Annotated in this window: 52 protein-coding genes and 2 tRNA genes (1 of these 54 running past the window's edge); 23 read left to right on the top strand and 31 right to left on the bottom strand. The window is 62.4% G+C overall.

The features are described from left to right. Positions 1 to 399 carry the final stretch of a lysylphosphatidylglycerol synthase transmembrane domain-containing protein gene (locus ACQ4MM_RS04520; RefSeq protein WP_431476265.1) on the top strand. It extends 579 nt beyond the left edge of the window, so 399 of the gene's 978 nt are visible here — the last part of the coding sequence; the start codon falls outside the window, past its left edge; its stop codon occupies positions 397 to 399. A 49-nt stretch (positions 400 to 448) separates the two neighbouring features. On the opposite strand, the gene ACQ4MM_RS04515 is transcribed toward ACQ4MM_RS04520, so the two are convergent. Beyond that, a tRNA-Phe gene (locus tag ACQ4MM_RS04515) sits at positions 449 to 524 on the bottom strand. Positions 525 to 594: 70 nt separating this feature from the next. Here ACQ4MM_RS04515 and ACQ4MM_RS04510 point away from each other — a divergent pair. Together ACQ4MM_RS04510 and ACQ4MM_RS04505 are read left to right on the top strand one after the other, a co-directional pair. Further along, positions 595 to 1,083 carry a hypothetical protein gene (locus ACQ4MM_RS04510; RefSeq protein ID WP_431476264.1) on the top strand — a complete coding sequence of 163 codons (489 nt, stop codon included), beginning with the start codon at positions 595 to 597 and terminating at the stop codon, positions 1,081 to 1,083. Then, a complete protein-coding gene (locus ACQ4MM_RS04505) occupies positions 1,080 to 2,414 on the top strand; it encodes a GAF domain-containing protein (RefSeq protein WP_431476263.1) in 1,335 nt (444 codons plus the stop codon). Before ACQ4MM_RS04510 ends, ACQ4MM_RS04505 begins: the two co-directional genes overlap by 4 nt. Before the next feature lie 12 nt (positions 2,415 to 2,426). On the opposite strand, the gene ACQ4MM_RS04500 is transcribed toward ACQ4MM_RS04505, so the two are convergent. Continuing rightward, positions 2,427 to 3,113 carry a hemerythrin domain-containing protein gene (locus ACQ4MM_RS04500; RefSeq protein ID WP_431476262.1) on the bottom strand — a complete coding sequence of 229 codons (687 nt, stop codon included), beginning with the start codon at positions 3,111 to 3,113 and terminating at the stop codon, positions 2,427 to 2,429. Between the two features lie 181 nt (positions 3,114 to 3,294). Further along, positions 3,295 to 4,257 (bottom strand): hypothetical protein, encoded by a 963-nt coding sequence (locus ACQ4MM_RS04495; protein WP_431476261.1) that lies wholly within the window; start codon positions 4,255 to 4,257, stop codon positions 3,295 to 3,297. A gap of 86 nt (positions 4,258 to 4,343) precedes the next feature. Here ACQ4MM_RS04495 and ACQ4MM_RS04490 point away from each other — a divergent pair, with 86 nt between their 5' ends. Both ACQ4MM_RS04490 and ACQ4MM_RS04485 read left to right on the top strand, forming a co-directional pair. Next, positions 4,344 to 6,230 (top strand): PAS domain S-box protein, encoded by a 1,887-nt coding sequence (locus ACQ4MM_RS04490; protein WP_431476260.1) that lies wholly within the window; start codon positions 4,344 to 4,346, stop codon positions 6,228 to 6,230. 40 nt (positions 6,231 to 6,270) lie between these two features. Further along, entirely contained in the window at positions 6,271 to 7,554 is a 1,284-nt protein-coding gene (locus tag ACQ4MM_RS04485) for a hypothetical protein (RefSeq protein WP_431476259.1), read from the top strand. An 11-nt stretch (positions 7,555 to 7,565) separates the two neighbouring features. On the opposite strand, the gene ACQ4MM_RS04480 is transcribed toward ACQ4MM_RS04485, so the two are convergent. Beyond that, the gene (locus tag ACQ4MM_RS04480) at positions 7,566 to 7,862 is read right to left on the bottom strand and encodes a PsiF family protein (RefSeq protein ID WP_431476258.1); all 297 of its coding nucleotides are present in this window, start codon (positions 7,860 to 7,862) and stop codon (positions 7,566 to 7,568) included. A 125-nt stretch (positions 7,863 to 7,987) separates the two neighbouring features. Here ACQ4MM_RS04480 and ACQ4MM_RS04475 point away from each other — a divergent pair, with 125 nt between their 5' ends. Further along, positions 7,988 to 8,857: a CsgG/HfaB family protein gene (locus ACQ4MM_RS04475; protein WP_431476257.1), complete on the top strand. Its 870-nt coding sequence runs from the start codon at positions 7,988 to 7,990 to the stop codon at positions 8,855 to 8,857. Between the two features lie 39 nt (positions 8,858 to 8,896). On the opposite strand, the gene ACQ4MM_RS04470 is transcribed toward ACQ4MM_RS04475, so the two are convergent. Beyond that, positions 8,897 to 10,234 carry a serine hydrolase domain-containing protein gene (locus ACQ4MM_RS04470; protein WP_431476256.1) on the bottom strand — a complete coding sequence of 446 codons (1,338 nt, stop codon included), beginning with the start codon at positions 10,232 to 10,234 and terminating at the stop codon, positions 8,897 to 8,899. Between the two features lie 97 nt (positions 10,235 to 10,331). On the opposite strand from ACQ4MM_RS04470, the gene ACQ4MM_RS04465 reads away from it, so the two are divergent. Continuing rightward, positions 10,332 to 10,580, top strand: a complete 249-nt coding sequence (locus tag ACQ4MM_RS04465) for a DUF1059 domain-containing protein (protein WP_431476255.1) — start codon at positions 10,332 to 10,334, stop codon at positions 10,578 to 10,580. Here ACQ4MM_RS04465 and ACQ4MM_RS04460 read toward each other — a convergent pair. Beyond that, a complete protein-coding gene (locus ACQ4MM_RS04460; RefSeq protein ID WP_431476254.1) occupies positions 10,567 to 11,730 on the bottom strand; it encodes a TIGR04552 family protein in 1,164 nt (387 codons plus the stop codon). The genes ACQ4MM_RS04465 and ACQ4MM_RS04460 overlap by 14 nt on opposite strands. A gap of 176 nt (positions 11,731 to 11,906) precedes the next feature. Between ACQ4MM_RS04460 and ACQ4MM_RS04455 the strand changes: the two genes are divergently transcribed. Together ACQ4MM_RS04455 and ACQ4MM_RS04450 are read left to right on the top strand one after the other, a co-directional pair. Beyond that, positions 11,907 to 12,449 (top strand): DUF805 domain-containing protein, encoded by a 543-nt coding sequence (locus tag ACQ4MM_RS04455; protein ID WP_431476253.1) that lies wholly within the window; start codon positions 11,907 to 11,909, stop codon positions 12,447 to 12,449. Between the two features lie 2 nt (positions 12,450 to 12,451). Beyond that, complete coding sequence (locus tag ACQ4MM_RS04450; protein ID WP_431476252.1) at positions 12,452 to 12,949, top strand: DUF805 domain-containing protein; 498 nt, start codon at positions 12,452 to 12,454, stop codon at positions 12,947 to 12,949. Here the strand turns inward: ACQ4MM_RS04450 and ACQ4MM_RS04445 are convergent. The 7 genes from ACQ4MM_RS04445 to ACQ4MM_RS04415 are packed head-to-tail and all read right to left on the bottom strand — an operon-like array spanning position 12,927 to position 20,547. Further along, positions 12,927 to 14,231, bottom strand: a complete 1,305-nt coding sequence (locus tag ACQ4MM_RS04445; RefSeq protein WP_431476251.1) for a DUF58 domain-containing protein — start codon at positions 14,229 to 14,231, stop codon at positions 12,927 to 12,929. The genes ACQ4MM_RS04450 and ACQ4MM_RS04445 overlap by 23 nt on opposite strands. Beyond that, entirely contained in the window at positions 14,231 to 15,223 is a 993-nt protein-coding gene (locus ACQ4MM_RS04440; protein WP_431476250.1) for an AAA family ATPase, read from the bottom strand. Before ACQ4MM_RS04440 ends, ACQ4MM_RS04445 begins: the two co-directional genes overlap by 1 nt. A gap of 1 nt (position 15,224) precedes the next feature. Beyond that, positions 15,225 to 16,520, bottom strand: a complete 1,296-nt coding sequence (locus ACQ4MM_RS04435; RefSeq protein ID WP_431476249.1) for a DUF4350 domain-containing protein — start codon at positions 16,518 to 16,520, stop codon at positions 15,225 to 15,227. Continuing rightward, a complete protein-coding gene (locus ACQ4MM_RS04430) occupies positions 16,517 to 18,109 on the bottom strand; it encodes a hypothetical protein (protein ID WP_431476248.1) in 1,593 nt (530 codons plus the stop codon). The genes ACQ4MM_RS04435 and ACQ4MM_RS04430 overlap by 4 nt, the downstream gene beginning before the upstream one ends. After that, entirely contained in the window at positions 18,096 to 19,055 is a 960-nt protein-coding gene (locus ACQ4MM_RS04425; protein WP_431476247.1) for a stage II sporulation protein M, read from the bottom strand. Before ACQ4MM_RS04425 ends, ACQ4MM_RS04430 begins: the two co-directional genes overlap by 14 nt. After that, positions 19,052 to 19,744, bottom strand: coding sequence for an RDD family protein (locus tag ACQ4MM_RS04420; protein ID WP_431476246.1), 693 nt, complete (start codon positions 19,742 to 19,744; stop codon positions 19,052 to 19,054). Before ACQ4MM_RS04420 ends, ACQ4MM_RS04425 begins: the two co-directional genes overlap by 4 nt. A 38-nt stretch (positions 19,745 to 19,782) precedes the next feature. Then, on the bottom strand, positions 19,783 to 20,547 hold the full coding sequence (locus ACQ4MM_RS04415) for a substrate-binding periplasmic protein (protein WP_431476245.1): 765 nt from the start codon (positions 20,545 to 20,547) through the stop codon (positions 19,783 to 19,785). Between the two features lie 185 nt (positions 20,548 to 20,732). Here ACQ4MM_RS04415 and ACQ4MM_RS04410 point away from each other — a divergent pair, with 185 nt between their 5' ends. The 5 genes from ACQ4MM_RS04410 to ACQ4MM_RS04390 all read left to right on the top strand — a co-directional run bounded on the left by ACQ4MM_RS04410 (position 20,733) and on the right by ACQ4MM_RS04390 (position 26,023). Continuing rightward, complete coding sequence (locus ACQ4MM_RS04410; protein WP_431476244.1) at positions 20,733 to 23,285, top strand: TonB-dependent receptor plug domain-containing protein; 2,553 nt, start codon at positions 20,733 to 20,735, stop codon at positions 23,283 to 23,285. Between the two features lie 149 nt (positions 23,286 to 23,434). Continuing rightward, positions 23,435 to 24,292: a histone methylation protein DOT1-like protein gene (locus ACQ4MM_RS04405; RefSeq protein ID WP_431476243.1), complete on the top strand. Its 858-nt coding sequence runs from the start codon at positions 23,435 to 23,437 to the stop codon at positions 24,290 to 24,292. A 1-nt stretch (position 24,293) separates the two neighbouring features. Continuing rightward, the gene (locus ACQ4MM_RS04400) at positions 24,294 to 25,130 is read left to right on the top strand and encodes a GNAT family N-acetyltransferase (RefSeq protein ID WP_431476242.1); all 837 of its coding nucleotides are present in this window, start codon (positions 24,294 to 24,296) and stop codon (positions 25,128 to 25,130) included. Positions 25,131 to 25,166: 36 nt separating this feature from the next. Continuing rightward, complete coding sequence (locus ACQ4MM_RS04395) at positions 25,167 to 25,349, top strand: hypothetical protein (RefSeq protein ID WP_431476241.1); 183 nt, start codon at positions 25,167 to 25,169, stop codon at positions 25,347 to 25,349. Between the two features lie 62 nt (positions 25,350 to 25,411). Beyond that, positions 25,412 to 26,023 (top strand): DUF1579 domain-containing protein, encoded by a 612-nt coding sequence (locus ACQ4MM_RS04390; RefSeq protein WP_431476240.1) that lies wholly within the window; start codon positions 25,412 to 25,414, stop codon positions 26,021 to 26,023. A gap of 44 nt (positions 26,024 to 26,067) precedes the next feature. Here the strand turns inward: ACQ4MM_RS04390 and ACQ4MM_RS04385 are convergent, their stop codons facing one another. From ACQ4MM_RS04385 to ACQ4MM_RS04375, 3 genes are all read right to left on the bottom strand, one after another. Then, positions 26,068 to 26,436 carry a VOC family protein gene (locus ACQ4MM_RS04385; RefSeq protein ID WP_431476239.1) on the bottom strand — a complete coding sequence of 123 codons (369 nt, stop codon included), beginning with the start codon at positions 26,434 to 26,436 and terminating at the stop codon, positions 26,068 to 26,070. Positions 26,437 to 26,640: 204 nt separating this feature from the next. Further along, positions 26,641 to 28,248 (bottom strand): methyl-accepting chemotaxis protein, encoded by a 1,608-nt coding sequence (locus ACQ4MM_RS04380; protein ID WP_431476238.1) that lies wholly within the window; start codon positions 28,246 to 28,248, stop codon positions 26,641 to 26,643. Positions 28,249 to 28,351: 103 nt separating this feature from the next. Beyond that, positions 28,352 to 30,004: a M28 family metallopeptidase gene (locus ACQ4MM_RS04375; RefSeq protein WP_431476237.1), complete on the bottom strand. Its 1,653-nt coding sequence runs from the start codon at positions 30,002 to 30,004 to the stop codon at positions 28,352 to 28,354. 177 nt (positions 30,005 to 30,181) lie between these two features. On the opposite strand from ACQ4MM_RS04375, the gene ACQ4MM_RS04370 reads away from it, so the two are divergent. Both ACQ4MM_RS04370 and ACQ4MM_RS04365 read left to right on the top strand, forming a co-directional pair. After that, positions 30,182 to 32,206 (top strand): M13 family metallopeptidase, encoded by a 2,025-nt coding sequence (locus ACQ4MM_RS04370; protein ID WP_431476236.1) that lies wholly within the window; start codon positions 30,182 to 30,184, stop codon positions 32,204 to 32,206. A 142-nt stretch (positions 32,207 to 32,348) separates the two neighbouring features. Next, positions 32,349 to 34,235, top strand: a complete 1,887-nt coding sequence (locus ACQ4MM_RS04365; RefSeq protein WP_431476235.1) for a PQQ-binding-like beta-propeller repeat protein — start codon at positions 32,349 to 32,351, stop codon at positions 34,233 to 34,235. Here ACQ4MM_RS04365 and yegQ read toward each other — a convergent pair whose 3' ends face one another. From yegQ to ACQ4MM_RS04340, 5 genes are all read right to left on the bottom strand, one after another. Then, positions 34,236 to 35,531 (bottom strand): tRNA 5-hydroxyuridine modification protein YegQ, encoded by a 1,296-nt coding sequence (gene yegQ, locus ACQ4MM_RS04360; protein WP_431476234.1) that lies wholly within the window; start codon positions 35,529 to 35,531, stop codon positions 34,236 to 34,238. It lies immediately after the preceding gene. Positions 35,532 to 35,600: 69 nt separating this feature from the next. Beyond that, on the bottom strand, positions 35,601 to 36,371 hold the full coding sequence (locus ACQ4MM_RS04355) for a ParA family protein (RefSeq protein ID WP_431476233.1): 771 nt from the start codon (positions 36,369 to 36,371) through the stop codon (positions 35,601 to 35,603). A 68-nt stretch (positions 36,372 to 36,439) separates the two neighbouring features. After that, positions 36,440 to 36,925: a hypothetical protein gene (locus tag ACQ4MM_RS04350; RefSeq protein WP_431476232.1), complete on the bottom strand. Its 486-nt coding sequence runs from the start codon at positions 36,923 to 36,925 to the stop codon at positions 36,440 to 36,442. Between the two features lie 32 nt (positions 36,926 to 36,957). Continuing rightward, positions 36,958 to 37,659 (bottom strand): LytR/AlgR family response regulator transcription factor, encoded by a 702-nt coding sequence (locus ACQ4MM_RS04345; RefSeq protein WP_431476231.1) that lies wholly within the window; start codon positions 37,657 to 37,659, stop codon positions 36,958 to 36,960. Next, positions 37,644 to 38,693, bottom strand: a complete 1,050-nt coding sequence (locus ACQ4MM_RS04340) for a sensor histidine kinase (protein WP_431476230.1) — start codon at positions 38,691 to 38,693, stop codon at positions 37,644 to 37,646. The genes ACQ4MM_RS04345 and ACQ4MM_RS04340 overlap by 16 nt, the downstream gene beginning before the upstream one ends. Before the next feature lie 137 nt (positions 38,694 to 38,830). On the opposite strand from ACQ4MM_RS04340, the gene ACQ4MM_RS04335 reads away from it, so the two are divergent. After that, positions 38,831 to 39,718, top strand: a complete 888-nt coding sequence (locus ACQ4MM_RS04335; RefSeq protein ID WP_431476229.1) for a DJ-1/PfpI family protein — start codon at positions 38,831 to 38,833, stop codon at positions 39,716 to 39,718. On the opposite strand, the gene ACQ4MM_RS04330 is transcribed toward ACQ4MM_RS04335, so the two are convergent. Beyond that, on the bottom strand, positions 39,719 to 40,735 hold the full coding sequence (locus ACQ4MM_RS04330; protein ID WP_431476228.1) for an alpha/beta fold hydrolase: 1,017 nt from the start codon (positions 40,733 to 40,735) through the stop codon (positions 39,719 to 39,721). It abuts the gene before it with no gap. A 105-nt stretch (positions 40,736 to 40,840) separates the two neighbouring features. Between ACQ4MM_RS04330 and ACQ4MM_RS04325 the strand changes: the two genes are divergently transcribed. Continuing rightward, positions 40,841 to 41,788: an MYG1 family protein gene (locus ACQ4MM_RS04325; RefSeq protein ID WP_431476227.1), complete on the top strand. Its 948-nt coding sequence runs from the start codon at positions 40,841 to 40,843 to the stop codon at positions 41,786 to 41,788. On the opposite strand, the gene ACQ4MM_RS04320 is transcribed toward ACQ4MM_RS04325, so the two are convergent. The 3 genes from ACQ4MM_RS04320 to ACQ4MM_RS04310 all read right to left on the bottom strand — a co-directional run bounded on the left by ACQ4MM_RS04320 (position 41,785) and on the right by ACQ4MM_RS04310 (position 46,507). After that, a complete protein-coding gene (locus ACQ4MM_RS04320; protein ID WP_431476226.1) occupies positions 41,785 to 43,350 on the bottom strand; it encodes a S8 family serine peptidase in 1,566 nt (521 codons plus the stop codon). The genes ACQ4MM_RS04325 and ACQ4MM_RS04320 overlap by 4 nt on opposite strands. A gap of 220 nt (positions 43,351 to 43,570) precedes the next feature. Continuing rightward, positions 43,571 to 45,151, bottom strand: coding sequence for an isocitrate lyase (locus ACQ4MM_RS04315; protein WP_431476225.1), 1,581 nt, complete (start codon positions 45,149 to 45,151; stop codon positions 43,571 to 43,573). A 375-nt stretch (positions 45,152 to 45,526) separates the two neighbouring features. Further along, complete coding sequence (locus ACQ4MM_RS04310; RefSeq protein ID WP_431476224.1) at positions 45,527 to 46,507, bottom strand: DUF4424 family protein; 981 nt, start codon at positions 46,505 to 46,507, stop codon at positions 45,527 to 45,529. Between the two features lie 91 nt (positions 46,508 to 46,598). On the opposite strand from ACQ4MM_RS04310, the gene ACQ4MM_RS04305 reads away from it, so the two are divergent. Further along, positions 46,599 to 46,973, top strand: coding sequence for a GFA family protein (locus tag ACQ4MM_RS04305; RefSeq protein ID WP_431476223.1), 375 nt, complete (start codon positions 46,599 to 46,601; stop codon positions 46,971 to 46,973). Positions 46,974 to 47,061: 88 nt separating this feature from the next. Continuing rightward, positions 47,062 to 49,881: a M16 family metallopeptidase gene (locus tag ACQ4MM_RS04300; protein ID WP_431476222.1), complete on the top strand. Its 2,820-nt coding sequence runs from the start codon at positions 47,062 to 47,064 to the stop codon at positions 49,879 to 49,881. A 46-nt stretch (positions 49,882 to 49,927) separates the two neighbouring features. Here ACQ4MM_RS04300 and ACQ4MM_RS04295 read toward each other — a convergent pair whose 3' ends face one another. The 6 genes from ACQ4MM_RS04295 to ACQ4MM_RS04270 form a co-directional block, all read right to left on the bottom strand. Next, positions 49,928 to 50,572 (bottom strand): SRPBCC family protein, encoded by a 645-nt coding sequence (locus ACQ4MM_RS04295; protein ID WP_431476221.1) that lies wholly within the window; start codon positions 50,570 to 50,572, stop codon positions 49,928 to 49,930. After that, on the bottom strand, positions 50,508 to 50,876 hold the full coding sequence (locus ACQ4MM_RS04290) for an SRPBCC domain-containing protein (RefSeq protein WP_431476220.1): 369 nt from the start codon (positions 50,874 to 50,876) through the stop codon (positions 50,508 to 50,510). The genes ACQ4MM_RS04295 and ACQ4MM_RS04290 overlap by 65 nt, the downstream gene beginning before the upstream one ends. Next, positions 50,869 to 51,225, bottom strand: a complete 357-nt coding sequence (locus ACQ4MM_RS04285) for an ArsR/SmtB family transcription factor (RefSeq protein ID WP_431476219.1) — start codon at positions 51,223 to 51,225, stop codon at positions 50,869 to 50,871. Before ACQ4MM_RS04285 ends, ACQ4MM_RS04290 begins: the two co-directional genes overlap by 8 nt. A gap of 131 nt (positions 51,226 to 51,356) precedes the next feature. After that, entirely contained in the window at positions 51,357 to 51,929 is a 573-nt protein-coding gene (locus ACQ4MM_RS04280; RefSeq protein ID WP_431476218.1) for a PEP-CTERM sorting domain-containing protein, read from the bottom strand. A gap of 209 nt (positions 51,930 to 52,138) precedes the next feature. Next, on the bottom strand, positions 52,139 to 52,729 hold the full coding sequence (locus ACQ4MM_RS04275) for an outer membrane beta-barrel protein (protein WP_431476217.1): 591 nt from the start codon (positions 52,727 to 52,729) through the stop codon (positions 52,139 to 52,141). 274 nt (positions 52,730 to 53,003) lie between these two features. Then, positions 53,004 to 53,079: transfer RNA gene (locus tag ACQ4MM_RS04270), tRNA-Phe, on the bottom strand. Between the two features lie 75 nt (positions 53,080 to 53,154). On the opposite strand from ACQ4MM_RS04270, the gene ACQ4MM_RS04265 reads away from it, so the two are divergent. The 3 genes from ACQ4MM_RS04265 to ACQ4MM_RS04255 all read left to right on the top strand — a co-directional run. Continuing rightward, positions 53,155 to 54,360: an FAD-dependent monooxygenase gene (locus ACQ4MM_RS04265; RefSeq protein WP_431476216.1), complete on the top strand. Its 1,206-nt coding sequence runs from the start codon at positions 53,155 to 53,157 to the stop codon at positions 54,358 to 54,360. A 12-nt stretch (positions 54,361 to 54,372) separates the two neighbouring features. Beyond that, the gene (locus tag ACQ4MM_RS04260) at positions 54,373 to 55,095 is read left to right on the top strand and encodes a DsbC family protein (RefSeq protein WP_431476215.1); all 723 of its coding nucleotides are present in this window, start codon (positions 54,373 to 54,375) and stop codon (positions 55,093 to 55,095) included. 19 nt (positions 55,096 to 55,114) lie between these two features. Then, the coding region (locus ACQ4MM_RS04255; RefSeq protein ID WP_431476331.1) for a (2Fe-2S)-binding protein at positions 55,115 to 55,292 on the top strand (178 nt) is incomplete at its 3' end.

Below are 55,292 nucleotides of genomic sequence, written 5' to 3'. Positions count from 1 at the left end.
TGGCAACGCTTGCCGGTCACGGGCGGGCAGGCGGTCCTGGAGCACTGGGCTGGCGTGTGGAAGCTGCCGCGTGTGACAGCTTATTCCGTCCTGGCGATGGTTGCCTATGGCACCCAAGCGCTGGTGTTCGCCTGGTTTTGCGATGCCGTAGGGACCGGGGTACCGGTTGCCGCCTGTGTCCTGATTTTTGTGCAGGCGACCTTGTTCGGTGCGGCCTCCATGTCGCCGGGCGGGCTTGGCGCCATGGAGGCTGCCCTGGTCATTCAACTGACCGAACGTGGCGTGGAGGGCAGCATTGCGGTGTCGATGGCGATTGCAATCCGGCTGGTCACGCTCTGGCTGGGAATGGCGATCGGCGCCCTGTGCCTGCTCTTGTCTTCGCGTAAGGCAACTGCATAACGCAGAAACGAAAACGCCACCCGAAGGTGGCGTTTTCACTTTTTATTCTTGGTGGCCCGGGGCGGAATCGAACCACCGACACAAGGATTTTCAATCCTCTGCTCTACCAACTGAGCTACCAGGCCAAGGCGGGCAATTATAGCAGAGTACTTTTCCATTTGCCAAGCCCTCCGCCGCGTAGGCTAGAATGTTGTCATGAGTGCAGCAAATCTCGATCCCGGTCAAATTGCGTTCATGCGCGGGGGCGTCTCGATCAGTGTAGCCAGTTGCGACCGCAACGGCATGCCCCAGCTGGTGCGCGCCATCGGCTGCCGCGTCAGCGACGACGGCAGCCGCGTCACGGTTTTCGTACCGGAAGCGAAGTCGCAGGCGGTGCAGCGCGATATCTTTGCCAGCGGCGCCATTGCCGTGGCCTTCACCCAGCCTTCTACCCACCGCACCATGCAGCTGAAAAGCCGCGATGCGCGGGTGGCGGCGCTGCAGCCGGAGGACGTGCAGCTAGTGGAGGCTTACCGGGATGCCTTCGTCGCGGAGGTGGGGGCGATCGGCTTCCACGAGAAGATGGTGCGCACGCTGCTATCCTGCCCGCCGGAAGAACTGGTGGCGCTGAGCTTTTGCCCGAGCGAGGCGTATAGCCAGACGCCCGGCCCCAACGCCGGGAAGAAGCTGGAGGCGGGCGAATGAACGCGATCATGCTCGACACCATCCGCGAGTGCTTCGAGGGCGTGATCCCGGCGGTGCTGGGCACGGCCGACCTGGCAGGCATGCCGAACGCCTCCTACCTGTCGCAAGTGCAGTACATGGACCGCGACCATGTAGCGCTGTCCTACCAGTTCTTCAACAAGACGCGCGCCAACATCCTGGCCAACCCGCATGCCCGGCTGACGGTGGTCAATCCCTACACCGGCGCCCAGTACTCGCTGGCGCTGCAATACCTGCGTACAGAAACTTCCGGCCAGCTGTTCGAAAGCATGAAGGCCAAGCTGGCCGGCCTGGCTTCGCACACCGGCATGACGGGCGTGTTCAAGCTGCTCGGCTCCGACGTGTTCCGCGTAAACGAGATCATTTGCGTGGATGGCGATGTAGCGCCGCCGCCACCGCCGGCGCGCAATATGCTGGCGGCGCTGCGCCTGTGCTCCGAGCGCCTACTGGCCTGCCGCGACCTGGCGCAACTGTTCGATGAAACCATGGCTTGCCTGCACGAGAAGTTGGGCATCAGCCACGCCATGCTGTTGCTGCATGATCCGCAGGCGGCGTGCCTGTACACGGTGGCCAGCCACGGTTACGAACAATCTGGCGTGGGCTCGGAAATCCCGCTGGGGCAGGGCGTGATCGGTGTCGCCGCGCGCGAAGGCACGGCAATCCGCATCAGCCATATGACGGCGGAGTACAGCTACAGCCGCGCGATTCGGCAGCAAGCCGAGGGCACCGGGCTGGCGCACGCCCTGCAGACTGAGATTCCTTACCCCGGCCTGGCCGAATCGCGCAGCCAGCTAGCGGTGCCGATCCAGGGCTGCGAGCGCCTGATCGGCGTGCTGTACGTGGAAAGTCCGCAGGACCTGCGTTTCACGTACGACGATGAAGATGCGCTGGTGACCTTGTGCGGCCAATTGGCGATGGCGATGCACATCATGCAGAACGTGCCGGTGCCTGAGCCCGAGCCGGAACCGGCAGCGATGCCCGATGTGCAGGGCGCACCATTGGCGGTGCGCCATTTTCCCGACAACGATTCCGTCTTCTTCGGAGATGACTACATGATCAAGGGCGTGGCGGGGGCCGTGCTGTGGGCGATGCTGCAGGATTTTGTCGCGCATGGCAAGACGGCCTTCAGCAATCGCGAACTACGCCTGGACCAGCGCGTACGGCTGCCCGACGTCAGCGACAACCTTGAAGCGCGCCTGGTGCTGCTGGCACGGCGGCTGTGCGAACGCGAGGCACCGGTTCGGATCGAGAAAACAGGGCGCGGACATTTCCGGCTTTGCGTCCAGCGCCCATTGCAGTTGACGCAAGCCTGACCCGGCCGTGGCTCATGCGGCGATTGGCTGCGGCGCCTCCAGTGCCGCTTCCAGCTTCTGCATATCGCGTGCGCTGATCAAGCTGCGGGTCAGCGCGAGTACACCCTCGAACACTGGCGCCGGCATGCCGGCACGCATGCCCAGCAACATGCCCGCGCGCTCGGCCGGGCTCAGGGCGGGAATCATCCAGCGCATGGTCGACTGCATCTCCTGCGGCGGAATGGCGGCGATGATGAGTTCGTGGATTGCGTGCAGTTCCTCGTCGCTGTAGCAGGCCCACAGCACGGCATTTTGCTCAGTCTCCTCCAGGTTCATGTGCACCAGGTTTTCACCGATGAAGACCGTCAGTTGCAGGTGCAGGTATTCGAGGTGGCGGATGCGTGCGCCGCCGGCCGCGCTGGCGCAGTGGGCGCACTGGGCCAGCAGCTTGTCGATGGCCCAGTCATGGTGGTCATGGTCGCCTTCCGCCACCTGTGCGGAGCCGGGGCGGCGCGCATGCATCGCGGGGTGCACGAAGTCGCGTTCATGCTGGAGGTGCTTGCGCATCGCTCCCAACAGATCGCGTACCTGAGCCAGTGCGCCGTGCAGGTCTTCGTCATCGGCGGCATCGGTGCGCGACAAGCGGCCTTCGGTGTCGCTCATGAAGTTGCGCAGCGCCTTGTGGATGCCGGCGTACATGTTGATTCGTGGTTTGCTCATTTCATTCATCCTCGGGTTGGTCCGAAGAGAATGGTAGTCATCAAGACACCGTCGCGTTCTTAAAAACTTCCTCAACAAACCTTAAAAACTTCTTAAACAAAAGTCGGGGTCAGCTCCGGCAATCGGACATAAATTTCGCAAAGCGAAATTTATGTCCGATTGCCGGAGCTGACCCCGACTTTCAAGGCGCACGCTGGCGCGACTTCAGGGTGGTGCCGTTGGCGTCGAACAGCAGCACGTGCTCGCCCATGCGCGGGCGGCCGTCGGGGCCGGGTTCTGCTGGGCCGGGTGCTGCGGACTGGTACAGCCAGACTTCGCGTCCGCTGTCAAAGCGCCGGCTGAGCTGCGGCGGGCCCAGCATCGCCTGCGCCGCAGTGCGGTCGCGCGGCGCGGCCGGGCTGGCAGGCGGCGGGTCGTCCATGTATTCAAAGCTCAGCAAGGTGTCGTCCGGCCAGGAGCGGTCCCACACCGGTGCAAAATAGCTGCGCTCCAGCAGTACCTGGCAATCGCAGTAGGGCATTTCGGCGACCGGCGGATTGCCGGCATACAGCGCATGGAAGGGCAGGGTGGCGCGCCGTTCGCCTGCCTGCAGGGTGATGGAGAACAAAGGTTTTTCTGCGAAGTACAGATAGTTGCCGTGCGGGTCGCTGCATACCCGGTCGGGACTGCGCAGGTATTCATCGAGCCAGGCAAACAGGTGGGCATTGTTCGAGACCAGCCCGGCCTCCATGCCGACCAGGCATTCCAGCCGCAGGTCGCCCAGGCGCCGCATGCCTTGCGGCACAGCGGCGCTGCGCACTTCGGCGCGCCATGTCATGGACAAGGTTTTGCGGTTGGCCAGCACGGCGGCGTCTTCACGCCACAGCAGTTCGTTGTATTCCAGCGTGAAGCTGTTGTCGGCGCCGATCGGTACCGCCATGCTGCTGGTATCGCCCAGCACCTTCAGCTTGATGCCCTGCATGTCAGTGCCGGGCTGGCGCGGCAGGAGGCGGAAGCGCAAGATGGCCTGCGGCGCCAGCGTGTGTTCGCGTTTGAATCGCTCCGCGCCTTGCAGCATCTTGCGGTATGACTTGTCCACCGGCGAGCGGGTGTTGGGGACTTCCACTGTGGGTAGCGCCGTGGCTGAGGCGACAACCAGCAACATAGTCGTTTTCCACATAATTGCAGATTGTGGCATCCTGCTGAAATCCTCGCACAAATCAGGGCGCGCACCAGTGCGCTCAGCTACTGATGATCAATGAAGCCCCAGCGCTTGAGAGTCTGTCAACCAGATATGAACTTCTGGTATCCAGCATCAGCGACTATGCGATCTACATGATGGACACCGAAGGCCGCATCAGCAGCTGGAATGCGGGCGCCCAGCGCTTCAACGGTTACAGCGAGCGAGAGATATTGGGCACGCACTTCTCCCGCTTCCATACGCCGGAAGACCAGGATGCCAGCTTGGCAAAGCGGTCCCTCGCCACCGCGCTGCGCGAAGGCCGCTTTGAAAGCGAGGGCTGGCGGGTGCGCAAGGATGGTTCGCAATTCTGGGCCAGCGTGGTGATCGATCCGATCTATACCCAGGAAGGCGATCACGTCGGCTTTGCCAACGTCACGCGCGACATCACGGAGCGCAAGCGCGTGATGGAAGCGCTGCGCGAAAGCGAGCAGCGCTTCCGCCTGCTGGTGCAAGGCGTGATCGACTACGCGATCTATATGCTGTCGCCGCAGGGCCTGATCACCAACTGGAACTTGGGCGCGGAACGCATCAAGGGCTACGCGCCGGAGCAGGTGCTCGGCACCCACTACCGCCGCTTCTTCACTGAAGACGACAAGGCGGCGGGTGTGCCGGAACGCGCGCTGGTCATCGCGGCGCGCGAGGGCCGTTATGAAAGCGAAGGCTGGCGCGTGCGCAGGGACGGCACGCGCTTCTGGGCGCATGCCGTTATCGATGCGCTGTACGACGACGAGGGCGAGTTGCTCGGCTTCGCCAAAGTCACGCGCGACAACACCGAACAGCGCCAGGCGCAGGAATCGCTGGAGCTGGCACGGGCGGCTTTGTTTCAAGCCCAGAAAATGGAATCGATCGGCCAGTTGACCGGCGGCGTGGCGCACGACTTCAACAACCTGTTGGCCGTGGTATCGAACGGCATCGATATCCTGCGCACGGCGCCGCCGGAAGATGCCGGGGCGCGTGTGCTGGACAGCATGCGGCGTGCGGTCGACCGTGGCGCGGCATTGACGCAGCAGCTGTTGGCCTTTGCGCGCCAGCAGCCGCTGGAGCCCAGCGTGCAGCAATTGAATCGCCTGGTGCTCGGTTTCGAAGGCGTGCTGAGGCGCGCCGCCGGTCCGCTGATGCGCTTTGAAATGGACCTTGATTCCAAGCTGCGCCAGGCTTCGATCGACGAAGCGCGCTTCGAAGCTGCCTTGCTTAACCTGGTGGTGAATGCGCGCGATGCCATGCCGGAAGGCGGCACGCTGGAAGTCACCACCCGCAACGTCAGGCTCAGGGCCAACCAGGCCGGCGCGCTGCCGGCGGGCGACTACGTGCGCGTGAGCGTAGCCGACACCGGCACCGGCATGACCGAGGAAGTGCGCCAGCGCGCCTTCGAGCCGTTCTATACCACCAAGGAAGTTGGCAAGGGTTCCGGCCTGGGCCTGAGCCAGGTGTACGGTTTTATAGTGCAATCCGGCGGGGCGGTGACGATCGATACCGAAGAAGGCAAGGGCACCACGATCAACCTGTTCCTGCCGGCGCTGGAGGAGTCGCAGCCGGAGGCGTCGGCGCCGCGCAGCACGCGCGAGGAGCGCGTGCTGATCGTGGAAGACGATCCGCTGGTGATGGAATCGGCGCGCGAGCTGTTCCACTCGATGGGCTACGGCACCTTGCATGCCAACGATGCGGCAGCCGCCTTGCGCATCCTGCAGCGCGATAGCGAAGTCGACGTGCTGTTCAGCGATGTGATGATGCCGAACGGGATGACCGGGCTGGAACTGGCGCGCGAAGTGCGCCAGCGCTACCCGGCGGTCAAGATCATCCTGTCTTCCGGTTTCCCGCAATCCGATCAGGAATTCGCCATCGTCGGCAAGCCGTATCGGCTGGCCGACCTGGCCCGCCAGCTGCGCACGGGCTGAGTTACACTCTACGACTTTGACACAGGCCGTAGAGGAGACAATGAAAAAAATCGTATTAGGAGGACTGGCCATGCTGATGGCAGGCAGCGCCATGGCAGCGCCGGTGCAGGACGTGGCGGAGCAATACCGCAAGCTGGCGCTGGCCATCGGCCAGCATGATGCCAGCTACGTGGACGCTTACTACGGCCCGCCGGAACTGGAGCAGCAAGCGGCGAAGAACAAGCAAAGCCTGGCGTCGATCAAGGCCGGCGTCGTGGCCGCCCAGCGCGACATCGCGCAGCAGAAAGCCGGCGGCGCCGACGAAGCACTGCGCATCGAGTTCCTGTCCAAGCAGCTCAAGGCCATGCAGGCCCGCGTCGAGATGATGGAGGGCCGCAAGTTCAGCTTCGACGAAGAGACTGCGCTGTTGTACGACGCGGTGACCCCGCACCATGACCGCGCTTACTACATGGCGCTGGTGGCGCAGGTTGAAAAGCTGCTGGCGGGGGCGGGCACGCTGCCGGAGCGCCTGAAAGCCTTCCGCGCGAAATTCGCGATACCGAAGGATAAGCTGAAGCCGGTGTTCGACGCGTCCATTGCCGCGTGCCGCGAGCGCACCGCTGCTTTCATGGCGTTGCCGCAGAAGGAAAGCTTCGTACTGGAATTCGTCAGCAACAAGCCGTGGTCCGGCTATAACTGGTACAAGGGCAATGCGCACAGCCTGATCCAGATCAATACCGAATTCCCGATCTATATCGAACGTGCGGTGGACCTGGGCTGCCACGAAGGCTATCCGGGCCACCACGTCTACAACGCCTTGCTCGAGCAGTCGCTGGTCAAGCAGCGCAACTGGGTCGAGTTCAGCGTGTACCCGCTGTACTCGCCGATGTCGCTGATCGCCGAGGGCAGCGCGAATTACGGCATCGAAATGGCGTTTACCGACGACGAACGCCTGGCCTTCGAGCAGAAAGTGCTGTACCCGTTGGCTGGATTGGACCCGGCATTGGCGCCGCAGTATGCAAAACTGATGAAGCTGCTGGGCAAGCTGAGCTATGCCGACAACGATGCGGCACAGGCTTACCTGGAAGGGAAATGGACGCGTGAGCAGACCATTGAATGGCTGGTCAATGTGGCACTGTACCCGCCGGAGAAATCGGCGCAGCGCCTGTCGTTCTATGACGCCAACCGCGGCTACGTGATCAACTACAACCTGGGCAAGGACATGGTCAAGGCCTGGGTGGAAAAGCATGTGACGGCCAGCGACCCGGCCGCCGCCCGCAAGCAGCGCTGGGAAGCGTTCAAGACATTGCTGTCGTCGCCACGCCTCGCCAGCGGCTTAAAGTAAGGTTGAGCTGATCAGGCAGCCTTCTTCGCGCTCAGGCATTCTTTCATGAATGCCTTGCGGTCATCGCCTTTCTTGCCTGTCGCGTCGGCGTTGCAGGCCTTCATCTTGTCCTGCTGCGTCGCCGGCGCGGCAGGCTTCTTGCTCAGGCATTCCTTCATGAATGCCTTGCGTTCATCGCCCTTCTTGCCCTCGGCTTCCTTGTTGCAGGTCGTCATTTTGGATTGTTGGGAGTTCTTTGCCGGCGCCGGGTCCGCGGCGAATGCGGCGGAACAAGACAGGGCCAGTGCGGCAATGATCAGCTTTTTCATGAGGGTTCCTTCTAACAGTTGAGTTGGTCTTGCGCTAATAACTATACATAGATTTTTTGTCGATGTGGCCTATTCTCAAAGAACGCCGATGAGTTCAAACGGTCGTTTCTACTGGGGGAGTGAACATGGACAAGTTCGTCAAATCAGGGACTACCTTAGCCGGACTGGCAATGCTGCTGCTTTCGGCTTGCGCCGGCACGGATCCCAAGCTGGGCGGTGCGCCAACCATGGCTACGGGTTCCGCGGGGGGCGCCACGGCGTCGAATGCGAACACGCAGTTGGAAAAATGTGACAAGCCGCTCGGTACGCTGGGCGTGGTGGAAGATACCGCGGCACCGTGGTACCACCATTTGTCGCAATACAAGCTCGGCTCGACCGTGCCGGTGCTGCGCATGATGATCCAGCAATCGAATTGCTTCGTCGTCGTCGAGCGTGGCGCGGCAATGGGCAAGCTGATGCAGGAGCGTGCCCTGGCTTCGTCGGGGGAAATGCGCTCCGGCAGCAACTACGGCAAGGGACAGATGGTGGCGGCCGACTACACCATGAGCCCGAGCATTGCCTTCAGCCAGAAAGGCACGCAAGGCATGGGCGGCGCACTGGGCGGGCTTGGACTGCTGGGCAGCGTGGCGGGCGTGGTAGCAGGCGGGCTCAAGGCCAACGAGGCGTCCACCACCTTGCTGATGGTGGATAACCGTTCCGGCATCCAGTTGGCGGCGGCGGAAGGCAGCGCCAAGAATTATGACTTCAATGTTGGTGGCGCCTTGTTTGGCGGCGGCGGTTTCGGCGCGGCCGGTGGCTATTCGAATACGCCGGAAGGCAAGATCCTGATTGCCTCCTTCATGGACTCGTATAACCAGCTGGTGAAGGCGGTGCGCAACTACAAGGCGCAGGAAGTTGCCGGCGGCATGGGCACCGGCGGCGCGCTGGGCGTGCAGGGCGGTTCGACGCCGGCCTCCAAAGAGCTCGAGAAGAAGCCGGGCAAGAGGAAAAACTGATGGGCAAGCAGGGCAGGGAGGCGCCGGCCGGGCTTCCCTCTATGGCGACCTGGCTGCTGCCTGGGCCTGCGCCAGGCTGTCGCGCGCATTGCCCGATTGCGGGAACAGGCGCGTATTCAATTCGAAGACCTTGATTGCGGCGCCGCTGCCGCGCGTTTCCAGCAGCGCATAGCCGGTTTCATTGATGCGCCGCTCCAGGGCTGCGCCATCGCGTGCCGCCAGCGCCTGCAACTGTTGCCATAGCGCCTCGGATGGGGCCGGTGTGGCAGGCGGCCGGCTGGCGTAATCGATCAGTTGCTCCGAAAGCGCTTCCAGCGGGAAGCGGGCCGGATCGATTGCCGCCATCACGCTCTCGACCAGGGTGCGCGACCAGGCGTTGTGCGCGCTGCCATTGGTGAGGTAGATGATGGTATAGCTGTCGCCGCCGTCGCCGCCGTTGCGATCGGGCCACAGCAGGCGTACGCGCACCTTGGTGCCGCCGTCGTGCCCGACATATTCGTAGCCGCCGCTCTTGCCGAACTCCCAGCCGGAGGCGAACCAGCCCTGTTGTCCATTGGCCATCTGCTGCGGCTGCCACAGCTTGCGCAGCGTTTCCTGGCTGGCCAGTTCGCCGCGTGCCACCGCATGCAGGAAAGCGGCCAGGTCGTCCACTGTGGTGAACAACTCGGCATGGACATTGGCGTATTCGGGCCAGGGGACCACGGGATCGGGCTGCAGCTTGCCGTTCTTGCCGATAAAGCTGCGCACCATGCCATGGCGGCTGGCGCTGCCATGGCCAAGATAAGTGTTCTTCAAGCCCAGTTTATTGATGATGCGTTGATTGGCGATCTGCGTGTACGGCCTGCCGTAGTGCGCCTCCAGCAGGGCCTCCAGCAGCAGGAAATTGGTTTGGGTGTAGCGGGTGGCGCTGCCGGGTTCGAACGCCAGCGGCTTGTCGGCCAGGGTGGCGAACGCCGCCTGCAGGGTCGGCGCGAAATTCGGCCCTGCCGGGCCGCCCAGGTCGAAATATTCGGGCAGTCCTGAGCTATGGTTCAGGAAATGCCGGACCGGAATCTGCTGCCAGCGCGGCGGCAGGCTGGGAAGGTAGGCACCGGCTGGCTGGTCCAGGTCCAATTGGCCGGCTTCCACCAGCTGCATCACCAGCACGCTGGCCAGCAACTTGCTGACGGAATATACGGGGAACAGTTCGTCGCGCCGTGCGCCGGCGACGTTGCGGAAAACGGTGGCGCCGTTGCGCGCGACCAGTACCGCCTGGCTGGCGATTACATAGCGCTGGGCATTCGCGGCCATTGTTTGTTCCAGCGCGCGATCAAGCGCCGCCGCCTGGGAATTGCTGGCGAACAAGGCAAAGGCCAGGGCGATTGAGCGGAACAGCATTGCACCCCCATGCTTCGTTAACAGGCAGGCAAATGTAGCATGGAATTGCGGGCCAAACGGCCTATAGTGTAAGTAGCTCTTCGGAAGGGAGGTCGCCATGACCCGCAAATATATCGACTGCCGTGAATTCCCCAGCGATGCCAAATGCAGCGTCGCCATATCGGCAGACAACGAAGACGAGTTGCTGGAAGTCGCTGTCCAGCATGCAGTCTCGGTCCACAAGCACGCGGATAGTCCTGAATTGCGCAGTGCCATCCGTGGCATGATCCATGAGGGAACGCCGCCTGAACATGTGATGCAGCCGGGCGCCACGACAGGCGCGCCGGAAGGCGTCAGGACGCACTAGCCAGCTGCGTTGGGGGCTGGGTCTCGAGGTAGCGGACCAGGTCGCGTCCCAGCACGCGCAAGCGGGCGGTTTCGACCTGGCGTTTCTTGTAGGCGTCGTGGCTGGCAGGGCCTTCCAGCGTACGGTCATGGCTGGCCTTGTCCATCAACTGGATCTCGTACTCGAAGAAGAAGCCGACGTCGTAATCGGGGCCGCTGGCTGCCGGGTCATCCGGCGGCAAATGGATCATCTTGCGCACCGTTACCTGGATGCTGTTGAAGCCGGCGCCGCTGTGCGGGTTGTCGGCACGGGTTTGCGGTGAAGAGATTTCCATCAGTTCCGCGTCCATTTTTTCCAGCAGTTCGGCGGGATAGCCGTCGGCCGCTTCCAGCATGCAGCGGTATTGCGTGAACACTTCCTTGGCCGCTTCCATGTCGAGCAGGGTATTGCGGGTGCGCTGGGAATCGACATTGGTCACCGAGATCAGGTGGGCGCGCTGCAGCGTGCGCAAGGCGAGCAGGCATTCGAAGCGGGTGTTGAAGATCAGCCGCACGCCGAGGTGGTCGAAGATATCGGCTGCCAGGTAGGCCGCTTTCTGCAGTAGCTTGAGCAGGATGCTGGCGCGGCTTTTGTTGTTTTTGCGGTCAAAGTGCAGCAAGGGCAGGCAAATCTCGCCATCGCTCAGGTAAAACTGGCCGTCGTCCTCGTGGATCACCTCATCCAGGCTGGCAAACACTTGCTGGCGAATGGTATTGAAATAGCGCAGTTTGAGGTTGTTATCGATGTAGAAGATGCCGTGCATGACCTTCAGCACGGCGCATGACCACATGCGGCGCGACTCGACCTGTTCATTGCCGTGCAGCGAGGCGAAGACCAGCAAATCGAGCGGGTCGTCCGGCATGCGCACTTCAGGCGGGACCAGGGCGGCCTGGGCGGGGGCCAGGAAGTGGGTGCAGATGAAATCCAGCGCCTCGCCATGGGCGCCAGCGATCACTTCGCAGGCGTGCGGGTTGTCGATATCAAAGCCGTATTCGCGCACGAACTGGTGGGCGTCATGCCGATTGCGCAGGGCCAGGCCGCCAAGGTCGATGGCCGACACGCCGGAGGCGATGGCATTCAGGTAGGTCCAGTTCAGGGAAAATTTGCCCTGGCACTTGAGTGAAGGATGCATGGCGGCGTTTTGTGTTTTGTGCAACCGTCCAATCTTTAAAGAAAGTATCGCAGCCGCGGGAACAAGCCGCAAGCCAGGTGTTGTTTTGAATTCGACCTTGTGCCTTAGTAAAAAAATAATGTAAGATTTTCTCGCTGGTAACTTTAATAACGAATGAATACCCTTTAGGAGCAACCGTGAGTAATCCATATTCAATGCCGCAATCCGAACTGACCGAACGCGTCAGCGACGATACCTATATGCCGAAGCTGTTTTCCCTGAGTGGCCGTATTGGCCGCGTGCGTTACCTGGCATACGGCTTTGCCGCCGGCATGCTGTTAATTCCCGTGATGCTGTTGACCACCGTGCTGGGCGGCCTGGGCGGTGCTTTTGGCGGCATCGTCGGGATGTTGCTGGGCTATGCAGTCTATTTTGCCGCCATTTTTGTGGTGGCCCGCCGCCGCTTGAATGACCTGGGCAAGACGGGCTGGCTGAGCCTGCTGATGCTGGTTCCGTTGGTTAACATCGGTGTTGGCTTGTGGCTGCTGTTTGGCGAAGGCGACCATGGTTCGAATGAATACGGCCCGGCTCCAGCGCCGAACACCACCGGCGTGATCATCCTGGCCTGGGCGATTCCAGTGGTCAGCGTCCTGTTCGGTATCTTGGCCGCAATTTCCATCCCGGCTTACCAGGACTACGTCAACAAGGCGCGTGCTGCGCAGATGCAGGACAGCCAGTAAGCGTGCATAACCCTTACGCCGCGCCCCGGGCCGGACTGGAACTGCGTTTTGCACCTGCCAGCGAGGCGCGGCTGTTGTCCTGGAATGGCCGCCTCGGGCGTGTGCGCTTCCTGGCGTATAGCCTGCTGGGCATTCCGTTGGCGATCCTGCTTGGCTTGCTGTCCGGGGTCGCGGCGGGCATTACCGACCCGGGCGCCGACTATGCCGGCAAGGCCAGCTTGCTGGTGATGGGCGTGGTGTTTATCACCACCCCCATGCTGGTACTGGCGGCTGCGGCACGCCGCCGCCTGCACGATTTAGATGTCAGCGGCTGGTGGACGCTATTCCTGCTGCTCCCCATCTTCCAGTTCATCTTCCTGCTCTACCTGCTGGTGGCTCCCGGTACGCCGGCAGCAAACCGCTTCGGCGCGCTGCCGCCGGCGCCCGACTTTGGCGTCAAGCTTGGCGCCGCCTTGGGCAGCGCCTTGCTGTTCGGCTTTATAGCGCTCCGCTTTCTTTGATATCGAGGTAGCGGTTCAGCAGGGCTCCGGCCAGTTGGTCCGGTGCGACGTCGACCAGGTGGCCGGAACGCAGGCCCAGGCGGCGGATGGCTTCCTGGCGCTGTTGCAGGTAGTGCTCGCTGGCTGCCAGGCGCAGGGCGTCGTCAAAGCCTTGCACCGGCGCCGTGCTGGCGGCGTCCAGCGCGCGCTCGCGCAAGCTGGCGCACATCACCAGGTGGCGTGAGGACAGCAGGTCGACGGCCTGGCGCAACGCCACGTCGTCTTCATCGCGCACATTGGTCACCAGCACCACGAAGGCGCGCCGGTTCAGGCGGTTCAGCAGGTCGTTGGCCGCGCGCAGGTAGTCGGGGGCTGCTTCACCCGGCTGCAGGTCGTATACCCCGGCCAGCATGCGGTCCAGGCCAATGCGGCCCTTGGCCGGTTGCAGCCAGCGGTTGTCCACGCCAAAACTCATCAAACCGACCGCGTCGCCCTGCTTGCCCGCCACGAAGGCCAGCGTCAGCACCGCATACAGCGCGTGGTCGAAATGGCTGGTGTCGTCGTCGCGCGCCAGCATGCGGCGGCCGGTATCGAGCAGGAACACCACCTGCTGGTCGCGTTCCAGCTGGTACTCGCGGCTGATCGGCTTGCGATGGCGTGCCGTGGCTTTCCAGTCGATCGAGCGCAGGCTGTCGCCGCGGCGGTATTCGCGCAGTTGGCGGAAGTCGGTGCCTTCGCCGCGCTGGCGCTTGACCAGCGAGCCGGCCGTCGGCGCCTGGCGGTCGGTGGCTCGCAGGGCCTGGCCCAGCAGGCGTGCCACGTCCGGGAATACTTTCGCGGTCTGCTGCGGGCCGATGCGGTGCGTCGCCTGCCACAGGCCGAGCGGGCCGGCCACGCGCAGCCATGGCGTGCCGAAGTCGCCGTCGCCCCGTTCCAGCGGGCGCACCCGGTAGCTCAGCGTGGAAAATGCACCGGGCGCCAGCCGCGTTGCGTGCGGCATGCCTTCCAGTTCCCAGGCCGTGGGGTAATCGTCGAACACATCGAGCTGCAACGCGGCCTTGCCTTCGTTGTGCAGGGTCAGGCGCACGTCGTGCCAGGCGCCGACCGGCAGTACGCCTGCCATGCTGCGTTCCGCGCGCAGGGCAGGGCGGCGGCGCGCCAGCATTGCATCGGCGCCCGCGGCCAGCAGCAGGGCGCCGCCCAGCACTTGCCACGGCGCCTGCAGCACCGGCCACACGCTGGCCGGCACGCCCAGCGCGGTCAGGCCCAACAGGGCCTGGAACATGCGGCGGGTTGGCTTCATCAGCTGCGCGGCGCGGCGACCGAGTCGATCAGCGCTGCCAGGATGTCGTCCGCACCCAGGCCGTCGAGCTCGCTTTCCGGCGACAGGGCGATACGGTGGCGCAGCACCGGCAGGCTGGCCTGCTTGATGTCGTCCGGCGTGGCGTAGTCGCGGCCCGCCATCAAGGCCATGGCGCGCGCCAGGCGGATCAGGGCGATGCTGCCGCGCGGGCCGGCGCCGACCGACACCCCGGGCCATTGGCGCGTTGCGCGCGCCATGCGCACGGCATAGTTGGCGACGGTTTCATCGACACGGATGCGGGCCACCAGCTGCTGCAGCGCGACCAGGACCTCCGGCTTGATCAAGGTGCGTACCTGCGCCACTTCCAGCGCATCGCCGACGCGGTCCTGCGTCACGGCCAGCAGCATCTCGGTTTCTTCCTGCTCGCTTGGATAGGCGATGTGCGCCTTGATCAGGAAACGGTCAAGCTGGGCTTCCGGCAGCGGGTAGGTGCCTTCGCTTTCCAGCGGGTTCTGGGTGGCCAGCACCATGAAGGGCGCTTCCAGCGTGTGGGCCTCGCCTTCGATGGTGACCTGGCGCTCCTGCATGGCTTCCAGCAGGGCGGACTGGGTCTTGGCCGGTGCGCGGTTGATTTCGTCGGCCAGCAGCAGGTGGGTGAATACCGGCCCTTTGCGGACGCTGAAGGTTTGCTGGCGCTGGTCGAACACGGCGTGCCCCATCACGTCGGCCGGCATCAGGTCGGGCGTGAACTGGATGCGTGAGAATTCGCCGGCAAAGGTCTTGGCCAGCGCCTTGACCAGCAAGGTCTTGCCCAGGCCCGGCACGCCTTCCAGCAGCACGTGGCCACCGGCCAAGCAGCAGGCCAGCACCTGTTCGACCACGGTTTGCTGGCCGACGATGGCGCGGCCGATTTCCTCGCGCAAGCGCTGCACGATGTCGATCGCCTGCGCCAGGCGGTCGGCCGGAATGGCGTTGTTGGGTTGGATGGACATGCTATCGCTCATGATGGGCTCGTAATTGTTGGAGTATTGAAATTTGCCGCGTGAAGTCGGCGGCGCGCCTGGCCGGTGCGCCCAGCAGGGCATCGCGCACTTGCGCTTCCGGCAGCCTGGTCAGGCGCGCCATGCGGCGTGCCCGTTCGGCAGGATCCAGCGCGTGCAGTTCCGGCAGGCGGCGCAGCAGCTGCTTCTCGGTGCTCTTGCGCACGGCTTCCAGCAGCAGGGCGCGGCCTTGCGGCAAGCGCCACAGCCAGCGGCCACTGGCTTCGATATGCTCGATCAGGGCGCGGCGCGCGGTGGCCGCTTCCTGCAGCAGCGGGCCGAAGCGGCGCGAGGCGCTCCAGGTCCACAACAGCAGCAGGGCGGCCAGGCCGAGCACGACCAGGCGCGCGTGCTGCCACAGCCAGGCGGCCCATCCGACCGGCTCGCTGTGCTGCATCAGCATGACTTGTGCATGGGGGCCGCTCTGCCCGGCCAGCAACAGCAGCAGTTCGCCGTGGTCGAACTGGCGCAGCATGTCGTTGTCGAAATAGCTGTCGCCGGCATCGACGGCCACCATCGCCACCTTGCCGCGCCCTTCGCCATACACCAGCACGGCCAGCCCGTAGGTGTCGCCCCACAGCGGTTGCGGGCCCTTGCCTTCGAAACGTTGCAGCGTGTCGGATGGGCGGGCCAGCTCGATGGTGTTGGCGGCGCCGGGCGCGGTCAGGCAGACCAGGTGGGGCGCCCCCTCGGGTTCTTTTGCGGCCTCTTCGGCCTCATCTGCCTCCTCGGCGTCCGCCGCTTTGGCGGCGGCGCGCTTTTCGCGGCGCTTGGTCTCCAGCGGGTCGATGCGGCAGCTATCGTCGATCCGGGTGCGGCCCGACATCGCCACGCCAAAGTGCTTGCCCAGCGGGTCGGTTGCCTGGTCGAACGCGGCTGCCTGGCTGTCGTCGTCGTCGCTGTCGTCGACCCAGTCCGGCGTCATGACCAGGGTGTTGCCGCGGCGGACCCAGTCCAGCAGCAGCTTGGCCTGGCGCTCGTCCGGCGGGCGCGCATAGCGCGACAGCAGCATCACGCCGTCCGGCAGCTGGTTCAGCAACTGGTAGCTGAGCACGGGCTCGACCCGGACCTTATGGCCGCGCGCTTCCAGCAGCCGGGTCGCCGCCAGCATCGGGTTCTTTGCCTGCGCTTCTGAGACGTGGTACTGGCCGCGCCACACCTTGTGGAAGTACAGGTGCCATAGCTCGTAGCCGGCGCCGGCCAGCAGCACGGCAACGATGGCGATCATGATCGAATGGCTGCGCTTCATGCTGCCTCGCGGTCGAAATGTGCCTGCCAGCGCGTGCACAGCGCCGCCACGGTGTCAGCGGCCGGCCAGCGCGCGCCGTAGGCGGCATTGAGCCACAGCGTGGTGGACTGGTCGGCCAGCGCCAGGCTGTCGGCATCGAGCGCGCCGGCGGCGTGCGCACTGCGCGCCTGCGCCAGGCATTCGCCTTCGGTTGCGCCGTGATGCAGCGTGAGCGACTGGCGGCTGACCAGGCGCGACAGGGTGGCGCGGTAGAGCAGCGCCAGCGCGGCGCGCTGCTGCCCTTGCTGCCACAGCGCGCGCACGGCGCCGGCCACGTCGGCCGGCAAGCTCTCTTCGCGGATATCCAGGCCGCCCACTTCGGTGGCCAGCTTGGGCTCGGGCGGCGCCGCGAAATGGAAGCGCAGCGGCGCGGCATAGCGCCACAACAGCCAGGCCACCAGCACGATGGCGCCGCCGATCAGGGCGACCTTGAACAGGCCAGCCAGGATGGCCGCCATCCAGCGCGGGATCAGCGGCGAGGATTTCGGCTTTTCCTTTTCCTTGTCCTTTTCCAGTGGAACGCGCAGTTCCCACTCTTCGCCGCAGCGATAGCCGCGCAAGTCTTCGTGTGCGAAAACCTGATCGAGCTGGTGGCGCAGCGCGGCCTGTTGCGGCGAACGGTCAGGCCCGCGGCCAGTGTCCTCTTGCTTGAGCCCTTCCGGCGGCTCGCATTCGGTGACCACGGGCTTTGCGCTGGCAGCTTGCGTGGCTGCCTGCACGGGCGGCGGCATGCCGAGCAGGGCCATCGCCAGCAGCGGCGCTGCCATCAGCACGGCGGCAACGTGGCGCGCCGCCGCAGGACGCGCCGGGGCACGCAGCTGGCGCAGCACGATTTCGATGTCCCAGGCTTCCAGCGTGGCGCGGCGGTTCAGGTAGAGCGTGAAGGTGCAGGCCGTGTAGATCGGACCGATGACGGCACAGGCCAGGCACCACGCGGCGGTGCCCAGCGCCGCCTGCAACGGCCCCTGGTCGGTCAGGCCGAGCAAGGCAAAAGGGTTGGGCGATTCGCCCGGCATGAACAGGCCGGCCAGGGCCAGCATGCCGAACATCAGCACGGCCTCGAAGCTGGCGCAGGTGCTGCCGAACAGCAGGGCGGAGGCGCCGGTGCCGTTGCGCGCGATGGTGGCGCGGCGCGCCGTGGCGGTCTTGCCGCGGGCCCGTTCCAGCACCCACACCGGCTGGTGCAGGCCGCGCCCGGCCATGAAGGGGCGCCACCAGGTCAGCATGCGGAACCAGCCGCCACCGAGCTCGCGCGGCCAGGCGCGCAAGGCATCGCGCCAGCTGGTCTGTTCACCGAACACCTGGCGCGCCAGCACGTGCAGCGGGGCGCGCTCCAGCAAGGGACGCAGCCACCATGGCAGCAGCCAGCCCAGGGCCAGGTCGGGGTTGTACCAGCTGATCAGGGTGGCCAGCGCCGACAGCGGCAGCCACAGGGCCAACCAGGCGCGCCACACGTCGGCGCCGCCGGCATGCAGCAGGGCAAAGCCGAGGTCGAGGCCTTGCGCATTGCTGCGCGGGCGCAAATCAAGGCGCAGCTTATCGAGTTGCATGCACGCCTTTCTCGCGGCCGGCGAAACCGAAGAACAGGAAAACCATGGCCCAGCACACGGCGCCGACGCTGTACTTGACGGCCGGCGCCAGGCTGCTGGCCGACCAGAAAGCTTCGAAGAAGGCCGCCAGCACGGTGAGCAGGGCGGCGCCCGCCACCACCGGGTACATCTGGACGCTGGCTTCCTGCAGCGCGCGGCGGCGGCTCAGGCGGCCCGGCTTGACCAGGGCCATGCCAAGCCGCACGCCGGCCACGCCGGACAGCACCAGGCCGGTCAGTTCAAAGCTGGAATGGGTTACCACGAAGGACCAGAAATTGGTACGGGTAGCCGGGTCAAGGCTGAGCCACGCCGCCACCACGCCCATCTTCATGCCGTTGAACAGCACGCTCAGCAAGGCCGGCACGCCGCCGAAGATGCCGCTGGCGAAAGTGCGGAAACCGATCGAGACGTTGTTCCAGATGTAGTGGCCGAACATCTGCAGGTCGCCTTCGCTGCCGCCGCGGCCGGTCTTCACGCTGGACGGCGAGTACATCTGGTGCATGCGGGTCAGCTCTTCCGGCGACGCAAACATGAAGGCATTGTGCGCGTCGTGCCAGACCAGCGTGCCGATGGCGATGGCTGGCCCGAGCAGGCAAAGCAGCACCAGCAGCAGCAGTTTCCATTCGGCGCGCACGCGGCGCGGCAGGTCGGCGCGCAGCCATTGCAGCAGCACGGTCGGGCGTTCGGCCGCCACGCCGTATAGCGCGTGATGGCAGCGCGCCACCAGGCCGTGCAGGTAGGACACCAGTTGCGGCGAGTAGCCGCGCTGGCTGGCCAGGGCCAGGCACTGGCACAGCCGGCGGTATTGTTCGGGCAGGGCTTCGCGGCCTTCGGCGCGCTTGGCCAGCAGGGTGTCGATCTCGCTCCACAGCGCACCGTACGCCGCTTCGAATTGCGCTTGCTTCATCGTACCAATCCCGCGGCCATGCCGCGCAAGCGTTCCAGCGAAGCTTCGCCTTCGCGGCCGGTCAGCGCTTCGGCGATATCGGCCAGCTCCAGCATGCGCCCGTGCGGCAGACGGCTTTCGCGTGCAAACAGGTCGGCCAGCGCGCGCTGCTGTTCAGGCGTCAGCGGGAAGGGCAGCGGCAACGGGGCTGCATTGGCCATGTCGACGCGCTTGGGCGGCTTGTCGCGGTACACCACCTGGGTGCCGGCCACGATGTCGCCCAGCCGGCGGAAATGGCGGTCGCACAGCATGGCCAGCAAGCCGGAGGCGTAAAACAGCGGCAGGAAGTCGGCCACCATCAGCAGGTTGCGCAGCACCGATTCGCGCCAGCGCACCGGCAGCCCGTCGGCGCGCAGCACCTGCAGCCCGAGCACTTGCTTGCCCAGGGTGCGGCCGCCGGCGTACACCTCGCACAGCACCGGGTAGGCCCAGTAGGCGAAGAAGAACAATAGGGCCGTCACGCCGTTGAACAGTTTTTGGGAAGGAATGATGGCGCCGAGGACCGAAATGAGGATGCTGGCCCCCAAACCCCAGGCCGCAAAATCGATGACCCATGCGTAAGCGCGTACTACCGGACCGGCAGGAACAAGCTGCAAACGCACGCCTTCGGGGGTGATCAGGGACAGGCGTCCATCGAGGAGGAAATTCATGCCTTTTATTTAACCATAAAATTTCCTCAATGAAAATATTAATGGAAATGTTTTATGCCTGCCGCCTCCTCGATTTGCCGGTAATCGCGGGTCTGGCGTACGCTGCCGATGGCTTGCCAGATCGCTTCGACCCGTTGCGGGTCGCGCTGGTAGACGCCGCGCCCTACCATCAGGTACAGGTTGACGGTGGAATACGGCAGGTCGGCCTGCTGGACCTTGCCCTTGAAACGGGGATCTTCATGCGCCAGCTTGCTGGCCTCCAGCCCCTGCAGGATGGCGACGTCAAAGCTGCCCTTGGTCAGCATGCGCAGTGCATCGGCAGCCGACTTTACCGTGTCATGGGGGATAAAGCCTCTTTCACGCAATTGCTGCGCCACCAGGTAGCCGGTCTGCACAATCACGACCTTGCCGGGCGCCAGCAATTCGTGGCCGTCCCAGCTGCCGTTGCCGCCCACGCGCAGGAAAACCAGGGCGGCATCTTCAAATAATGCGCGGCCTGGATCTTCACGCCCATCGGGTAATTGGGGAATGCGCGACCACGCGCGGCGGTCAATTGCATCGGCTGCACCAACTACTGCATCCACCTGGCCAAGTTTTAATTCATTTAAGCAACGCTTCCACGGCTTTGGTGAATAAGTAAATTGTTCATTAAGGAGTAATTCAACTCTCTTTAATAATTCAAAATTAAGCCCTTTTCCGTCTGGCGTGCTCCATGGCCGCTGGTCGACATCTTCAAAGCACAGGCGCAGCGGCGGCTCTTTCGCGGCATGGGCAGCCATGCCGCTCAACAGTGCCAGCAGCACGCAGAGGCTTTTGTAGCTCATGGCACAAAGATTATCACGGCGTATTTATGTTCCGGGCGGCTTCATAAAAAAGATCCATACATGTTGTATTTGCGCATGTATAACTGGAAATAATAGACGGATGAAAATGTTGCATATAAATTCTCCTCTAGTTTTTTTAAAATCTGTATGGAAGAGAGAAATACATGAATAAACATTTTCCGATTGCAGCATTAATGCTGTCCGCCAGCCCGTTTGTGCTGCTGGGTCAAGCCCACGCACAAGCACAGGACGCTGCCCCTATCCAGGCGCAGCAGGCTGCCGACACCACCACCGACGACATCCAGAAGGTGGTCATTGTTTCGACCGGTAGCCGCGGTTCGCAACGCACCATGGTGGATACCCCGGTACCGGTCGACGTACTGAGCTCGCGCGAGCTGACCAAGACCGGCCAGGCCACCCTCGACAAGTCGATGCAGTTCCGCGTCCCTTCCTTCAACACCGTGCAGACCCCGGTCAATGACGCGACCTCGCTGCTGGACCCATACGAAATCCGGAATATGGGCCCGAGCCGCGTGCTGATCCTGATCAACGGCAAGCGCAAGAACATGAGCTCTCTGGTATACACCCAGACCTCGCCAGGCCGCGGTGAATCCGGTTCCGACATCTCCGCCATCCCGGCCGACGCCATCAAGCGCATCGAAGTGCTGCGCGACGGCGCTTCGGCGCAGTACGGCTCCGACGCGATTGCCGGCGTGGTCAACATCATCCTGAAGGACAATGCCGAAGGCGGCTCCGTGACCGCGCGCGCCGGCATCACCCACGAACACGATGGCGGCATGGGCGGCTTGAGCCTGAACCAGGGCTTCGCGCTGGGCGGCGACCGCGGCTTCTTCAACTACACCATCGATGCCTCGCGCGTGAACTTGTCCAGCCGTTCCGGCGCAGTCAGTGCCGCCGGCGAAGCGGGCGACTTTGGTGCGTCGCTGGCGGAAGTGCAGGCCTTCCTGTCGAAATATCCTGACGCGCGCAATATCAACGGCTCGCCGAAGACCAAGGCCTACAAGGGCCTGTTCAACACCCGCTACGATATCGGCGAAGGCGTCGCGATCTACGCCAATGCGGCTTACGTGAACAAGAAGATCAACTCCTACGCGAACTACCGCACCCCGTACTGGCGCCCGACCGACTACGGCCTGCTGCACCCGGCAGGCACGCCATACGAGGGCTACCAGCCGACCTTCGACGGCACGCTGGACGACTACAACGCCACCGGCGGCGTGAAGATGGACCTGGCCGGCTGGAATGCAGACTTCAGCCTGACTTACGGCGGCAACAAGCAGAAGTACGACGTTGGCCACTCCGTCAACCGCAGCATGGAAGATGCCGTTCTCGCCGGCACCAGCACCGAGCACTCGCCGACCCAATTCTATGCCGGCGGCGTGGAGTTCCAGCACTACGTGTTCAACGGCGACATCTCCAAACAGCTGACCGATACCGTCAACTTCTACGCCGGCACCGAGCTGCGCCATGAGAAGTTCGAGGTGAAGGCAGGCGAGCGCGCATCGTGGCAGGGAACCGGTGCCGACTCCTTCGCCGGCAACCATCCGGACAACTCCTTCCCATCCTCGCGTTCCAACTACGGCGTGTATGCCGGCTCGACCTGGGACATCAGCAAGGATTTGCTGCTTGACGGCACCGGCCGCTGGGAAAAATACACCGACTTCGGCTCGGCATTCGTGTGGAAGCTGTCCACCCGCTACAAGGCGAACGACTGGGTGACGCTGCGCGCATCGGCATCGAAGGGCTTCCGCGCTCCTTCACTGGCTCAGATCTACACCCAGAAAGCGCAGTACTCCTTCGTGCCTGGCGGCGGCATCCAGGTGTCCGGCCTGGTGAACAACGTGTCGGCGCAAGCTGCTGCGCTGGGCGTGCCGAAGCTGAAAGCTGAAAAGTCCGATAACATCACCCTGGGCCTGGGCCTGAAGCCGGATGAAAACACCAGCGCCACCCTGGACTACTACAGCATCAAGGTGAAGGACCGCATCGTGCTGGGCAAGGAAATCGTGCCGACCGGCGATCCTACCCAGCAACTGGACCAGATTCTGGCAGCGAATGGCATCGTTTCCGTCAGCTTCTTCGTCAATGCGGTGAAGACCCGGACCGAGGGCTTGGACTACGTGCTGTCGCGTAAGAACATCCCGCTGGCCGACGGCAAGTTGACCCTGAACCTGTCCGGCAACTACACGCACAAGAACGAGCGTGACGGCGCGGTCAAGAATCCTCCGATCGTGGCGAACGCCGGCCAGTCCGTGCTGGATGCCACCCAGGAAGCGCTGATGTTCACTTCGCGTCCGAAGTTCAAGACCATCCTCGGCGCCGACTGGGATTTCAAGAAGCTGAACCTGTCGGTCAACAACACTGTGTTCGGCCCGACCCGCTTCCGCCAGGCTGGCCTGAACAGCAACCTGGAAACCAAGTTCAAGACCAAGAACGTCACCGACTTCGCGCTCAACTACAACCTGATGCCGAATATGACCCTGTCGTTCAACGTCAACAACGTGTTCAACACCACGCCTGAGTGGGAGTTCAAGGCCCTGAATGCCGACGGCCAGAAGGTCATCGACGATCCAAATGCCAAAGCCATCCAGCGCAACCTGATCACGTTCAACGGCCGCTACGATATGGTGACCTACGATGGCTCGCATTTCAGCCAGCTTGGCCGCACCTACGCAGCGTCGGTAAACTACCGCTTCTAAGCTGCTATCCGGTTGATGCGAAAACCGCCCCTCGGGGCGGTTTTTTATTGTAAAGTGGGTAATCCAACCGATGAGGGGGAACCATGCTCTCGATGCGGCGGGCGATTACGAATGGTGCACAGCACCTAAGGCCCGTTATTGACGATGCAGTGCTGGCCCGTTACGTCGACATCGGCCTGGCGGTGCGCGCGGCGTTCCGCAATCCGGCACTGCGCGAAACCTTCATCGCGCGCCTGAAGCCGCACCGGCGCCTGATTGCCGGCTGCGTGCCGGCCGGCATACATCAGCATGGCATGCTGCCCGAGCGAGCACCACCGCACGGCCTGGGAGAGATATCCGATGCGGACCTGGCGCAATGGCTGGTCGACGATGGGCGCCTGATCTACGGTGAATTCACGCAGCAGGAACTCGATCACTACTTCGAGGCGGTGGCGCCGTGGCTGCCCTTGCGTGGCCACTTCATCGATCTTGGCAGCGGCCTTGGCAAGGTCGTATTGAGCGCGGCGCTGGCCTTGCCCGGCATGCGCTGCACCGGCGTTGAGCTACTTGGTTACCGCAACGATATGGCGCAGGTACGGCTGGCGCAGATGCTGGCGGCCGGCGTGGCGGAAGATCCCGCTGCCGCGGCCAGGGTTGCCGCCCGTGTGCGCCTGGTGCATCAGGACATGTTCGATACCGATGTCTCCGACGCGAGTATGGTCTATATCTACAGTACCTGTTTCGCGCCGATGATGGACCGCCTGGCCGACAAGCTGGCAAGGGAACTGCCGGAGGGCGCCTTGGTCACCACGGTCACTTTCCCCATGGCGCACCCGGCGTTCGAGCTGGTGCAGCAGTTCGCGCCGCCCAGTGTGGCGTGGACCTCGGTCTTCCTGTATCGCCGGCGCAGCGCGCTGGATGCAGGAGCGCCAGCGGCGCCCAGCTATCTTTACGAGCAGGACGGCGCTGCCTGGGAATATGCGGTGCGGGCCGCATTTGCGGCCTATGATTCGTCTCATGGAAAGTGAAATGGAAATTCGCGCGATGACCCTGCCCGAGCTGGAAATGGTGCTCGATTGGGCGGCGGCGGAAGGATGGAATCCCGGCCTGCAGGATGCGGCCAGTTTTTATGCCGCCGACCCGGGCGGCTTCCTGCTTGGCACGATCGATGACGAACCGGTTGCCAGCATCTTCGCAATTCGGTACGGCGCAGGCTTCGGCTTTATCGGCGGCTACATCGTGCGGCCCGAATATCGCAGCCACGGCCATGGCATGGCGATGTGGCGCGCCGGCATGGCGCGGCTGGAAGGGCGCAATGTGGGGCTGGACGGCGTGCCGGCGCAGCAGGCCAACTACGCGCGCTCGGGCTTCAGGCTGGCGCACCGCAACGTGCGCTATGAAGGCCGGGGCAGCGAGGTTCCCGCCGCCGACCGCGTGCTGCCGCTGGGGCCGCAGGATCTCGCTGAAGTGCTGGCCTACGATCGCGACTTCTTCCCCGACGACCGTGCGCAATTCATGCGCTGCTGGTTGCAGCAGGCGGGCAGCGTGGGATTCGGCGTGCGCGCTACCGACGGGGTGCTGCTTGGCTATGCGGTGCTGCGTCCATGCCGCGCCGGCTTCAAGATTGGACCGCTCTGCGCCGAATCGCCTGAGGTGGCCGAAGAGTTGATGCAAGCCTTGTGCGGCCGCGTTCCGGCTGGCGAAGCAGTTTTCCTCGACGTGCCTGAGCCGAATGCCGCTGCGATGGCGCTGGCCGAGCGGCACGGCATGCATGCCTGCTTCGAAACGGCGCGCATGTACACGGGCGCGGAACCTGGATTGCCGCTGGCGCGGCAGTACGGCATCACGACTTTTGAACTGGGCTGAAATAGTGCTTGGCCCTGGCCGGGGCGGGAGGAATTGATGATGAGAGACCAGGTCCTGCTTCTCCTGTCTGCCATTGCCTGCGCGCTTGGAGCGTGGGCGTTCTGGCGCTACCTGGATACTGATGCGGTAGTCGCACTGATGACGCTTGCGCTGGTGTCGGCTGTGGCTGATAACCTGCGTTTGCGGCGCAAATTGCGCGAATCCCGGCGGCGCGATTGACAGGGCTGCGCTGCGGCGCGGAGAATGGCTTCTTCACAACCCTGCTGGATAAGGAGGAAGTCATGAAGCTCCATCGTATCGCGCAGTACCTGGTTGTTGTTGCGGGATGTACCCTGGCCGGCGCTGCTGTCAGCGCTGCACCGGAAAAAAAGAAGGCCGCCGCGCCGCCTGACGAGAAGGCGGCGATGGAGATGATGGCCAAAGCTGCCGCGCCGGGCGAGGCGCACAAGAAGCTTGATGCCTTGGCCGGCAAGTTCACGGTCAAGTCAAAAATGTGGATGGACCCATCCAAACCTCCTGAAGAAACCGACGGCTCCACGGAACGCAAGTGGATCATGGGTAACCGCTACCTGCAGGAGAACTACCAGGGCAAGTTCATGGGCCAGCCATTCGATGGCATGGGCATCCAGGGCTATGACAACGTGACGAAGAAGTACTTCGGCAGCTGGATCGATTCGGGCGGTACCGGCATGACGCTGGCCCGCGGCGCCATGAATGGCAACACCATCAAGTACAAGGGCATGATGTCCGATCCGATGAGCGGCAAGGAAATTCCTTATACGATGAGTGTGGCCATCACCGACAACGACAACCACAAGCTGGAAATGTGGGGACCGGGACCGAATGGCAAGGACATGAAGTGGATGGAGATGAGCTACACCCGTGTCAAGTGAATGTGGCCCCGGCAAGGGGCCTGTAGCACGCCGACCAGATGGGGCTAGGTAGCCGGCACCGGCGTGCGGTACGCAACTTCCAGCAAGATTCCCCAATCGGTGCGGCAATAGAAGCCGGGCCCGCCGCGCATCTCCTGCACTGGCGAAAGTCCCGGCACTCCCGCGCTCTCCAGTTCGGCATGTTTGGCGCTGACTTTGCCTGCGTCGTCAACCAGGAAACCGATGTGGAATGTCTTGGGGTAGTGGGGCTCCTCGTGACGCGTGAGCACGAGTACCACACCGCCTTCGCCGGCCAGTACAGCCATGCCGTGATTGCCTTTGGTCTGCAGCAGGGTAAAGCCGAAATGGCGGGTCAGGAAAGTGGAAGCTGCGGCCACATCGGGCACGGACAGGTCGAGGTGATTCAATTGCATGATGACTCCATGGTTGGTGGGCCCAACGGGAGTGCCTGAGGATCGGTCGGCCACGCCCCGACGAGCCCGGGACGCAATGCGCCGGGATCGTCGTGGGTTCTCATGCAAGACTGCACATGGAGCAGAGCTCTCCGGAGGGGAGAGGGACCGGGCTTACCTTGAACCGGTCCTGCCTTTTTCGACAGGCCCGATCATATCACGCCATCAGTTGTGGCCGAGGCGTGGCGTGCGGCGCGAGGGCGTAGGGGACGTATCCGCGTCGACGCGGAACACGCCGACAGCCTGCAGCAGCGCTGCCGATTGCTGCTGCATGCTGGCCGCAGCGGCAGCAGCCTGTTCGACCAGCGCCGCATTCTGCTGCGTCACTGAATCCATCTGCGAAATCGCCTCGTTGACCTGGGCGATGCCAGCGCTTTGTTCATTGCTGGCGGTGCTGATCTCGTTGATGACCTGGCGCACGCGGTGCACGCTCTCCACCACTTCCTGCATGGTGCTGCCGGCCTGCGCCACCAGCGAATTGCCGACACCGACCGTCTCCACCGAAGCGCCGATCAGGTCCTTGATTTCCTTGGCCGCTGCCGCGCTGCGCTGCGCCAGGTTGCGCACTTCCGACGCCACGACTGCGAAGCCACGGCCCTGCTCACCGGCACGCGCTGCTTCCACCGCCGCATTCAGTGCCAGGATATTGGTCTGGAACGCAATGCCATCGATCACGCTGATGATGTCGACGATCTTGCGCGAAGAGCTGTCGATCGAGGCCATGGTCTCCACCACCTGCGATACCACGGCGCCGCCTTTCTGCGCCACTTCCGAGGCGTTGGCAGCCAACTCGTTGGCGGTACGCGCGTTGTCGGCGTTCTGGCGCACAGTGGACGTCAGTTCTTCCATCGATGCCGCGGTTTCCTCCAGCGAGCTGGCCTGGCTTTCGGTACGGGCCGACAGGTCGCTGTTGCCGGCCGCGATTTCGCCCGATGCGGTGGCGATGGTTTCGGTGGCGTTACGTACCGAGCTGACGATGCGCGCCAGGTCGTCGCGCATGCCCTTTAAGGCATTGACCATGCTGCTGTTGTCATCGCGCTTGACGTCGATCGGCACGGTCAGGTCGCCACCCGCAATGCTGCGGGCAATCGCGGAAGCATAATCCGGCTCGCCACCCAACTGGCGCAGCATGCCGCGTGCGATGAATACGCCGATACCAAGCAGCACGGCGGCCAGCACCACCGCACCTGCAGCGAACACGACGGCGCGGCCGCGCACGGTGGCGTCGACTGTGTCGACATAGACGCCGGAGCCAAGGATCCAGCCCCAGGGCTCAAAGCCTTTGACGTAGGACACTTTCTGCACCGGCTTGTCGCTGCCGGGTTTCGGCCACATGTAATCGACCGGGCCGGCGCCGGCTTTCTTGACCATGTTGACGAACTCGACGAACAGGTGTTTGCCGGTCGGGTCCTTGTTGGCGCTGAGGTCCTTGTTGTCGAGCTCAGGCTTGATCGGATGCATGATCATCTTCGGCTGCATGTCGTTGAGCCAAAAATATTCGTTGTTGCCATAACGCAACACCTTGATCGCGTCCATGGCCTTTTTCTGGGCTTCGGCGCGGGGCAGGGCGCCGCTGGACTCCTGCTTTTGGTAGTAATCGAGCACACCGTAGGCCGTTTCTACGGCCTGCCGCACATTGCTGGTTCTTTCCTCAAGGATGAGGGTGCGCTCGGAAATCAGGAAGATGGCGGTAAGGATGATGATGCCGAGGATGGCGCCGGCATTCAGCACGGCGAGTTTCTTGGCAATGCTCATCGACTGCGTGAAGTTCATGGTTTGTCTCCAGCTAAAGCAATCTTTTTGTGAAACCAGCATGGCACGCCGCGCAGAAAAAGAAAAGGCCCTCCGTGGAGGGCCTTGAACTGGGTTTGTATTTTTAGTTAGAACGTTTTGCTGCGCTTTGGTCGCGAATCGTGCGGAACTCGGAGTCGCTCGACCAGTTCGGCCAGTCCTTCGATTCGGCCAGGTCGCGGCCAAGGCTGTACAGGACGCCCAGGTCGCGCGCCATGCCGGTGAACGGCCACTTGGCATCCCATTCGTCCGAAGGCTGGTGGTAGTTATTGGTGGTGTACGCTTCCTGCGTCGCTTTGCCGGCAGCCACGCCGCCTTGCTCCCAGTCTTCGCCCGAGTCGAGCGAGAACGCAGGCACGCCGCGCTTGGCCATCGGGAAGTGGTCGGAGCGGAAGAAGTAGCCGGCTTCGGTGTGCGGGTCAGGCATGTAGCTGACGTTGATCGCCTTGAACTTGGCGACGAGCATATCGAGCAGATCCAGCTTTGCGCTGCCGGAAATGGTGAAGTTGCGCGCCGGACCGTATGGGCTCAGTGCGTCCATATTGATCATGCCGACGGTGGTGGCCAGCGGGTAGACCGGGTTGGATGCGTAGTACTCGGAACCGAGCAAGCCTTTTTCTTCAGCCGTCACGGCCAGGAACACCACGCTGCGCTTGGGCGCCGGCGCCTTGCCATAAGCGCGGCCCAGTTCCAGTAGGGCTGCGATGCCGGTGCCGTTGTCGATGGCGCCGTTGTAGATCTTGTCGCCCTTGGCGTCAGGCAGGCCCACGCCGAGATGGTCCCAGTGGCCGCTGTAGATCACGGTTTCCTGCGGGGCTGCCGTGCCTTCGCGCACAGCCACCACGTTCTTCGACTTGATCACTTGCGCGTCCACCGCGTAGTGGGCCGACAGGCTCACGCCTTTCAGTTCCACCGGCTTGAATTCGCGCGTTTGCGCCTGCTTCTTGAGCGCGTCGAAATCGAGGCCGGCGCGCTTGAACAGGTCGGCCGCCACGTCGCGCTGGATCCATGCTTCCATCGGGGCATGCGATTTTCCTGGCTCTTTGCGCACGATGTCGTACATCACATTGGTGTTCGAATTCTTCACCGTCGCCCAGCCGTAGGACGCAGGCGCGGTTTCGTGCACGATCAGGGTGCCGATTGCCCCCTGGCGTGCCATCTCTTCGTATTTGTAGGTCCAGCGGCCGTAGTAGGTCATGGCCTTGCCGCCGAATTCGCCTTCGCCGGTTTCGAAGTCCGGATCGTTGATCAGCACCACGGCCAGCTTGCCCTTCAGGTTCACGCCCTTGAAGTCGCTCCACTTGCGCTCAGGTGCGGTAACGCCGTAGCCGACGAACACCAGCGGGGCTTTGTCGAAGTCGACGCGCTTGGCGCCATTCATCGCGGCGCGCACCGCCAGTTGCTCGCCCTGTGCGAACGGGATGTTGTCCTTGCCGGCGTGCGCATTCAGCACTACCGGGCCTTTGATCTCAAAGCGGCCGAGCGGCACTTCCTGGTACCAGCTGCGCTTGCCCTTCACCAGGTCGCCGCCCGGTTTCAGGCCGGCCGCCTCGAATTGCCTGGCGATGAATTCAACGGTCTTCACTTCGCCGGCGGTGTTCGGGCCGCGGCCTTCGAATTCGTCGGATGCCAAAGTTTTAACGTCCTGCGACAGGCGCTGCGGATCGATCTTCGGCACGTCCTGCGCTTGTGCTGCGGCTGCAGCCAGCAGCACGGTGGCCAGCATGGAATATTTCACTGGTTACCTCCTGGTTGGGGTGAATGGATCTAAAACCCGGCAAGTATCGGCCTTGGCGCGCCGCAGGTCAAATAGCGGCTCCTTATGTAACTTAGTGTTGCTCCTTGGGCTGCAACGGCCACGCGCGGCGCCGCCTGCGGCATACTGCCGGAAGCATTTTTTCACCGGAGTCATTACATGAAACGCACTATTCTCGGCAGCCTGATTCTCGGCCTGGCATGTTCGCACGCATGGGCGGCGGAACCGGGCTCGGGCATCGACGCCGCCGGCATCGACCAGCAGGTCCGCGCGCAGGACGATTTTTTCCGCTACTCCCAGGGCAAGTGGTTGAGCGGTGTCGAGATCCCGGCCGATCGGTCAAGCTGGGGGGCGTTCAATGTGGCGCAGGAAAACGTGGAAGGCCAGTTAAAGTCCATTATCGAAAAGGCCCAGCGGGATAAGGCGCGCAAGGCGGGTTCCGATGCGCAGAAGATCGGCGATTACTACGCCAGCTTCATGGATGAAGCGCGCCGCAATGCGCTGGGCCTGAAACCGCTGAAGGCGGAGCGGGCGCGCATCGCCGCCCTGTCCGGCAAGCAGGGCATAGCCGCGCTGGTGGCGCACCTGAACCGCATCGACGCCGGCGGCCCGCTCGATATGAGCGTGCGCCAGGATGCCAAGGATTCAACGCGCTATGTGGTGGGGATCCGCCAGTCCGGCCTGGGCTTGCCGAATCGCGACTACTTCCTGTCCGAGAAGGACGCGCGCCTGGGCGATATCCGCGCCAAGTACCAGCAGCACGTGGAGAAGATGCTGGCGCTGGCTGGGCATGCACAAGTTGCGCAAGAGGCGGAGCAGATCGTCGCGCTGGAAACCGAAATCGCCCGCGCCCACTGGTCCGCCGTGGAAAACCGCGACCCGGTGAAGACCTACAACAAACTGTCGCTGGCGGAATTGAAAGCGCTGATGCCAGGCTTCGACTGGGACGCCTACCTGAAAGGCGCAGGCGTGGCCGGCAAGATCGATTCCGTGATCGTCAGCCAACCGAGCTACCTGGCGGCGCTGGACAAACTGATCGAGGCAACGCCGCTACCGGTGTGGAAGGCTTACTTTGAATTCCACATGATCAGCTCATTCGCGCCTTACCTGTCGCAGTCGTTGGTCGACGAGAACTTCGCGTTCCGCGGCGCGGTCCTGGCAGGCACCAAGGAAAACCGTTCGCTGCAAAAGCGCGCGATTGCGGAGGTGAACCGCGCGCTGGGTGAAATGGTGGGCAAGGCCTATGTAAAGGAATACTTCCCGGCCGAACGCAAGCAGCAGGTGGCCGAGATGGCGCAGAACTTCATCGCCGCTTTCCGCGAAGGCATCGATATGCTGGAGTGGATGAGTCCTGAAACCAGGCTGCAGGCGCAGGCCAAGCTGGCCAAGATCAACGTCAAGGTAGGCTATCCGGACAAATGGCGCGATTACAGCAAGCTGATAGTGGTGCGCAACGACCTGGCCGGCAATGTGCTGCGCTCGCGCGAGTTCGCGCACAATCTCAGTATCGACAAGCTGGGCAAGCCGGTGGACCGTTCCGCATGGAGCATGACGCCGCAAACCGTGAACGCGTATTACAGCCCCTCGCTGAATGAAGTCGTGTTCCCGGCGGCGCGCCTGCAGTATCCCTTGTACGACGCCAAGGCTGAACCCGCGGTCAACTACGGCGCGGTCGGCATCTCCATCGGCCACGAAATCAGCCACGCCTTCGACGACAAGGGCTCGCAGTACGACGGTGACGGCAACCTGCGCAACTGGTGGACCAAGGAAGACGGCGAGCAGTTCGCCGCGCGCGGCAAGATGCTGGTGGCGCAGTACAACGGCTACAGCCCGGTGCAGGGCTATAACGTGAACGGCGAATTGACCCTGGGCGAGAACATTGCCGACAACGCGGGCCTGATCATGGCCACCCGCGCTTACAAGATCTACATGAAAGGCCAGCCGGGTCCAGTGATCGACGGTTTTACCGCCGAACAGCGCATCTTCATGGGCATGGCGCAGGCACGCCGCGGCAAGGGCCGCGACGCTTTCCTGATCCAGCAGGTGAAGTCGGACCCGCACTCGCCGTCCGAATTCCGCGTGAACGGCAGCCTGAAAAACCATCCGGGCTTCTATGACGCTTTCGGCGTGAAGGAAGGCGACAAGATGTATTTGCCGCCAGAGCAGCGCGTCATCTTCTGGTGAAATATTTGCAGCCAAAATGTTGTATTTTGGTTGCGAAGAAATAAACTGTGAGAATTCGAAAACACAAATTGCCATAACATAAACCCTTTTTCCTGAGGGATTTGTTATGCACGCAGTAATTCGGGTTACAGCGCCACTTCTGATGGCGCTGGCCCTGGCCGCTTGCGGCGGCGGTGGTGGCAGCTCGGGGGTGACCGGCAGCTCGGGCGCGACCGGCAGTTCTGGCGGCACGACCACCAGTCCCGAAGGCAATTGGCTCTCCTTCACTCCAAACCCGCTCGAAGTATCTGGTTATGAAGGCGAATCGATTCCGTTCAAAATTACTGCAACATCCACCCGTACGTTCACCAAACCGTTCAATGTTGCCATAGTCGACACTTCGGGTACGATCACCACCGACGTACAGATCTCTGCCCAGAACGAAATGACTTATGTGGCCAACCTGCGCACTTCGGCCAAGCTTCCCGCCGGCACCACCCAGGCCAAGCTTGAAGTGCGCTTGTGCGAAGATGCGCCGTTAACCTGCGCCAAGCCGCTTCCAGGCTCGCCATGGCTTGTGCCGCTGAAAGTCAACGTCAAATCGGCTGCCGAGGCTGCGAAGCGCCTCGTGCTATCGGCGCAATCGCTGCAGGCAGAAGTTTATTCTGGCGAGAAGGCAGTTCTCAGCCTTGATGGCACTTACACGGGAGACCTGCTTGGCCAGGGCTTCCTGATCGGCATTGTCGACAAGGGAAACCTGAGTACCGCCACAGTCATCCCATCCTTGCAAGGCTTCAAGGCTACCTTAACCACCTCGGCAAGCTTGCAACCAGGCGAATACTCCAGCAACCTTGAGGTTCGTCTGTGCCGCGACAATCCGACCATTTGCAGCCTCCCGGCCCCTGGCTCGCCTGTGATTGTGCCGCTCAAGGTTTCGGTAAAGAATTCGGTGAACCTGACGCCTCTGGTGGCAGTGCCTGGCCTGGGTTCATGGACCACTTATCAGGGCAATGCGGCACACACCGGCAATGCCGATGCCAGCTTTGATGTTGCCCGCTTCACGCGGCGCTTCAATATCCCTGCAACCGGCAATTCTGTCAGGGAGTACAACACTGTAGCGGTCGACAACGGTAAGGTATTTGTTGTCGCTGGCGGCGCTACAAGCAATCCGTCTGAGCTGCTGGCGATTGGCGAAGCAGACGGCAAGGTTGCATGGCGCAGCAACCTTGGCAACATTGAACGAGCGAATTCGCCTGCGGCAGGCAATGGCCAGGTGTATGTGACTTCGACCGGCCAGGATTCCTTCATGTGGTTCTTCGACCAGGGCGGTACTTTGTTGGACAAAACCAGCATGGTTTCGCAATCGTTCAAATACCAGGCTCCTACTGTGTTTGGCTCCGATGTGTATTCGCTTGACGGTTTGTACAACGGCATAACCAAATTCTATGCACCTGCCAAGACAAAAACATGGTCTGTGTATATGCCGCAAGCGGATGGTTACACGCTGGCAGTCGATGCCGAGTATGCCTATGGTTATGCAGGCGGCACCTTCATCGCGAAGCGCGTGAGCGACGGCCTGCAGCTTTGGGCAGTCGGTGATGCCGACAATCCATTTCCTGCTTTTACCGGCAATACTCCTGCATTGGCCGGCAAACTGGGCATTATTCTGGAAGGCGGGCGCTTGATGGCGTTCGACAGGACTCCAACCCGCACCTGGTCGGTCGCAAATGGCTTCGTCGGCCAGCCTGCCGTTGGCAATGGGCTGGTGTATGCGTTGGCCGCCAATGGTAATGTGTTGGAAGCGCGTACTTCGGCCGATGGCAAACTCCAATGGACTTCGGAAAGTCTCGGTACGAGCGACTTCCGGGAAGTAGTCGTAACGCGCAACCTTGCCTTCGTCAGTGGAGCAAGCAAGACGCTGGCGATCGACCTGGCGACGCGCAAGATTGTATGGACTTACCCACGCGGTGGCAGCCTGGCGATCTCCAGCAATGGTGTGTTGTATATCCTGGGTAATACCGGCGCCCTGGACGCTATCAATCTCCAGTAATCAAAGGTAGCGCGACAGCAGTGCGCCATCCAGCCCTTCATCGAGCTGGATGCGCACGAAGTGGCCGCTGCCTGGCGCAATCGTGATCTCGCTGCCATCGTCCGCCAGCATGCGTGCGATGGTGATATCGCGGTTGCCGCCCGGGTGCATGACTTCAATGCGGTCGCCCACTGCGAAATTGTTCTTTACATTGACGCGTGCCCAGCCACCGTTGACTTCCAATACATCCCCCACATACTGGCTGCGATCGGTTTCCGATACGCCGCGCATATAGTTCTGGTGCTCCTGCGTGTGATGGCGCTGGTAGAAGCCGTCCGTGTAGCCGCGATTGGCCAGGCCCTGGAGCTGGCCGAGCAGGCCTTCGTCAAAGGGGCGGCCGGCTACCGCGTCGTCAATCGCCTTGCGGTACACCTGCGCGGTGCGCGCCGCGTAGTAGGCCGATTTGGTACGGCCTTCCACCTTGAGTGAGGTGATGCCGATTTTTACCAGGCGCTCGACGTGCTCCACCGCGCGCAGGTCTTTCGAGTTCATGATGTAAGTGCCATGCTCGTCCTCGAAGATCGGCATCAGTTGGCCGGGACGCCCGGCTTCTTCCAGCAGGTAGGTCTGGTTGGCGAGAGGATGGCGCGGCTGCTGGTGCAGTACGGAGATGTCGCCAGACGCGTCCTGGCAGCCTTCGCCGACCTTGTAGTCCCAGCGGCAGGCATTGGTGCAGGTGCCCTGGTTGGCGTCGCGATGATTGAAATAGCCGGACAGCAGGCAGCGGCCGGAATACGCCATGCACAGCGCGCCGTGCACGAAGACTTCCAACTCCATGTCCGGACAGCGCTGGCGGATCTCCTCGATTTCGTCGAGCGACAATTCGCGCGACAGGATGACGCGCGTGAGTCCCATGCGCTGCCAGAATTTCACATCGGCCCAGTTGACGGCATTGGCCTGCACCGACAGGTGGACCGGCATGTCCGGCCATTCTTCGCGCACCATCATGATCAGGCCCGGATCGGCCATGATCAGCGCATCTGGCTTCATGGCGATGACGGGCGCCATATCGCGCAGGTAGGTCTTGAGCTTGGAGTTGTGGGCAAAGATATTGCTGGCGACGAAGAACTGCTTGCCGCGCGCGTGGGCGCCATCGATGCCTTCCTGCAGCGCTTGCAGCGTGGAGAAGTCGTTGTTCCGTACGCGCAGGCTGTAGCGCGGCTGGCCCGCATAGACAGCGTCGGCGCCGTAATCGAAAGCGGCATTCATCTTCGCCAGGGAGCCGGCGGGCAGGAGGAGTTCGGGGGCGGTCAGCATGGCAGGCAAAATCCGCCAGCGTAGCCATGCCGCCGTCGCCGGGCCATGACCTGGATCAAGTTCGGCGCATTACGCCGGCTGCAGCTCGCCGTACAGGGCGAGGAATTCCTGGCTCAGCTTGTGGCTGCGATCGAGGTGGATCATCGGCAGGTTGCGCTCGTGGGATTCGCGGATGCGGATCGAGCTTGAGAGCTTGTTCTCGAACACCGGCAAGCCTTCTTCCTTGAGCTGGTCCACCATGCGCTGCGGCAGCAGGGCGCGCGGCTGGAACTGGTTGACCACGATGCCTTCGATCTGCAGCTTGGGATTGTGGTCGGCCTTGATCTCCTTGACGTTGTCGACCAGGGTATACAGCGCCTGGCGCGAGAAGTCGTCGCAGTCGAAGGGGATCAGGCAGCTATCGGCAGCGATCAGGGCCGATTGGGTGAAGAAGTTGTAGGCTGGCGGCGTGTCGACATAGATTTCGTCGAATTCCTTTTCCAGCTCGGCCAGCGTGTCGCGCAGCTTGTAGATCTTATGGCGCGATTCCAGCTTCGATTGCAGGTCGCCCAGTTCGGGATGGGCCACCATGATGGACAGCTTATCGAACGGCGTGGTGTGCACATATGCGCCGGCCGGCTTGGCGAATATGCTGTAACTAAGCATTTGCTCGAAATAGGCGCCAAGGGTAGGCGCCAGTCCCGCAGTTGCCGCCCCGAGCAGGTAACGGCTGCTGTTGCACTGCGGGTCGATATCGATCAAGAGCGTGCGTTTGCCATGGTGCGCCGCGATGGCCGCCAGGTTGACCGCAATGGTCGATTTACCGACGCCGCCCTTCTGGTTGAAGATTACGCGTTTCATTTGCTGGCCCCCGCTGTGGCTAATATTGCAACGATTCTAGCATGATGCGGTGCAGCAAAAGCAAGCGTTTATGCCGTTTGGGCCTTCTCGCAGGAATTCGACTCCATGATACCGCGCAGGTAGCCGCGGCGGACTTTGCCTGCCAGGATCGCGGTTTGCGCTTTCTTCGATTGGCGCTCGGCACCGCTTAGCTTGCGCAGCCAGCCGCGGAAAGGAATCGCCCCTTCCACCGTGCGCGCCAGGGCGCCGGTGGCCGCGTCGCCCAGGGCTTCTTTCGAGGCGTCCATATGGCTCTGCTTTTCTGCAGGAACGTCCAGGTCCGGGCCCAGCTCCTCATCCAGATCTGCAACTTGCGCCAGCAAGGCCGGGCAGCTCCTGTCGGAGGGCGCTTTGTAGGGGTTGCCTATGGCGTCGCGCAGGACGTCGGGGATGTCGACTTTAGCGATATTCAGGTCCCGCAGCGGCGTGGCCCCGATTTCCTGGATGCGGGTTTGGTCCTTGGTGGCGCACGCGCTCAGGGTCAGCACGGCAATGGCAAGTATCAGTCGTTGCATATTCTTTGCGGTTAAGAAAAATGCAAGTATAACTAAGCCGGGGACAATCGATCCAGAATTGTTTTGCGGTAGCGGCGGCTCATGCGCAGGCGCTGGCCTGCTTCCAGCACGACTTGGTACTCGCCGTCTTCACGCAGTTCCAGTGCCCGCACGCGTTCCAGGTTGACGATGGCTGAGCGGTGGATGCGCTGGAAGCCGTGCGGCGCCAGTTCACCCTCGAGCTCGGACAGGCTGCGGCGCAGCATATGGGAACGGCCGCCGGCATGCACGGTGGCATAGTAGTCGCTGGCCTCGATCCGGTCGATGTCCGCAAACTTCACTACCTCCAGCGCATCGCCGTTCCTGATGATGAAGCGGCGTGTCTCGTTTGGCACGCGCAGGCGCTCTTTAACGCGTTGCAACACGCGTTCGAAACGCTGGTCGTCGAAAGGCTTGAGCAGGTAATCGAGGGCGCCCACTTCGAAGGCGCGCAGCGCGAACTGCTGATGGGCGGTGACGAAGACGATGACGAAGGGCGGCGCGGTGCCGAGGCGCTCCAGCAACTCGAAGCCATCGCATTCGGGCATTTCAACATCGAGAAAGACCAGGTCGGGCCGGGCCGCCGGCAGCGCCGCCAGCGCTTCTTGCGCCGAGCCGCACTGGCCGACCACGGAGATTGCCGGGTCGCGCGCCAGCAACAAGGCCACATTGCTGCGCGCCAGCGGCTCATCGTCGATGATCAGGGCGCGCAGCATGATTGCTCCCCGTAGGGCAGGGTGATCACGGCCTGCACGCCCTGCGCCGTATCGTGCAGCAGCAGCGACTGTCGTTCACCGTAGAGCGCCTGCAGGCGCTGGCGTGTATTGGCGAGGCCGACGCCGTCATGCAACTCGGTTGCCAGCGCTGGACCATCGTTGGCAACGGTCAGCGTTAGCACCTCGCCTGCGCGGACAGCCGTTACGCGCAGTGATCCGCCTTTGGCGCGTTTGGCGATGCCGTGCTTGATGGCGTTTTCCACCAGCGGCTGCAGGACAAGGTCGGGCACTTTTGCATCCACGATATCGGCTGGGATGTCGAGCTGCCAGTGCAGGCGTGCGCCGAAGCGTACCTGTTGGACTTCGAGGTATCTGCGCAGGAATTCGATTTCGCTTTCCAGCGGCACGAGCTGGCGCTCGGAACGGTCGGTTACGCGGCGCAGCAGGTCGCCGAGCGCGGCGATGGTGGCGATCGCTTCGTTGTCCCTTTTCTCGCGGATCAAGCCGGTGACGGCATTCAGCGCATTGAAAATGAAATGCGGCTCAAGCTGCAAGCGCAGTGCGGCCAGTTGAGCCTGCGCCAGCAACTCGCGCTGCTGCGACAGGCGCTTGCGCGTGGCGAAAGTGACGCTGAGCGCCGTAATTGCACCGTACAGGATCACATCGCCCACCAGGTTGCCGATGAATTTCGATTTCCAGAGCGGCAGGAAGGGATCTGGGCCCTTGGGGTAGGCGAAAGGGTTGAACGAATGTTCGAGCGTGGCAGCCCAGCAGGTCCAGGCCGCGCCGATTGCCAGGCAGGCGCATACATGCACGGCCCAATTGAGCGCTGCGCGCGAGGGCAGGGGAAAGCGCCGCAGAAGCGCGAGCGCAACCGGGGTCGCGGCCGCCCATGCGCCCCACGAGGCGACGATCACGAGAAACAGCGTCCACCAGTCGTGCTGCATGCCCATGGCGCGCATGGACACCACGGTCTGGGTGGCATCGAACAAGGCCAATGCCAGCCAGGCGAGGAAGGGAGCGATTGCGGTCATGGCCGCAATGATAGGGGAAATCACAGGCACGGGCGACGGGTTTGCAGCGAAACCACGGCGGGCTGCAGCGAGCTGCATCGCGCGGCGCCTGGGGCGGTGGGAGACTACCAGCCTTATCAATCTATCGAGGCGACATCATGAGAAGACGAGACCTGTTCCGCATTTCCACCGCAATGGGACTGGGCGCCGCGCTGCCGGTCCTGGCCGAGGCCAAGGCGTTGCCGACGCCGGCAGCGCCATTGAAGCCGCCGGCCGAAGGCAGCATCCCGGTGGCCTTCCTGCTGTCCGATAACGCGGTGATGATCGACTTTGGCGGCCCGTGGGAGGTGTTCTGCAACGTCAGTGTGCCGGGACGCGCGGATGGACCGGTGTTCCGGCTCTATACAGTTGGCGCCACGGAGGCGCCGATCACCACGTACGGCGGCATGAAGATCGTGCCGAACTATTCGATCGCCAACGCGCCGGCGCCCAAGGTAATCGTGGTGCCGGCCCAAACCGTGGGCGACCCGGCAGTGCTGGACTGGCTGCGCCAGGCGTCGCGCACCGCAGACCTGACGATGTCGGTCTGCACCGGCGCTTTCATCCTGGCGCATGCTGGACTGCTGGATGGAAAGTCGGCAGCCACCTACCACGGCGCATTCAAGGAGTTCGTCATGCGCTTCCCTCGCGTTCAACTCAAGCGCGGTGCCCGTTTTGTAGAGGAGGGCAATATCGCCACCGCCGGCGGCCTTTCCTCCGGCATCGACCTCGCACTGCGTGTGGTGGAGCGCTACTTTGGCCGCGCCGTGGCCAGCAACACAGCCTACACCATGGAGTACCAGGGCCAGGGCTGGCTGGACCCGAAGTCCAACAGCATCTACGCCAAGGTGCGCCGCTCAACGGAGCAGCATCCGCTATGCCCGGTTTGCGATATGGACGTTGACAAAGCGGCTTCCGCATCGAGTATCTATCGCAAGCGCATTTACTACTTCTGCATGGAAGACCATAAGAAGCTGTTCGACGCGAATCCAACCAACTTCATCTGATCACATTGCGGCGACGTCGATGATCGCTTGCGCAAACTCGCGCGGCGCTTCCTGCGGCAGGTTGTGGCCGATGCCGCCGGCAAGCGTGCGGTGCAGGTACTTGCCGCTGAACTTTTTGGCATATGCGGCCGGTGGCGCATGCGGTGCGCCGTTGGCGTCGCCTTCCATCGTGATCGAAGGCACGGTGATCGAAGGGCTGGCGGCCAGCTTCGCTTCCAATGCGTCGTATTTGCGCTCGCCGTCGGCCAGGCCGAGGCGCCAGCGGTAGTTGTGAACCACGATGTCGACGTGGTCCGGATTGTCGAAGGCAGCCGCGCTGCGGGCAAAGGTCGCTTCATCGAAGGCCCATTTCGGTGAGGCGGTTTTCCAGATCAGGCGATTGAAGTCATTGCGGTTCGCCTCGTAGCCCAAGCGGCCACGTTCGGTAGTGAAGTAATACTGGTACCACCAGTCGTATTCGGCCTGCGGCGGCAGCGGCTTCTTGTTGCCGGCTGGGGTGCCGATCAAATAGCCGCTGACCGAGACCAATCCCTTGCAGCGTTCCGGGAACAGGGCCGCGATGATGCAGGCCGTGCGCGCGCCCCAGTCGAAGGCGCCGAAGATGGCGTTCTCGATTTTGAGAGCATCCATCATGCCGATGATGTCGAGCGCCACCGCGGTTTGCTGGGCGTTGCGGAAGGTTTCCTTGGAAAGGAAGCGCGTGCTGCCGTAGCCGCGCAGGTAAGGCATGAGCACCCGGTAGCCGGCGCCAGCCAGCAACGGCGCTACTTCTTCGAAGCTGTGGATGTCGTAAGGCCAGCCGTGCAGCAGGATCACCGGCTGGCCGTTTGCCGGGCCGAGCTCGGCGTATCCGATTTCCAGTTCAGCCGTGCGGACCGTGCGCAGCGTGCCAAGCGAGCGGCCGGCGCCAGCCGGTAAGGCAGCTGCCTGGGCCAGTGGCGCCAACGCGGCCAGTCCGGCCAGTGCCAGGAATCCGCCCATCAGGGAACGGCGTTGCGTGTTGATCGGTTGCTCCAAAGCTTGCTCCGCGGCGTGTTGTTGTGGGGTCTAGTATAGAAACGAAACGTATCTGGATTGTGTCACGGTATATCATGCGTGTAGTTTCATCGAATTGGATTTGGCATGCTCATAGTGACTCACAGCGGCAAGTTCCACGCAGACGATGCGTGGGCGGTCGCTGTCCTGAACGTTTTGTACCCCGGCGCCGACATCATCCGCACGCGCGACCAGGCTGTCATCGATACCGCCGACTTTGCGGTGGACGTTGGCGGGGTGTGGGAGCCGGCCGCGGGCCGCTTCGACCACCATCAAAAAGGCTTCGACGCCGCGCGGCAAACAGGCGTGCCTTACGCCAGCGCAGGATTGGTGTGGCGCGAGTATGGCGCGCGCTGCGTCATGGCCCTGGCCCTGGCCCATACCGGTCACCAGCTCGCGGAAGGGCAGGCGCGCGAGATCGCTTACGGCATCGATGCGGACGTGGTGCAGTACCTCGACCTGTCGGACGTGGGCGCAGCGAAGAGTGCGCCGGGCAGCTATGGCTTGTCGGCGGTGATTTCCGGCTACAACACCAACTGGCTCGATGAGCAAAGGCTGGGATACGGCGAGCAGACGGAGGCGTTCCGGCTGTCGCAATTCCGCCGCGCGATGGCCGTGCTGACCGACGTGATGGTCAATGCCGTCAAGTATCGGGTCGGCGCCTTGTTGGCCTTGGCGCAGGTGCGCCAGGCCGAAGTGCTGGAAGGCGGCAAGGTCCTGTTCCTGAAAAATGGCGCGCTGCCGTGGAGCCAGGTGGTGCGCAAGGAAATGCCGAAAGTGCTGTTCGTGATCAGCTACAGCATCGCCGAGCAGCGCCACCTGCTGCATACGGTCCCGCTCAGCAGCGAGAGTTTCGACGCGCGGGCCGACTTGCCGGAGGCCTGGGCCGGATTGCGCGATGCCGAGCTGGCGGCAGTCACCGGCGTGCCGGACGCCGGCTTTTGCCACAACGGCAGGTTCATCGCCTCGGCCAGGTCTTACGAGGGAATCCGTGCCATGGCGTCCCTCGCCCTGCAAGACGTCACTGCCGCTTAATTGTTGCAGCCCATGGTGCGGATGCGGTCATACGCGGCCTTGGCCTGCACCAGCCCATACCCATAGTACGGATCGCGTCCCGGCGCGCCCAGGTCCAGTGCAGACTTGGTGAGCGTGCTGCGGATCTGGGCCGCGCTGCATTTCGGGAAGTAGCTCCACACCAGTGCTGCTACCGCCGATACGTGCGGTGTTGCCATCGAGGTACCGTCGTACAAGGCGTAATTGGTGGCGATCACTTTCAGGCTGGCTTGCTGGCCAAGTTGCGCCACCAGGCTGGCGCCATCGGTATCGGAAACGCCGACCGATGGAATAGTCGTCGCAGTGCCGCCCAAGGTACCGTTCAAGCCGCCCGCCACGTTGTTGTACACCACCGCGCCCACGCCGCCGCTGGCTTGGCAGTTGGCGACCTTGGCGCCGAACGAGACCGAGCCGCGCTGGATCAGGCAGATCTTGCCGGCCATGGCACTATCGGTTGCCGTGCCGAGACCAAAGTCCGCCAAGGGCGCGCTGACAGCCCCGGCTGGCGAACCGTCCATGACGCGCGAGGAGTAGTTTGCGGCGCCCACCTTCAGTTCGGTCTCCCGGCCGGCGCCCATTGGCACCGTCGACAGCACGCTGACGCCTGGCGCCGACAATTCGACTTTCGGCGTGAACTGGGAGAAGTCGGCAATCTTCCTGTCCTGGTCCAGCGCGCCGATCGACATCACGCTGCTATAGCCGGCCGGATAGGACTGCGTGTTGTTGCCGTCGTTGCCCGCTGCCGCAATCGACAGCACGCCGCGCTTGGCCAAGGCGGCGAATACCCGCTCCTCCGCGATGCTGGGGTCGCCGCCGCCGAGCGACATGCTGATGACGTTGGCGCCTGCTGCGCCGCACTTGTTGGCTGCCGCGATCAGGGTCGAGGTGTAGGCCCAGCCATCGGCGCCGAACACCTTGACGATGTGAAGATTCAGCTGGCGGCCCGGATTGACGCCCACCACGCCGGTGCCGGCATTGTTGATTGCGGCAATCGTACCTGCCACGTGGGTGCCGTGGTGGTTCTCGTCGGTGAACCAGTCGCCGGTACCGGGATTGGTATTGCCGGTGACGCGGTTGCCGTGCAAGTCTTCATGCGCCAGGTCGATACCGGAGTCGATGATGCAGACGGTGCGGTTGCTGGCGTAGCTGTCCGGCAGCTGGTCGGCCTGCACCATCGGGATGCCATACGGTACCAGCTGGCCCAGCTGGTAGGGCGAACCGGTGGCCGGTGTGCTGGTTGCGAAGGGAACGCGCTTGCGGTCCTCTTCCACGAATTCGATTTGCGCATTGCCGCGCAGGGTGGCCATTGCGTCGGCCGGAATTTCGGCGGCCGTGGCATTGATATCGGGCATGTCCTGCACCACTTTGCCGCGCGCTGCTGCGAGCGCTGCTTTGCCATTGGCCGCGCCGCCAGCTTTGAAGCCGACGATCACGCGCATATTGCCGTCCGCAGCGCTGGCGATTGAAAAGTGGGCACTGACAGCTGCCGCCAATACGCTCATGGCGAACTTGGTGCGGGTATTTCCGGTCTGCTTTTTGAACATGATTAGTCCTGGGAATCGTGTGTGGATGAAGGGCCTTGGACACCAGAAGCGCGACAGCCGCGGGTAGCAACTATCAAAGCTGATGCTAGTGGTGTTATGGCATTGGGGTCAATCGTGACGCTTAGTTAAGGGACGGCGATGGACCAGGAAACCACACAAGTTCTGCAGGGCAATAAAAAACGCCACCCGAAGGTGGCGTTGCTTGCTTTGGAGGGCAGGCTTAGAACTGGTTCATGGTGTTGTCTTTGCCGGCAGCCTTCAGCGCAGCTTCGCCGCTGAAGTATTCCTTGTGGTCGTCGCCGATGTCCGAACCGGACATGTTCTGGTGCTTGACGCAGGCGATGCCCTGGCGGATTTCCTTGCGTTGTACGCCGGCCACATAGCCCAGCATGCCTTGGTCGCCGAAGTATTCCTTGGCCAGGTTGTCGGTGGACAAGGCCGCGGTGTGGTAGGTCGGCAGGGTGATCAGGTGGTGGAAGATGCCTGCTTCGCGGGCTGCATCAGCCTGGAAGGTGCGGATCTTCTCGTCTGCCTCGGCGGCCAGCGTGGTGGTGTCGTATTCGACATTCATCAGCGCGGCGCGGTCGTACGCCGACACGTCCTGGCCTTCGGCCTTCATGCGGTCGTAGACTTGCTGGCGGAAGTTCAGGGTCCAGTTGAACGATGGGCTGTTGTTGTACACCAGCTTGGCATTCGGGATGACCTTGCGGATTTCCTTGACCATGCCGCCGATCTGGCCGATGTGTGGCTTCTCGGTTTCAATCCACAGCAGGTCGGCGCCGTTTTGCAGCGAGGTGATGCTGTCGAGCACGCAACGCGCTTCGCCGGTGCCGGGACGGAACTGGAACAGGTTGGACGGCAGGCGCTTAGGACGCAGCAGCTTGCCGTCGCGCTTGATGATCACGTCGCCGTTGCCCAGGGCGTCGGCAGCCACTTCGTCGCAGTCCAGGAAGGCGTTGTACTGGTCGCCCAGGTCGCCCGGCTGGCTGGTGACGGCGATTTGCTTGGTCAGGCCGGCGCCCAGCGAATCGGTGCGGGCGACGATGATGCCGTCTTCCACGCCCAGCTCGAGGAAGGCGTAGCGCACTGCGCGGATTTTCGCCAGGAAGTCTTCATGCGGAACGGTGACCTTGCCATCCTGGTGGCCGCACTGCTTCTCGTCCGACACCTGGTTTTCGATCTGGATGCAGCAGGCACCGGCTTCGATGAACTGCTTGGCCAGCAGGTAGGTCGCTTCCGCGTTGCCGAAACCGGCGTCGATGTCGGCGATGATTGGCACCACGTGGGTCACGTGGTTGTCGATCTTGTCCTGGATGGCTTTCTTGGCGTCGCCGCTCGCAGCATCCAGCTGGCGGAACAGGCCGCCCAGTTCGCGTGCATCGGCCTGGCGCAGGAAGGTGTACAGCTCCTTGATCAGGGCGGATACGGCGGTTTTTTCGTGCATCGACTGGTCAGGCAGCGGACCGAATTCGGAGCGCAGCGCGGCGACCATCCAGCCCGACAGGTAGAGGTAGCGGCGGTCGGTGCTGTTGAAGTGCTTCTTAATGGAGATCATTTTTTGCTGGCCGATGAAACCGTGCCAGCAGCCCAGGGACTGGGTGTACTGGGATGGGTCGGCATCGTAGCGGGCCATGTCGGCGCGCATGATCTTGGCGGTGTAGCGGGCAATGTCCAGGCCAGTCTTGAATTTGTTCTGGGCGCGCATGCGGGCGGCCGCTTCAGGGCTGATGGCGTTCCAGGCGCTGCCGTTGCGTTCCTTCAGGGCTGCGATGGCTTGGATGTCGTCTTGGTAGTGGGACATGGTCATTTTCCTAGCAAAAAAGCGGATTAAAAAAGGCGAAGCACTTGGAATAATGATAGGCCGTTCTTTTGCGATGCACCATGTCTTATATAAGACATATAAGCTATATTTTATCGTTTAAATTCAATTGGTTATTTTATCTATACCATGATATGAAATTACTTTTCGCGGAATGAACTGTTCGGTATGGTGCGCCGCCAAGCAATTTTCTACGATATGAGATCGAGTTTTCGCATTGTGAAATGCGGCAAGGGCACGGCGCCGGTGAACCTGGCACATCGTCATTTTTGTATGTCAAACTCTATCAATGCCGATAACCAAAACCTCCAGCAAGGCGGCTGCCGCAAAATTGAAGCGCAATGCCTGGCGCTTCACTCATTTGGGCAGTACCGGCATGACGCCGCTCAGATCGTCATCGCTGTCGACGTTGCCGAAATGGACTTCGAGATCCTGTGTCGGCTGGAAGTTCAACAGCCGCACCTGGTAGGTGCGCGCGTCGATCTTCTTGAACGTGCCGGGGAAGCACAGGCTGATCAGTTCATCCGGCTTGCGCTTGACGATATTCAGCGCGAAATCTTCGATGCCGCGTTTCCAGGTGTTGCCGGTGGTGAGGATATAAGACACGTTATGCGTATTGACGTAGCCGTCCTTGCGCGCCGCAATCTTGGCGCGTGCGTTCAGGTAGCTTTTATCGGTGCAATAGATTTTCGCAAAATCTTCGTGCATGCCCGATTCGCCAGGACCGCCGGCGACGAAGGGACGGTAGTCATGGTGGACCCGAACAATTTTATTGGCGGGGAATTTCTGGGTCCAGACGTAATTGACCTCCACCATCCAGGTCGGCTCACGGGTTTCCTTTACCAGCAAGCCGAGTTGGATCATCTGTTTGGCTTGCTGTTCGGTGAAGGCGGCAACCTTGCCGGACTTGTCGGCAAACGTGGGCGAGTAGGCGATTTCCTTGTTGCTGAAACCGAGTTTTCGCAATTGCGCAGTGAGGTCCTTGCCTTCAGGTGAACGGGCCACCAGCCTGCTCTGGAACGCGACCGGCTTGCCGTCGACCCGGATGGAAAAGCCGTCGGGCTGGCCGTAGTAGGTATCGCTGTCCTGTTGCGCGGCAGGGTAGGGCGGCAGCGGGAACACAATGGTTTCCTCGACTTCGTTGGCTGACTCGTTGAGGAATTCATAGTCGACGCTGATCAGGTTATGGCTGATGTTCAGCACTTCCTTTTTCATGGCAATGGCGTCGGTCTTGCCGAATACGATGCCGCCCACGCCAACCGCGGCAATACCGTCATTGGCCAGTGCGGCGTTGGAAAGGGTGAGCGCCGCGAGGGCGAGGTGCAGGTGTTTTTTCATGGGCCGGCATTATATTGTTAATAATGGTTTTGCAGCGCGCTCCCGCAGCGCCGATGGCGCTACATTGACGATTTGCACAGGGAGGCCGGCCATGACTATCAAAGGAAGTTGCCATTGTGGCGCCGTTGCGTTCGAGATCGATGGCGAGATTCCCGCGCAGCTCACGCGCTGCACCTGCTCGTTCTGCGCCAAGCGCGGCGCCGTCACGGCGGCCTTCGCCCCGGAGCAGTTCCGCCTGCTGCCGCCACCCAGCGGCGACAGTAGTTATCGCTGGCAGACCCGGCAGGTGGCGCATCACTTTTGCCCGCTGTGTGGCTGCGCGACCTTTTCCGACTCGCCAGCCTTTCAAACAGACGGCAGCTGGGACGGGCATACCCGCCGCATCACAGTGAATGCGCGCCTGTTCGATGACTTCGACGCTGCCACGGCCGCAGTCACCGTGATCGACGGCAAGCACCTCTGGTGATTTTGGGGCGGTCATAAAGAATTTTCACGGCGACAAGTTCATGGTTATATAATTTATAACCTTTATTTTTATATAGGAACTACCCAGAGTGAAGCTTCTTACCGCCATCATGCTCAGCGCAGGGATCCTGTCGCCAGCATTCGCCGCCGCCCCAGCCGTACCGGCCAAAGCCGCCGCCAACAAGGCTGCCGCTGTCAAAGTCACCTCGGTCGAGGGGATCACCGAATACCGCCTGGCCAACGGCCTGCGCGTGCTGCTGTTCCCGGACGCGAGCAAGCCGACCCTGACCACCAACATCGTCTACATGGTGGGTTCGCGCCACGAGAACTATGGCGAGACCGGCATGGCGCACTTGCTGGAACACCTGCTGTTCAAGCCGACCGCCAACTTCGGCATCAAGAAAGGCAGCAAGACGCCGGTGGAAGTCCTGAACCAGACCGGCGGCCGCTTCAACGGCACCACCTGGTATGACCGTACCAATTACTTCTCGACCTTCCCGGCCAACGACGACAACCTGAAGCTGATGCTGGAGCTGGAAGCCGACCGCATGGTCAACTCGCCGATCAGCCAGGACGACCTGTGGAACAACAAGACCCAGAAAGGCGAAATGACGGTGGTGCGTAACGAGTTCGAACGGGGCGAGAGCGATCCGTTCCGCGTCACGCTCGAGCGCACCATGTCGGTCGCCTTCGACTGGCACAACTACGGCAAGTCGACCATCGGCGCCCGCTCCGATATCGAAGGTGTGAGCATCGAGCGCCTGCGCGCGTTCTACCAGCGCTACTACCAGCCGGACAACGCGATCCTGATGGTCGCCGGCCGCTTCGACGAAGCCAAGGTGCTGGCCCAGGTCAACGAACTGTTCGGCAAGATTCCAAAGCCGACCCGCGTGCTGGCCCCGACCTATACCGCGGAACCGACCCAGGACGGCGAGCGTTCGGTCACTATCCGCCGTACCGGCGGTACCCAGATCGTCGCCGCCGGCTACCACGTGGCCCCGGCCAGCCATACCGATGCGGCAGCCCTGCAGGTGCTGGGTAAAGTCCTCACCGACGCGCCGAGCGGCCGCCTGCACAAGGCCCTGGTCGATGCCAAGCTGGCGTCGTCCGTGATGGATCTTGATTTCAACCAGATGGAACCAGGCTACCGCCTGTTCGCTGCCGTGGTGCCGAAAGATGGCCAGACCGCCGCGGTGGAAGAGGCAATGCTGAAGGCACTGGAAGACCTCAAATCCAATCCGGTCACCGAAGCTGAAGTCGAGCGCGCCAAGGCCGCCATCGCCAAGGACGTCGACCAGACCGTCAACGACACTGCCCGATTCACTATCGCCCTGACCTCGGCGCAAGCCGCCGGCGACTGGCGCCTGTTCCACCAACGCCGCGACCAGGTCGAGAAAGTCGACGTGGCGGCAGTACAGGCAGTGGCCCTGAAATACCTGAAACCCGCCAACCGTACCCTGGCGCGCTTCATCCCGACCGACGCTGCCGACCGCACCGAAGTGCCGAAGACGCCGGACGTGGCAGCACTGGTCAAGGACTACAAGGGCCGCGCCGCAATCGCGCAGGGTGAGGTGTTCGACCCAAGCCCCGACAACATTGAAAAACGCACCCAGCGTTCGGTCCTCGCCAACGGCATGAGGCTGGCACTGCTGTCCAAGAGCACCAAGGGCAATACTGTCAGCGCGTCGGTACAGCTGCGCATGGGCACTGCCGAGAACCTGATGGGCAAGGCGACCATCGGTGAACTTGCCGCGTCGCTGCTGCTGACTGGCACCGAGCGCCTGTCGCGCCAGGAAGTCAAGGATGCCCTGGATAAGCTGAAGGCAAACGTGAACATCAACGGCGGCGCCGAGGGCGTCACCGTCAATGTGACCACCACGCGCGACAATCTGGCGGCAGCACTCGACCTGTTGGGCGAATCGCTGATGAAACCAGCGTTCACCGCCAAGGAATTCTCCGAGCAGCAGCGTGACATGATCTCGGGTACCGAGCAGCAAATGACCGAGCCGCAACCGCTGGCCAGCAACGCGATGCAGCGCCTGACCAATACCTTCCCGGCGGGCCACCCTCGCCATACCATGACCCTGCCGGAAAAACTGGCGGAACAAAAAGCCGCGACCCTGGACCAGGTCAAAGCCTTCCACAAGGCTTATTACGGTGCCGGCAACGCCACCCTGTCCGTGGTGGGTGACTTCGACGTAGCGGCAGTGCAGGCGCAAGCTGCCAAGCTGTTCGGCAGCTGGAAAGCGGAGCAGCCATACGTCCGCATTGCCAGCGAATTGAAGCAGGTGGCAGGCCAGAACATTTCGCTGGAAACCCCGGATAAGGCCAACTCGGTCCTGTTCGCGATCCAGCCGGTGCCGATGAAGGATGACGCCGCGGTTTACCCAGCGCTGTTGATGGGTAACTACATGCTTGGCGGCGGCGCCCTGCGCAGCCGACTGGCCGACCGCATCCGCCAGAAAGAAGGTTTGTCGTACGGCGTGGGCTCGCAACTGTCCGTGCCTTCGCGCGACCCGGCCGGCCTGTGGCTGGCCTTCGCGATCAGCGCACCGCAAAACACCGCCAAGGTGGAAGCCGCGCTGCGTGAGGAGCTGAACAAGGCGCTCAAGGACGGCTTCACCGATGCCGAACTGGCCGATGCCAAGAAAGCCTGGCTGCAGTCGCAGCAAGTGGGCCGTACCGGTGACGCTGGCCTGGCTGGCCGCCTGGCGGGCTACCTGAGCTTCGACCGCACCATGGCCTTCGACAAGGACCTGGAAGCCAAAGTCGGCGCGCTGACGGTGGCACAGGTTAACGAAGCGCTGCGCGCCAACCTGAAGCCGGAAGCCGTTTCGGTGATCAAGGCCGGTGACTTTGCCAAAGCCGCTGCCGGTGCGGCCGGTGCGGCGCCTGCCTCCAAGCCGTAAGTGAGGTTCCCCCCGCCGCTTTGCGCGGCGGGGGCTTCAAATCAGCTCAGGCGCCCAGTGCGGCGTCGAGCTTGTCAAACGACCCGCTCCATCCCTGCGTCATGCTGGCGCGGTGCTCGAGGAAGGCAGCCAGTTCTGCCGCCGTAGCGTTTCCTTCCACTTGCCACGTCACGGTGACCCTGGTGCGCTGTGGTGTTTCGGCCGCGAACAGCACCGTGGTTCGCATGGTTTCCGGCCATACCGGCGCCATCGGGTGGCGCGCGACATTTTCGTGCTCGTCACAGAATTGCTGGGTGTAGACCAGCAGGTCAGGGCGGCGGATCGTTTCGTAGTGGGCCCGGCCATACATGGTGATCGCAGCATTGCTCATGCAGTACAGCGACTCGCCGCCGGTACGGATGTCGGCGCGCAGGAAGCGCATTTCCATGCCGGTGGGCGGAAGCCAGCGGGCCAGGTGTTCGGGCTTGGTCCACATATCGAACACGACATCCAATGGCGCCGCGAAGCTGCGGTTGATGACGAACTTGTCTTCGTCGGCCAGGCGCTTGCCCAGGTATTCGGCCAGGCGATCCCAGGTCGAGTCGCCGTTGGCGTGCCGGATGAACTGGCGCGTTTGCGCTGCCGCTTCAGCATCGGCCAGGGCCATGGTCATGTCCATACGGGTTTTGCCATCCAGTTCTTCGAACAGCACCGTGACGTGGAACAGTGGCGGGGGTGTCGTCAGTGGCGCCGTGATCGTAGACCAGCTTTCGCAGCGGTTCGACCACGTGGTAGGTGGTCTTGTTCGGGAAGTCGGTCCCGTCCGGGCCGTGCATGGTATAGCGCCACGTCCCGCCGATGCGCAGGTCCTTGCTGTGCGTGGTCAGCGTGAAGCCGCGTGGCCCCCACCATTGCGCCACTTGGGCTGGATCGGTCCATGCGTCCCAGACTGCCTGCACGGGCGCGTCGTAGGTGCGGACAATGCGGATTTCATTCGGGGCACTGAATTCAGGCATTTTCTTCTCCTTCAGGTGGTTTTTTTGCGGTAACGGTTTTCAGGTAGGCATCAAGGCGGTCGAAGCTCTCTTCCCAGAACACGCGGTAATGCTCCATCCAGTCGGCGGCATCCCGTAGCCCATCGCCATTGATCTTGCAGGAGCGCCATTGCGCCTTGCGCGTCTTGGTGATGAGGCCGGCCTTTTCGAGCACCTGTAGATGCTTGGTAATGGCGGGCAAGCTCATCTCGCCCAGGAAGGGCTCGGCCAGGTCGGAGACGTTGGCCTCACCCTGTGACAGCCGCGCCAGCATGGCGCGCCGGGTCGGGTCTGCCAGTGCGGAAAAGGTTTGGCTGAGAGGGTCATGCATTGAATTTCACCAATTACTTAATTAACCGATTGGTTTAATATAGGACAGAGGAGGGCTGACGTCAAGCGGGTTCGGACCCCGAAAGCAAAAACGCCGATCGCAAGGATCGGCGTTTTCAGTGCTTGCCCGGCTTAAGACTGGCGTGGCTTGCGGCGCGACACGGCGAGGCCGGCCAGGCCCAGGGACAGCAACAACATGCTGGCCGGTTCCGGTACGTCGTTCGGCGTGGTGGTGTTGGTGAAGGAGAAGCTCAGGTCGTTGAAGTCGAACGGGCCGTTGTACAGGTCTTCGAAGCTCACCAGCGTGGTGTTGGGCAGCCAGTTGCCCTGGACGCGCGCGTGGAAGGAGCCGTCCGGGTTGCGGCCGGCCAAGCCAGTGAAGTAATCGGTGTTGGTGTCGTTGACGTGCAGGCGGAAGACAAGTTCAGTACCTACAATAAAGCTGCCAAGGTCGACGGCCGCCCCGATGGGGGAGCTGTGATTGTTGAATAGAAGAATGTCGTTGCCCGCAATGCCATCATCGGTGACCAAATACAGGTCATTGCTGTATGCCGCGGAATTGCCCTCGTAGCGGGCGATGATGTTGGCGACGTTGCCGACCAAAACAGGATTGCCCTCGGTGCCGGAGGTAGCGATCGGGAAGGCAAAGGCGGACAGAGGGGCAATCAGCGCGATGGCGGCTAGCAGCTGGCGAGCAATTTTCATATGTGAGTCCTGGAAGTTTAAAAAGACTCAGCAGGCCTAGCATGTATCATGCCACTACAGCAACATTACGGGATTCACTTGTCGTTACAAGCAGTTATGTATTCTTTTATTAGCGAAATTTATTGCCCAAGTGGCAATGTGTAAAAATTCCCGACAAAAAAACGCCGATCACCAGGATCGGCGTTGCCGCGCGGGCTGCCGTATTGCGCTTAGAAGTAGAAGTTGCCGGAGACGCCGACGTGGTTGGCTTTCACCTCGCCATGGCCGTATTCGCGCTTGACTTCAAACTTCTCATTCACATAGCGCACTTTAACGCTGACTTGCGGCGTGAACATGTACTCGGCTTCCACGACTCCGCTCAAGGTGTTGTCGAACTTCAGGTCGTCGATTTCTCCCGCACCGCTGCCGCTCAGCTTGGCGCCGGTGACATAGCGCAGGCCGGTGCCGATCTTCCATTGCTGGTCGATGTGGTAGAAGGCCATGGCTTCGATCGGGAAGCGCTGGAACTTCAGGCTGCCGTTGCGCGCGGATTGGTCGTCCACATGGAAATTCACACTGGCTTGTGCGGAAAACTGCTCATTGATGCGGAATTCCATGCCGCCGGTGAAGTACACGCCGGAGCCTGCCCTGATGCTGGCGGTATCGCCGTTGGTGTATTCTGCAGTGGCCAGTTTGTCGCCGCCGGCAGTTGCGCCGATGCCGATAAAGCCGCGCACGGCTTTGGCAGGGGGCGCTGCAACCTGGGCATGCGAAGAGGAGGCGATGGCAAATGCCACGAGGGCGAATACAGTTTTTTTCATGCTAATAACTATTTACTCAAAATTGATGGAAAAGGTTCACTCCGGGAACTGTCGGGCGCAGTAGACCGCAAGCGACAAGATCAGATGGTATTAGATTGATATTTACTAAAAATGCGCCAATTCTCACTAAACCCCCACTAAAGTGCAAAAAAACGCCAGAACAAGCGCATGCACAGCAGGGTTGTGGTGACGACAAGGGCCGTTGCGGCCGAGATGGCGGACCCGGAAACGAAAAACGCCGATCACAAGGATCGGCGTTTTCACTTTTTATTCTTGGTGGCCCGGGGCGGAATCGAACCACCGACACAAGGATTTTCAATCCTCTGCTCTACCAACTGAGCTACCAGGCCAAGAGGCAGCATTATAGCAGGGAATCCTTGGTTTGCAATAGCCTTTTTCCATTGAGGGAAAGCTATAATGCGCGGATGAACAAGCCCACGCATCATCATATGCAGACTGCGGTCTGCATCGTTGGCAATGGCGCCATTGCCAAGACGGCAGCCCTCGCGTTTGCCCAGTCCGGATTGAGTGTGACCTTGCTGGGGCCGCCCCCGCCGCCGGCGCGCCCGGACGAGGGGAGCTGGGATGTCCGCGTGTTCGCCCTCAACCACACTGCCCACCGCCTGCTCGATTCCCTGAAAGTATGGGGCGCGATGGAACAGTCGCGTATCGCCCCGGTCGACGCCATGCTGGTGAACGGCGACGGCAACAAGGCCGGCGCGCTGAACTTCGGCGCTTATGGCGCTCGCACCGGCACCCTGTGCTGGATCGTGGAAGACCGCAACCTGAACCAGGCCCTGGATGCTGCGCTGCGTTTCGCGCAAAACGTGCATTTCGTGCACGGCACGGCCGTCGCGCTGAAGCACGACGAGCAGGGTGCCGTGATCACCTTGGACGATGGCTCCCACCTCGGCGCCTCGCTGGTGGTTGGCGCCGACGGTGCCCAGTCCTGGGTGCGCGGACAGTGCGATATCGGCCTCGATTACCGTCCTTATAACCAGAGCGGCGTGGTGTCCAACTTTGCCTGCGAACTGCCGCACCACGGCGTCGCGCACCAGTGGTTCAGCGGCCAGCAGGGCATCGTGGCGTTGCTGCCGCTGCCGGGCAACCAGGTTTCGCTGGTGTGGTCGGCACCTGACATGCTGGCCGAATCCCTGTGCCGCGAAGGTGCCACGGCGCTGGCCGACAAGCTGGCCGCCTTTGCCCAGGAAAAGCTGGGCAAGCTGACCCCGCTGCAGCCGGAAGTGGTCAAGTCCTTCCCGTTGCGCCTGATGCGCCCCCATTCGATGGTGGCGCCGCGCGTGGCCCTGGTGGGCGATGCCGCCCATGTGGTGCACCCGCTGGCCGGGCATGGCATGAACCTGGGTTTCGGCGACGTGCAGGAACTGGTGAAAGCCGTGGCGGAGCGGGAAGAACACCGCTCCATCGGCGATGAACGCGTGCTGGCGCGCTATGCCCGCGCACGCAAGGAAGAAGTAAGCCTGATGCTGGCCACCACGGATGGCCTGGAGCGCCTGTTCGGCACCGATCTCGAACCGGTACGCGCAGTGCGTAATTTCGGGCTAAACTTGCTGGATAAATTGCCGGGCGTAAAGCGCCGGCTGATTTCACATGCCCTCGGAAAGCTGTAAAGCGGAGACCCTATGAAGATGAGTAAGCTGGTATTGGCAATGGCTTCGGTCATGCTGATGTCCTGTGCCGATGCGCAGAACGCAAAAGAAGAAGCGCAACTGCGCAAAGCCCTGGCGGAGCGCCTGAACGGCGTCAAGATCGACTCCGTCAAGAAATCCCCGATTCCCGGGATGTATGAGGTCGCCATCGGCAACGAGGTGCGTTACACCGACGCGACCGGGCGTTACATGGTGGAGGGCCACATCCTCGACCTGCAGACCCGCACCGACCTGACCCAGGCTCGTATCGATGACCTGAACAAGATCAAGTTTGACGACCTGCCGTTCGAACTGGCGCTGAAGACCGTCAAGGGCAACGGCAAGCGCGTCATGGCGATTTTCGAAGATCCGAATTGCGGCTACTGCAAGCGCTTCCGCGCCACCACGCTGGCAAGTACGGATAACGTGACCGTGTACACCTTCCTGTACAACATCCTGTCGCAGGATTCGTTCACCAAATCGCAGAACATCTGGTGCGCGGCCGATCGCAACAAGGCCTGGGACGACTGGATGCTGAACGGCAAAGCAGCGCCGGCGGCGCCGAATGGCTGCACCTCGCCGAACGACAAGGTACTGGCCCTGGGCCAGAAAATGAGCATCAATGGCACGCCGGCGATCTTCTTCGCTGACGGTAGCCGCATTGCAGGAGCAGTTGACCAGCGTGCGCTGGAAGCAAAGTTCGCCACTATCAAGTAGTCATAACTAGGGAGCTGGCATGGTCACATTGAACATCAACGGGCGCGACGTACAAGTCGACGCCGACCCTTCTACGCCCATCCTGTGGGCCTTGCGCGATAACCTCAATATGACCGGCACCAAGTTTGGCTGCGGCATGGCCATGTGCGGTGCGTGCACGGTGCACCTGGAGGGGCAGGCAATCCGCTCTTGCGTGA

Origin of the sequence: Massilia eburnea (assembly GCF_050709955.1) — a bacterium.
Classification (GTDB): Bacteria; Pseudomonadota; Gammaproteobacteria; order Burkholderiales; family Burkholderiaceae_D; genus Rugamonas; species Rugamonas eburnea_A.
The sequence above is the reverse complement of the archived record's forward strand: the minus strand, read 5'-3'. Positions and strand labels throughout refer to the sequence as shown.

Excerpts from the sequence above, each read along its gene's own strand:
- ACQ4MM_RS04510 (WP_431476264.1), top strand. The coding sequence starts at position 595 with ATGAGTGCAGCAAATCTCGATCCCGGTCAAATTGCGTTCATGCGCGGG.
- ACQ4MM_RS04505 (WP_431476263.1), top strand. The coding sequence starts at position 1,080 with ATGAACGCGATCATGCTCGACACCATCCGCGAGTGCTTCGAGGGCGTG.
- ACQ4MM_RS04500 (WP_431476262.1), bottom strand. The coding sequence starts at position 3,113 with ATGAGCAAACCACGAATCAACATGTACGCCGGCATCCACAAGGCGCTG.
- ACQ4MM_RS04495 (WP_431476261.1), bottom strand. The coding sequence starts at position 4,257 with ATGTTGCTGGTTGTCGCCTCAGCCACGGCGCTACCCACAGTGGAAGTC.
- ACQ4MM_RS04490 (WP_431476260.1), top strand. The coding sequence starts at position 4,344 with ATGATCAATGAAGCCCCAGCGCTTGAGAGTCTGTCAACCAGATATGAA.
- ACQ4MM_RS04485 (WP_431476259.1), top strand. The coding sequence starts at position 6,271 with ATGAAAAAAATCGTATTAGGAGGACTGGCCATGCTGATGGCAGGCAGC.
- ACQ4MM_RS04480 (WP_431476258.1), bottom strand. The coding sequence starts at position 7,862 with ATGAAAAAGCTGATCATTGCCGCACTGGCCCTGTCTTGTTCCGCCGCA.
- ACQ4MM_RS04475 (WP_431476257.1), top strand. The coding sequence starts at position 7,988 with ATGGACAAGTTCGTCAAATCAGGGACTACCTTAGCCGGACTGGCAATG.
- ACQ4MM_RS04470 (WP_431476256.1), bottom strand. The coding sequence starts at position 10,234 with ATGCTGTTCCGCTCAATCGCCCTGGCCTTTGCCTTGTTCGCCAGCAAT.
- ACQ4MM_RS04465 (WP_431476255.1), top strand. The coding sequence starts at position 10,332 with ATGACCCGCAAATATATCGACTGCCGTGAATTCCCCAGCGATGCCAAA.
- ACQ4MM_RS04460 (WP_431476254.1), bottom strand. The coding sequence starts at position 11,730 with ATGCATCCTTCACTCAAGTGCCAGGGCAAATTTTCCCTGAACTGGACC.
- ACQ4MM_RS04445 (WP_431476251.1), bottom strand. The coding sequence starts at position 14,231 with ATGAAGCCAACCCGCCGCATGTTCCAGGCCCTGTTGGGCCTGACCGCG.
- ACQ4MM_RS04440 (WP_431476250.1), bottom strand. The coding sequence starts at position 15,223 with ATGTCCATCCAACCCAACAACGCCATTCCGGCCGACCGCCTGGCGCAG.
- ACQ4MM_RS04435 (WP_431476249.1), bottom strand. The coding sequence starts at position 16,520 with ATGAAGCGCAGCCATTCGATCATGATCGCCATCGTTGCCGTGCTGCTG.
- ACQ4MM_RS04430 (WP_431476248.1), bottom strand. The coding sequence starts at position 18,109 with ATGCAACTCGATAAGCTGCGCCTTGATTTGCGCCCGCGCAGCAATGCG.
- ACQ4MM_RS04425 (WP_431476247.1), bottom strand. The coding sequence starts at position 19,055 with ATGAAGCAAGCGCAATTCGAAGCGGCGTACGGTGCGCTGTGGAGCGAG.
- ACQ4MM_RS04420 (WP_431476246.1), bottom strand. The coding sequence starts at position 19,744 with ATGAATTTCCTCCTCGATGGACGCCTGTCCCTGATCACCCCCGAAGGC.
- ACQ4MM_RS04410 (WP_431476244.1), top strand. The coding sequence starts at position 20,733 with ATGAATAAACATTTTCCGATTGCAGCATTAATGCTGTCCGCCAGCCCG.
- ACQ4MM_RS04400 (WP_431476242.1), top strand. The coding sequence starts at position 24,294 with ATGGAAATTCGCGCGATGACCCTGCCCGAGCTGGAAATGGTGCTCGAT.
- ACQ4MM_RS04395 (WP_431476241.1), top strand. The coding sequence starts at position 25,167 with ATGATGAGAGACCAGGTCCTGCTTCTCCTGTCTGCCATTGCCTGCGCG.
- ACQ4MM_RS04390 (WP_431476240.1), top strand. The coding sequence starts at position 25,412 with ATGAAGCTCCATCGTATCGCGCAGTACCTGGTTGTTGTTGCGGGATGT.
- ACQ4MM_RS04385 (WP_431476239.1), bottom strand. The coding sequence starts at position 26,436 with ATGCAATTGAATCACCTCGACCTGTCCGTGCCCGATGTGGCCGCAGCT.
- ACQ4MM_RS04380 (WP_431476238.1), bottom strand. The coding sequence starts at position 28,248 with ATGAACTTCACGCAGTCGATGAGCATTGCCAAGAAACTCGCCGTGCTG.
- ACQ4MM_RS04370 (WP_431476236.1), top strand. The coding sequence starts at position 30,182 with ATGAAACGCACTATTCTCGGCAGCCTGATTCTCGGCCTGGCATGTTCG.
- ACQ4MM_RS04365 (WP_431476235.1), top strand. The coding sequence starts at position 32,349 with ATGGCGCTGGCCCTGGCCGCTTGCGGCGGCGGTGGTGGCAGCTCGGGG.
- yegQ (WP_431476234.1), bottom strand. The coding sequence starts at position 35,531 with ATGCTGACCGCCCCCGAACTCCTCCTGCCCGCCGGCTCCCTGGCGAAG.
- ACQ4MM_RS04355 (WP_431476233.1), bottom strand. The coding sequence starts at position 36,371 with ATGAAACGCGTAATCTTCAACCAGAAGGGCGGCGTCGGTAAATCGACC.
- ACQ4MM_RS04350 (WP_431476232.1), bottom strand. The coding sequence starts at position 36,925 with ATGCAACGACTGATACTTGCCATTGCCGTGCTGACCCTGAGCGCGTGC.
- ACQ4MM_RS04345 (WP_431476231.1), bottom strand. The coding sequence starts at position 37,659 with ATGCTGCGCGCCCTGATCATCGACGATGAGCCGCTGGCGCGCAGCAAT.
- ACQ4MM_RS04340 (WP_431476230.1), bottom strand. The coding sequence starts at position 38,693 with ATGACCGCAATCGCTCCCTTCCTCGCCTGGCTGGCATTGGCCTTGTTC.
- ACQ4MM_RS04335 (WP_431476229.1), top strand. The coding sequence starts at position 38,831 with ATGAGAAGACGAGACCTGTTCCGCATTTCCACCGCAATGGGACTGGGC.
- ACQ4MM_RS04325 (WP_431476227.1), top strand. The coding sequence starts at position 40,841 with ATGCTCATAGTGACTCACAGCGGCAAGTTCCACGCAGACGATGCGTGG.
- ACQ4MM_RS04320 (WP_431476226.1), bottom strand. The coding sequence starts at position 43,350 with ATGTTCAAAAAGCAGACCGGAAATACCCGCACCAAGTTCGCCATGAGC.
- ACQ4MM_RS04315 (WP_431476225.1), bottom strand. The coding sequence starts at position 45,151 with ATGTCCCACTACCAAGACGACATCCAAGCCATCGCAGCCCTGAAGGAA.
- ACQ4MM_RS04310 (WP_431476224.1), bottom strand. The coding sequence starts at position 46,507 with ATGAAAAAACACCTGCACCTCGCCCTCGCGGCGCTCACCCTTTCCAAC.
- ACQ4MM_RS04305 (WP_431476223.1), top strand. The coding sequence starts at position 46,599 with ATGACTATCAAAGGAAGTTGCCATTGTGGCGCCGTTGCGTTCGAGATC.
- ACQ4MM_RS04290 (WP_431476220.1), bottom strand. The coding sequence starts at position 50,876 with ATGCCTGAATTCAGTGCCCCGAATGAAATCCGCATTGTCCGCACCTAC.
- ACQ4MM_RS04285 (WP_431476219.1), bottom strand. The coding sequence starts at position 51,225 with ATGCATGACCCTCTCAGCCAAACCTTTTCCGCACTGGCAGACCCGACC.
- ACQ4MM_RS04280 (WP_431476218.1), bottom strand. The coding sequence starts at position 51,929 with ATGAAAATTGCTCGCCAGCTGCTAGCCGCCATCGCGCTGATTGCCCCT.
- ACQ4MM_RS04275 (WP_431476217.1), bottom strand. The coding sequence starts at position 52,729 with ATGAAAAAAACTGTATTCGCCCTCGTGGCATTTGCCATCGCCTCCTCT.
- ACQ4MM_RS04265 (WP_431476216.1), top strand. The coding sequence starts at position 53,155 with ATGAACAAGCCCACGCATCATCATATGCAGACTGCGGTCTGCATCGTT.
- ACQ4MM_RS04260 (WP_431476215.1), top strand. The coding sequence starts at position 54,373 with ATGAAGATGAGTAAGCTGGTATTGGCAATGGCTTCGGTCATGCTGATG.